General features: G+C 71.9%; 35 protein-coding genes and 2 pseudogenes (1 of these 37 running past the window's edge). 20 read left to right on the top strand and 17 right to left on the bottom strand.

All coding sequences use genetic code 11. The features are described 5' to 3' along the window. A pseudogene (locus OG335_RS05605) lies at nucleotides 1-397 on the top strand (IS701 family transposase) (its annotated part extends 521 nt beyond the left edge of the window); the annotation flags it as partial. Here OG335_RS05605 and OG335_RS05600 read toward each other — a convergent pair. Then, the gene (locus OG335_RS05600) at nucleotides 360-1,355 is read right to left on the bottom strand and encodes a LacI family DNA-binding transcriptional regulator (protein WP_405009876.1); all 996 of its coding nucleotides are present in this window, start codon (nucleotides 1,353-1,355) and stop codon (nucleotides 360-362) included. The pseudogene OG335_RS05605 and the gene OG335_RS05600 sit on opposite strands and share 38 nt — an antisense overlap. A 256-nt stretch (nucleotides 1,356-1,611) precedes the next feature. Here OG335_RS05600 and OG335_RS05595 point away from each other — a divergent pair, with 256 nt between their 5' ends. The 9 genes from OG335_RS05595 to OG335_RS05555 all read left to right on the top strand — a co-directional run bounded on the left by OG335_RS05595 (nucleotide 1,612) and on the right by OG335_RS05555 (nucleotide 14,201). Next, a complete protein-coding gene (locus OG335_RS05595) occupies nucleotides 1,612-3,567 on the top strand; it encodes a discoidin domain-containing protein (RefSeq protein WP_405009875.1) in 1,956 nt (651 codons plus the stop codon). Nucleotides 3,568-3,811: 244 nt separating this feature from the next. Further along, complete coding sequence (locus OG335_RS05590; RefSeq protein WP_405009874.1) at nucleotides 3,812-5,737, top strand: RICIN domain-containing protein; 1,926 nt, start codon at nucleotides 3,812-3,814, stop codon at nucleotides 5,735-5,737. A gap of 158 nt (nucleotides 5,738-5,895) precedes the next feature. Continuing rightward, nucleotides 5,896-7,593, top strand: coding sequence for an ABC transporter substrate-binding protein (locus OG335_RS05585; RefSeq protein ID WP_405009873.1), 1,698 nt, complete (start codon nucleotides 5,896-5,898; stop codon nucleotides 7,591-7,593). A 110-nt stretch (nucleotides 7,594-7,703) separates the two neighbouring features. Continuing rightward, the gene (locus OG335_RS05580; RefSeq protein WP_405009872.1) at nucleotides 7,704-8,825 is read left to right on the top strand and encodes an ABC transporter ATP-binding protein; all 1,122 of its coding nucleotides are present in this window, start codon (nucleotides 7,704-7,706) and stop codon (nucleotides 8,823-8,825) included. Further along, entirely contained in the window at nucleotides 8,822-9,802 is a 981-nt protein-coding gene (locus OG335_RS05575; protein WP_405009871.1) for an ABC transporter permease, read from the top strand. Before OG335_RS05580 ends, OG335_RS05575 begins: the two co-directional genes overlap by 4 nt. A 2-nt stretch (nucleotides 9,803-9,804) precedes the next feature. After that, on the top strand, nucleotides 9,805-10,860 hold the full coding sequence (locus tag OG335_RS05570; protein WP_405009870.1) for an ABC transporter permease subunit: 1,056 nt from the start codon (nucleotides 9,805-9,807) through the stop codon (nucleotides 10,858-10,860). After that, a complete protein-coding gene (locus tag OG335_RS05565; RefSeq protein WP_405009869.1) occupies nucleotides 10,857-11,843 on the top strand; it encodes an ABC transporter ATP-binding protein in 987 nt (328 codons plus the stop codon). The genes OG335_RS05570 and OG335_RS05565 overlap by 4 nt, the downstream gene beginning before the upstream one ends. A 44-nt stretch (nucleotides 11,844-11,887) precedes the next feature. Further along, a complete protein-coding gene (locus OG335_RS05560; protein WP_405009868.1) occupies nucleotides 11,888-13,309 on the top strand; it encodes a GH1 family beta-glucosidase in 1,422 nt (473 codons plus the stop codon). Between the two features lie 97 nt (nucleotides 13,310-13,406). Then, on the top strand, nucleotides 13,407-14,201 hold the full coding sequence (locus tag OG335_RS05555) for an alpha/beta hydrolase family protein (protein WP_405009867.1): 795 nt from the start codon (nucleotides 13,407-13,409) through the stop codon (nucleotides 14,199-14,201). Nucleotides 14,202-14,346: 145 nt separating this feature from the next. On the opposite strand, the gene OG335_RS05550 is transcribed toward OG335_RS05555, so the two are convergent. The 3 genes from OG335_RS05550 to OG335_RS05540 all read right to left on the bottom strand — a co-directional run bounded on the left by OG335_RS05550 (nucleotide 14,347) and on the right by OG335_RS05540 (nucleotide 19,692). After that, nucleotides 14,347-15,750 carry a ricin-type beta-trefoil lectin domain protein gene (locus OG335_RS05550; protein ID WP_405009866.1) on the bottom strand — a complete coding sequence of 468 codons (1,404 nt, stop codon included), beginning with the start codon at nucleotides 15,748-15,750 and terminating at the stop codon, nucleotides 14,347-14,349. A 187-nt stretch (nucleotides 15,751-15,937) separates the two neighbouring features. Next, nucleotides 15,938-18,133 (bottom strand): ricin-type beta-trefoil lectin domain protein, encoded by a 2,196-nt coding sequence (locus OG335_RS05545; protein WP_405009865.1) that lies wholly within the window; start codon nucleotides 18,131-18,133, stop codon nucleotides 15,938-15,940. A gap of 539 nt (nucleotides 18,134-18,672) precedes the next feature. After that, entirely contained in the window at nucleotides 18,673-19,692 is a 1,020-nt protein-coding gene (locus OG335_RS05540; RefSeq protein WP_405009864.1) for a LacI family DNA-binding transcriptional regulator, read from the bottom strand. Nucleotides 19,693-19,864: 172 nt separating this feature from the next. Here OG335_RS05540 and OG335_RS05535 point away from each other — a divergent pair, with 172 nt between their 5' ends. Next, nucleotides 19,865-20,029 (top strand): hypothetical protein, encoded by a 165-nt coding sequence (locus OG335_RS05535; protein ID WP_405009863.1) that lies wholly within the window; start codon nucleotides 19,865-19,867, stop codon nucleotides 20,027-20,029. Continuing rightward, complete coding sequence (locus tag OG335_RS05530) at nucleotides 20,026-21,291, top strand: ThuA domain-containing protein (RefSeq protein WP_405009862.1); 1,266 nt, start codon at nucleotides 20,026-20,028, stop codon at nucleotides 21,289-21,291. Before OG335_RS05535 ends, OG335_RS05530 begins: the two co-directional genes overlap by 4 nt. A gap of 254 nt (nucleotides 21,292-21,545) precedes the next feature. On the opposite strand, the gene OG335_RS05525 is transcribed toward OG335_RS05530, so the two are convergent. Then, nucleotides 21,546-22,502, bottom strand: a complete 957-nt coding sequence (locus OG335_RS05525; RefSeq protein ID WP_405009861.1) for an NAD-dependent epimerase/dehydratase family protein — start codon at nucleotides 22,500-22,502, stop codon at nucleotides 21,546-21,548. A 193-nt stretch (nucleotides 22,503-22,695) separates the two neighbouring features. Between OG335_RS05525 and OG335_RS05520 the strand changes: the two are divergent. After that, nucleotides 22,696-22,950, top strand: a pseudogene (locus OG335_RS05520) (IS701 family transposase); the annotation flags it as partial. A gap of 98 nt (nucleotides 22,951-23,048) precedes the next feature. Here OG335_RS05520 and OG335_RS05515 read toward each other — a convergent pair. The 4 genes from OG335_RS05515 to OG335_RS05500 form a co-directional block, all read right to left on the bottom strand. After that, nucleotides 23,049-23,543 (bottom strand): flavin reductase family protein, encoded by a 495-nt coding sequence (locus OG335_RS05515; RefSeq protein WP_405009860.1) that lies wholly within the window; start codon nucleotides 23,541-23,543, stop codon nucleotides 23,049-23,051. Nucleotides 23,544-23,836: 293 nt separating this feature from the next. Beyond that, entirely contained in the window at nucleotides 23,837-25,066 is a 1,230-nt protein-coding gene (locus tag OG335_RS05510) for an acyl-CoA dehydrogenase family protein (RefSeq protein WP_405009859.1), read from the bottom strand. 132 nt (nucleotides 25,067-25,198) lie between these two features. Then, nucleotides 25,199-25,750, bottom strand: coding sequence for a nuclear transport factor 2 family protein (locus OG335_RS05505; protein WP_405009858.1), 552 nt, complete (start codon nucleotides 25,748-25,750; stop codon nucleotides 25,199-25,201). 1,101 nt (nucleotides 25,751-26,851) lie between these two features. Then, entirely contained in the window at nucleotides 26,852-27,520 is a 669-nt protein-coding gene (locus OG335_RS05500) for a TetR family transcriptional regulator (RefSeq protein WP_405009857.1), read from the bottom strand. A 331-nt stretch (nucleotides 27,521-27,851) separates the two neighbouring features. Between OG335_RS05500 and OG335_RS05495 the strand changes: the two genes are divergently transcribed. Both OG335_RS05495 and OG335_RS05490 read left to right on the top strand, forming a co-directional pair. Beyond that, complete coding sequence (locus OG335_RS05495) at nucleotides 27,852-29,591, top strand: CocE/NonD family hydrolase (RefSeq protein WP_405009856.1); 1,740 nt, start codon at nucleotides 27,852-27,854, stop codon at nucleotides 29,589-29,591. 137 nt (nucleotides 29,592-29,728) lie between these two features. After that, nucleotides 29,729-31,954 (top strand): CocE/NonD family hydrolase, encoded by a 2,226-nt coding sequence (locus OG335_RS05490; RefSeq protein WP_405009855.1) that lies wholly within the window; start codon nucleotides 29,729-29,731, stop codon nucleotides 31,952-31,954. Nucleotides 31,955-32,291: 337 nt separating this feature from the next. Here OG335_RS05490 and OG335_RS05485 read toward each other — a convergent pair whose 3' ends face one another. The 7 genes from OG335_RS05485 to OG335_RS05455 form a co-directional block, all read right to left on the bottom strand. After that, nucleotides 32,292-33,887, bottom strand: a complete 1,596-nt coding sequence (locus tag OG335_RS05485) for a M4 family metallopeptidase (protein WP_405009854.1) — start codon at nucleotides 33,885-33,887, stop codon at nucleotides 32,292-32,294. A gap of 657 nt (nucleotides 33,888-34,544) precedes the next feature. Beyond that, nucleotides 34,545-36,734 carry an FhaA domain-containing protein gene (locus tag OG335_RS05480; RefSeq protein ID WP_405009853.1) on the bottom strand — a complete coding sequence of 730 codons (2,190 nt, stop codon included), beginning with the start codon at nucleotides 36,732-36,734 and terminating at the stop codon, nucleotides 34,545-34,547. Between the two features lie 871 nt (nucleotides 36,735-37,605). Then, nucleotides 37,606-38,634 carry a terpene synthase family protein gene (locus OG335_RS05475; protein WP_405009852.1) on the bottom strand — a complete coding sequence of 343 codons (1,029 nt, stop codon included), beginning with the start codon at nucleotides 38,632-38,634 and terminating at the stop codon, nucleotides 37,606-37,608. Between the two features lie 751 nt (nucleotides 38,635-39,385). Continuing rightward, nucleotides 39,386-39,751, bottom strand: a complete 366-nt coding sequence (locus OG335_RS05470; protein WP_405009851.1) for a PRC-barrel domain containing protein — start codon at nucleotides 39,749-39,751, stop codon at nucleotides 39,386-39,388. A gap of 83 nt (nucleotides 39,752-39,834) precedes the next feature. Further along, nucleotides 39,835-42,171: a HelD family protein gene (locus OG335_RS05465; RefSeq protein ID WP_405015317.1), complete on the bottom strand. Its 2,337-nt coding sequence runs from the start codon at nucleotides 42,169-42,171 to the stop codon at nucleotides 39,835-39,837. A 333-nt stretch (nucleotides 42,172-42,504) separates the two neighbouring features. Then, on the bottom strand, nucleotides 42,505-43,011 hold the full coding sequence (locus tag OG335_RS05460) for a nuclear transport factor 2 family protein (protein ID WP_405009850.1): 507 nt from the start codon (nucleotides 43,009-43,011) through the stop codon (nucleotides 42,505-42,507). 48 nt (nucleotides 43,012-43,059) lie between these two features. Further along, nucleotides 43,060-43,944 carry an SDR family NAD(P)-dependent oxidoreductase gene (locus tag OG335_RS05455; protein WP_405009849.1) on the bottom strand — a complete coding sequence of 295 codons (885 nt, stop codon included), beginning with the start codon at nucleotides 43,942-43,944 and terminating at the stop codon, nucleotides 43,060-43,062. Between the two features lie 371 nt (nucleotides 43,945-44,315). Here OG335_RS05455 and OG335_RS05450 point away from each other — a divergent pair, with 371 nt between their 5' ends. The 5 genes from OG335_RS05450 to OG335_RS05430 all read left to right on the top strand — a co-directional run bounded on the left by OG335_RS05450 (nucleotide 44,316) and on the right by OG335_RS05430 (nucleotide 57,128). Then, nucleotides 44,316-44,867 (top strand): EF-hand domain-containing protein, encoded by a 552-nt coding sequence (locus tag OG335_RS05450; RefSeq protein ID WP_405009848.1) that lies wholly within the window; start codon nucleotides 44,316-44,318, stop codon nucleotides 44,865-44,867. Nucleotides 44,868-45,214: 347 nt separating this feature from the next. Then, nucleotides 45,215-46,039 (top strand): SAM-dependent methyltransferase, encoded by an 825-nt coding sequence (locus tag OG335_RS05445; protein ID WP_405009847.1) that lies wholly within the window; start codon nucleotides 45,215-45,217, stop codon nucleotides 46,037-46,039. 31 nt (nucleotides 46,040-46,070) lie between these two features. Further along, nucleotides 46,071-47,333 (top strand): cytochrome P450, encoded by a 1,263-nt coding sequence (locus OG335_RS05440; RefSeq protein WP_405009846.1) that lies wholly within the window; start codon nucleotides 46,071-46,073, stop codon nucleotides 47,331-47,333. 2 nt (nucleotides 47,334-47,335) lie between these two features. Beyond that, entirely contained in the window at nucleotides 47,336-54,571 is a 7,236-nt protein-coding gene (locus OG335_RS05435; RefSeq protein WP_405015316.1) for an amino acid adenylation domain-containing protein, read from the top strand. 4 nt (nucleotides 54,572-54,575) lie between these two features. Further along, a complete protein-coding gene (locus OG335_RS05430; RefSeq protein WP_405009845.1) occupies nucleotides 54,576-57,128 on the top strand; it encodes an FAD-dependent monooxygenase in 2,553 nt (850 codons plus the stop codon). An 81-nt stretch (nucleotides 57,129-57,209) separates the two neighbouring features. On the opposite strand, the gene OG335_RS05425 is transcribed toward OG335_RS05430, so the two are convergent. Further along, the gene (locus OG335_RS05425; protein WP_405009844.1) at nucleotides 57,210-57,458 is read right to left on the bottom strand and encodes an acyl carrier protein; all 249 of its coding nucleotides are present in this window, start codon (nucleotides 57,456-57,458) and stop codon (nucleotides 57,210-57,212) included. Nucleotides 57,459-57,671 lie beyond the last annotated feature (213 nt).

Raw genomic sequence — 57,671 nt, 5'->3', positions numbered from 1 at the left:
CCTGGACGCCGGCCACCACGCGCCGTGGGTCACGGGCGACGAGGTCTACGGCGGCAACCCGAAACTGCGCACCGCGCTGGAGGAGCGCGGCACCGGCTACGTGCTCACCGTCGCCTGCTCCCACCAAGTCACCACCCAGGCCGGGAAGTTCCGCGCGGACACCCTGGCCAGGAAGCTGCCCAGGCGGGCATGGCAGAAGCTGTCCGCCGGAGCCGGAGCCAAGGGGCACCGCTTCTACGACTGGGCCGCCATCGGTCTGCCCGACCCCGCCCCCGGCAGCCGCCGTCTGCTGATCCGCCGCAACTGCACCACCGGCGAACTCACCTACTACCGCTGCTGCTCACCCCCGGCCCGGTGGGTCACCTGGCGGGTGCGGGGCCGGTCGAGCCGCGGACGATGAGTTCGGTGGCGAGTTCGACGTGCAGGGTTTCGACCGCGTGGCCGTCCATCAGGCGCATCAGGAGGCTGACGGCCATCCGGCCGAGCTCTCCGAGGGGCTGGCGGACGGTGGTGAGCATGGGCACGGTGCTGCTGCTGAGGTAGACGTCGTCGAAGCCGGCGATCGACAGGTCCTCCGGCACGCGCAGGCCCCGCTCGTAGGCGGCGCGCAGGGCGCCGACGGCGGCCTTGTCGTTGAAGGTCACCAGTGCGGTGGGCGGTTCGGGCAGGTCGAGGAGTTCGGCGGCGGAGCTGTGGCCCCAGTCGGAGGTCGGTTCGATGCTGCGGTAGAGCTCGGGGGAGGGCAGCACGCCGACCTCGGAGAGGGCGGAGGCGTGTCCGGCCGTGCGGGCCTGGCTGGCGAGCCAGTCGTCGGGGCCGCCGATCATCCCGATGCGCCGGTGCCCCAGCGAGACCAGGTGGGCGGTGACGCTGCGGGCGCCGGAGAAGTGCGCGGCGGACACGGCGGCGGTGTCGCGGGGCAGGGGGGTGCGGGGGTCGATCACCACGAAGGGGAAGTCCCGGCGCCGGAGCGCCTGGAGCTCGCGGGCCGGTTCCGGCGGGAGGATCAGGATCGCGCCGCCCAGCTGGGCCCGGTCGGGCAGTCCGGCGAGCACCTCGACGTCCCGCACGGCGTCCCCCGCGTTGAGGATCACCTGTCGGCCGTGCAGCTCCAGGGTCTCGGCGACCGCGGAGACGATGAACCCGAAGTAGTCGGTCAGCAGGTAGGGGCAGCGGACGAGCACGTCGCGCCCCGGCCGCCCGGAGCGGGGCCGGGCCTGGGGGGCGCCGAGGCGTGCCATCGCCCCCTCGACCGCCTCGCGGGTCTCCGAGGCCACGGTCACCTGGCCGTTGATCACCCGGGAAACGGTCGCGATGGAGACACCGGCCGCGGTGGCGATATCCCGCACCGTCACCTTCGATGACCTCGGTCTACCCATTTGTTTCATCCTTTTGTTTCAGAGCGGATGAGCTGCTGCGCAGCAACATCCGTGTAATTCAGACGTTCTAAGGCTTGACACTACGGCAACAGGGCCGTTTCCTATGACCCACCGAGAGAATTCCATGAACTTGTTACATTTTGTTTCATCGAGGTGTCGTCCCGGCCTCGCCTCCCGGCCGACCGCTCCTCCCCGCGGCCACTCCCATCGGCACTCCATCTTCGAGGAAGCCATGAACAGACGTGCCCTCGGCGCGGCGACAGCCTCCGCCCTCGCCCTGAGCCTCGCCTGCACCACCGCCGTCCACACGGCCGCCGCGGCACCCGGCCACGGAGCCGGACACCAGGGCGCCCCCCGTGCCGACGTGTGGGTCACCACCCCCGACCGCGCCGAACTCCTGCACCGGCGCGAGCCGGTGGCCTTCCACGACGGCTCCTCCACGCAGACCACCATCACGATCGACCCGAACCAGGCCTTCCAGAGCATGGACGGCTTCGGCGCCGCGCTCACCGACTCCTCCGCCGCCGTGCTCGCCGCCCTGCCAGCCAAGGCCCGCGACGACGCCATGCGCAAGCTCTTCGACCCCCGGCAGGGCATCGGCGTCAGCTTCCTGCGTCAGCCCGTCGGCTCCTCCGACTTCACCGCCGAGGCCGAGCACTACACCTACGACGACATGCCGGCCGGGCAGAGCGACTTCGGGCTCGGACACTTCTCCATCGCCCACGACGAGCAGGTGGTCCTCCCGCTGCTGCGCCAGGCCCGGCAGCTCAACCCGCAGCTCACCGTCATGGCCACCCCGTGGAGTCCGCCCGCCTGGATGAAGACCGGCGACTCCCTGATCGGCGGCCGCCTCAAGGACGACCCCGCCGTCTACCGGGCCTACGCCCGCTACCTGGTGAAGTTCGTCCAGGCCTACGCGGCGGCCGGCGTGCCGATCGACTACCTGACGGTGCAGAACGAGCCACAGAACCGCAAGCCCGGCGGCTACCCCGGCACCGACCTGCCGGCCGGGCAGGAGGCCGAGGTCATCGCGGCCCTCGGCCCGATGCTGAAGAAGGCCAGCCCCCGCACCAGGATCCTCGCCTACGACCACAACTGGTCCACCCACCCCGGCGACGTCGGGACCACCCCGCCGGGCGAGGACCCGCAGACCGACTACCCGTACGAGATCCTGGAGAGCGACGCCGCGAAGTGGGTCGCCGGCACCGCCTACCACTGCTACTCCGGCGACCCGTCCGCGCAGAGCGCCCTGCACGACGCGCACCCCGACAAGGGCGTCTGGTTCACCGAGTGCTCCGGCTCCCACGGCGCCACCGACACCCCCGAGCAGGTCTTCCGCGGCACCCTGACCTGGCACGCCCGCACCATCACGGTGGGCACCACCCGCAACTGGGCGAAGTCCGTCGCCAACTGGAACATCGCGCTCGACGCCACCGGCGGCCCCCACAACGGCGGTTGCGACACCTGCACCGGCCTGCTCACCGTCGGCGCGGACGGCACCGTCTCCACCGACGCCGAGTACTTCACCATCGGCCACCTCTCGAAGTTCGTGAAGCCCGGGGCCGTCCGCATCGCCAGTACGAACTTCGGCACCACCGGCTGGAACGGGCAGATCACCGACGTCGCCTTCCGCAACCCCGACGGCTCCACCGCCCTCGTCGTCCACAACGAGAACGACGCCCCCCGCACCTTCGCCGTCGCCGTCGGCGAGCAGACCTTCGAGTACACCCTGCCCGGCGGCGCCCTGGCCACCTTCACCTGGCCGAAGTCCGGCAGCCCGAAAACCCCGAAGCGCGAGATCCCGCTCACCGGCGCCAAGGCCACCGCGCAGCCCGCCGGCGACGGCACCGCCGCCCTCGCCGTCGACGCCGACGCCTCCACCCGCTGGTCCAGCGGCGCGGCCCAGCAGCCCGGCCAGTACCTGCAGGTCGACCTCGGCCGCACCACCCGCTTCGACGAGGTCGCACTCGACAGCGGCGACAACCTCGGCGACTACGCCCGCGGCTGGCAGCTCTCGGCCAGCGACGACGGCACCACCTGGCGCGACCTGCGCAGCGGCACCGGCGCCGGACAGCTCACCACCGTCGCCGTGCCCGGCACCCGCGCCCGCTACCTCCGCGTGACCGGCACCGGCACCGCCGGCGCCTGGTGGAGCCTCGCCGACATCCGGCTGTACCGCTCCCACTGACCTCCCCGCCCCGCTGTCCCCCGCCCCACTGCCCTCGCCCCCACTGACCTCCCCGCCCCTCGGCCCACCACGCCGAGGGGCGCGACGAAGCGGCACACGGCACCACGCCGCCCCGTACCCCCCGGCAGGCGGCAGCCCCCAGCGGTCGCCCGCCGATCCACCGCCCGCCGATCCGCCGCCCGGCCGTCCCGGCCTGCCCGGATCCGGCACCCACCCCCACCCCCACCCCGTCAGGAGCTGCACCATGTACGGAGCGCATCGCTCTGGCACCACCCGCACCAGGATCGCCGCCGCAGCCGCCGCACTCGTTCTGGCCGGCACCGGCCTGGCCGTGGTCGGCGGCACCGCGCAGGCCGCCGACACCACCGCCCAGGTGTGGATCACCACCGCGGACGGCTCCAGCAAGCTCGCCCGGGTCGGTGACGCCGCGTTCTCCTCCACCAGCCCGCAGGGCACCGACATCGCGGTCAACGCCGGCGACGTGCAGCAGCCGCTGGTCGGCTTCGGCGCCTCCTTCACCGAGTCCGCCGCCCACCTGATCGCCGGCCTGCCGTCGGGCACCCGCACCACCCTGATGAACGACCTGTTCAACACCGGTAGCGGCATCGGCCTGGACTACCTGCGCCAGCCGCTCGGCGCCTCCGACTTCGTCGCCCGGCTGCCCTTCTACTCCTACGAGGACACCAAGGGCTCGTTCAGCATCGCCCGCGACCAGCAGGAGATCCTGCCCGCGATCACCCAGGCCCGCGCGATCAACCCCGGCATCCGCATCATGGGCACCCCGTGGTCCGCGCCCGCCTGGATGAAGGACGGCAACTCCCTCAACGGCGGCAGCCTCAAGCCGGAGAACTACGGCGCCTTCGCCGACTACCTCGTCAAGGCGATCCAGGCCTACGGCAACGCGGGCGCACCGATCACCGACCTCACCGTCGCCAACGAGCCGGAATTCCAGACGAGTTACCCCTCGATGGGCATGACCGCCACCCAGCAGGCCGACTTCGTCAAGGTCCTCGACACCAAGCTGACCGCCGCCGGTCTGCCGACCAACCTCTTCGCCTACGACCACAACTGGGACCACCCGAACTTCCCGCTCACCGTGCTCTCCCAGGCGAGCGGCGTCGGCCGCCTCAAGGGCGCCGCGTTCCACTGCTACGGCGGACAGCCGGAGGCCGAGCAGCAGGTCGCGAACACCGGCAAGGCCGTCCTGTTCACCGAGTGCTCCGGCACCGACTCGGCGAACAAGGCCGGCACCTTCGCCGACACCCTCAAGTGGCAGACCGAGAACCTCGTCATCCGCAACCTGCGCTCCGGCGGGCAGAGCGTCGTCCTGTGGAACATGGCCCTCGACGCCAACGGCGGCCCGCAGTACGGCGGTTGCGCCACCAACTGCAACGGTGTCGTCGAGATCTCCAACGGCGGCTACACCAGGAACGCCGAGTACTACCTGCTCGGCCACATCGCGAAGTTCACCCAGCCGGGTGCGCACCGGATCGGCTCGACCAGCCAGGGCAGCGGCGGCCTGCAGAACGTCGCGTTCCTCAACCCCGACGGCTCGCGCGGCGACGTCGTGCTCAACGCCACCTCCGCCACCCAGCACTTCTCCCTCAGCGAGAACGGCCGCTCCCTGACCTACGACCTGCCGGCCGGCGCGGTCGCCACGTTCACCTGGCCCGGCACGCCCACCGGCAACACCAGCCCGAGCCCCACCCCGACCTCCAGCCCCACCACCGGCGGCCCGATCGACACCGCCGCCTGGTACACCCTCGCCAACACCAACTCCGGCAAGTGCGTGGACGACGCCGGCACCGCCAACGGCAGCGCCGTGCAGCAGTGGAGCTGCGGGACGGGCACCAACCAGCAGTGGCGGTTCACCGCCACCGACGGCGGCTACTACCGCGTCACCAACCGCAACGCGACCGCCCAGGCCCTCGACGTCACCGACGTGTCCACCGCCAACGGCGCGAAGATCCAGACCTGGCAGTACGGCGGCGGCGCCAACCAGCAGTTCAAGCCCGTCCAGCAGTCCAACGGCACCTACACCCTGGTCAACCGCAACAGCGGCAAGTGCCTGGACGTGACCGACGTGTCCACCGCCGACGGCGCCCGCCTCCAGCAGTGGGACTGCACCGGCGGCCCCGCCCAGACCTTCCGCCTCGCCACCGCCGGCTGACCCCGGCTGACCCCGGCGACCGCGCGGTGGCCGTCCTCCCCGGCGGCCACCGCGCCCGCCGCACCACCCGCACCACCCGAACGACCCGCACCACCCGAGCGACCCGTCCCACCTGCCAGCACCCACCCCGCGTCCGGCGGGAACCCCGAGGAGATGCGATGCCCAACCCGACCCCCTCCAGAAGACACCGCGTGCTGGCGACAGCGACGATCACCGCGCTGTCCCTGGGCCTCCTGACGGCCTGCAGCAGCTCGGGCAGCGGATCCTCCGGGTCTTCCAAGGCTCCCGCCTCGACCGTCCTCAACATCGGCATGCCGCAGGGCGCCACGATGACGAACAACAACAACCCGCTGCTGCCGACCTCGGCCGCGGCGCAGCTCGGCTACCGCTACATGGTCTACGAGCCCATCGCGATGTGGAACCAGGTCAAGCCCGCCGAGACCCCCAGGCCGTGGCTGGCGGAGAAGATCGAGTGGGCCGACAACTACAAGAAGCTCACCCTCACCGCCCGCGCGGGGGTGAAGTTCTCCGACGGCACCCCGATGACGGCTGCGGATCTCGCCTACGCCTTCCAGCTGATGAAGGACCACAAGGCCCTCAACGGCAGCGCCCTGCCCATCGCCGACGCCACCGTCCAGGGCGACCGGGCCGTCATCACCTTCACGAGCTCCCAGTTCGTGCGCCAGGCCTCCGTGCTGAGCACCCTCGTCGTGCCCAAGCACCTGTGGTCCACGATCCCCGACCCGACCACCGACACCGTCGCCAAGCCCGTCGGCACCGGCCCCTACACGCTGAAGTCCTTCACCCCGCAGACCGTCACCCTGACCGTCCGCGAGGGCTACTGGCAGGACGCGCCCAAGGTGGCCGAGCTGCGCTACACCACCTACAGCGGCAACGACGCCGTCACCGCCGCCCTGGCCAGCGGCGCCCTGGAGTGGACGTACGCCTTCCTCCCCGACGCCAGGAAGCTCTACCAGGACAAGGACCCCGAACACCACAAGCTCTGGTTCCCGCCGAACCTCTCCGCCGACGGCCTGTGGATCAACACCACCCTCAAGCCGTTCGACAACCCCGTGCTGCGCCGTGCCATGTCGATGGTCGTCGACCGCGACGACATCTTCAACCTCGCCGAGGCCGGCTACTTCAAGCCCATGGTCGACTCGATCACCGGCCTCCCGACCCCGGCCGGCGACGCCTTCATCGCCCCCGAGTACAAGGGGAAGAAGGCCACCGGTGACACCGCCACCGCGAAGAAGCTCCTCACCGACAGCGGCTTCACCTACCGCGGCACCGACCTCGTCGACCCGGCCGGCAAGCCCGTCGCCCTCACCCTGACCGACCCGGCCGGCTGGGGCGACTACCAGACCGCCCTCACCATCATCGCCGACAACCTCAAGGCGATCGGCATCAAGGCGAGCATCGACAAGGCCGACCAGAACGCCTGGGAGAGCAACATCGCCTCCGGCAACTTCCAGGCCGCGATGCGCTGGTCGAACGGCGGCGCCACCCCGTACGACTTCTACAAGGACGTCATGGACGGCGCCGCGCTCAAGCCGATCGGCCGGGCCGCCACCGGTAACTACGGCCGCTTCGACAGCCCCCAGGCCACCAAGGCCCTGGAGGACTACGCCAACGCCGCCGACGACGCCGCCCGCACCGGCGCGCTGAACACCCTGCAGAAGGTCTTCGCCGAGCAGACCCCGATGATCCCCACCTCCGCCGGCAACCTCGGCGCCGAGTACTCCACCAGGCACTGGATCGGCTGGCCCGACGCGGCCGACCCCTACGCGCCCATCCAGCCCAGCCAGACGACCGCCCTCGACGTCGTCCTGCACCTCAAGCCCGCCGACCACTGACACCCGCGCGGGCCCACCCGCGCGACACCACCCGTCCCGGCGGGCCGCGGCCCCGTCCCGCCGCGGCCCGCCGGGACGGGACCGCCTCCTCCGAACGGAAAGCACGGTCCATGGCGTCGAACCACACCCCGACGGCACCTCCCCCCGAGGTGGTGCTGGAGGCCCGAGGCCTCACCAAACACTTCCCTGTCCCGCGCCGGGGCCGCGCGATCCTCTCGCGCACCACGCAGGCCGTCCACGCCGTCGACGACGTCGACCTGACGCTCCACCGGGGCACCGTCACCGCCCTCGTCGGCGAGTCCGGCTCCGGCAAGTCCACCGTCGCCCGGCTGCTGGCACAGCTGCACCCGCGCACTGCGGGCGACATCCGCCTGCACGGCGTCAGCACCACCGTCCGCGGCGGACGGCCGTTCCGCACCTACGCGCGCGACGTCCAGATGATCTTCCAGGACCCGTTCGGCTCGCTCAACCCCGTCCACACCATCCGCTACCACCTCACCCGCGCCCTGCGCATCCACGGCCGCGCCGGCCGGGGCCGGGACGGCCTCCGGCAGGCCCTCGACGAACTCCTCGGCCGCGTGCACCTCACACCCGCCGACGCGTACCTCGACAAGTACCCGCACGAGCTGTCCGGCGGACAGCGCCAGCGCGTCGCCATCGCCCGCGCCCTCGCCGCCGACCCGAAGGTGCTCCTCGCCGACGAGCCGGTCTCGATGCTCGACGTCTCCATCCGCCTCGGCATCCTCAACCTGCTCCGCGACCTGAAGGAACGCCTCGACCTGGCGATCCTCTACATCACCCACGACATCGCCTCCGCCCGGTACTTCGCCGACGAGACGGTCGTGATGTACGCCGGACGGATGGTCGAGGGCGGCGACAGCGAGACCGTCACCCAGCACCCCGCCCACCCCTACACCCGGCTCCTCATCGCCTCCGCCCCCGACCCCGACCGCATCACCGCCGCAGGCGACGGCCCGGACGGCGACGACGGCGACACGGGGGAGCCGCCCAGCCCGGTCGCCCCGCCGGCCGGCTGCCGGTTCAGCCCGCGCTGCCCCGCCGCCATGGAGCGGTGCCGCACCGACCTGCCGCCGCGCTTCGACCTCCCCGACGCCCCCGGCCACTGGACGGCCTGCTGGCTCTACGACGCCGATGCCGATGCCGATGCCGATGCCGACACCGTCGCCGCGGCCACGCCCACGCCCACGGCCACGTCGGAGGTGGCGTCGTGAAGTACCTCCTGCAGCGCCTCGGCTTCTACGCCTTCACCGCCTGGGCCGCCATCACCGTCAACTTCTTCATCCCGCGCCTCACCCCGGGCGATCCGGTGCAGTCCCTGATGAACCAGTTCCAGGGGCAGCTGGACCCGCAGGCCGTCCACTCGCTGACCGTGCTCTTCGGCCTCGACAAGCACCAGGGCCTGTGGGAGCAGTACCTGGCCTACTGGGGCCAGCTCGCCCACGGCGACCTCGGCATCTCCTTCAAGGCGTTCCCCACACCGGTCTCCGAGGTGATCGGGCAGACCCTGCCGTGGACGGTCGGCCTCGTCGGCGTCACCACCGTGCTCGCCTTCCTCGGCGGCACCCTGCTCGGGGTGTTCGCCGGCTGGCGGCGCGGCTCCTGGGCGGACGGGCTGCTGCCCGCCACCACCTTCCTCGCGTCGGTCCCGTACTTCTGGCTGGCGCTGGTCGCCATCGCCTTCCTCACCGGCGGCGGCAGCTTCCTGCCGTCCTCCGGCGGCTACGAGCCCGGGCTCGTCCCCGGCTGGAGCGGCGCGTTCGTCTCCAGCGCGCTGGTGCACTCGCTGCTCCCCGCGGCGACGATCCTCGTCTCCTCGGTGGCGGGCTGGATCCTCGGCATGCGGAACATGATGGTCACCGTCACCGCCGAGGACTACATCACCGTCGCCCACGCCAAGGGCCTCTCCGGACGCCGCGTCATGCTCTCCTACGCGGCCCGCAACGCCCTGCTGCCCAGCGTCTCCGGCTTCGGCATGGCCCTCGGCCTGGTCGTCGGCGGCACCTTCCTCGTCGAGGTCGTCTTCTCCTACCCCGGCGTCGGCCTGGAGCTGGTGCAGGCCATCGGCGTCAAGGACTACCCCCTCATGCAGGGCGTCTTCCTCGTCATCACCCTCGCCGTGCTGGCCGCCAACCTCCTCGCCGACCTCGCCTACATGGCACTCGACCCGCGCACCCGCAAGGAGGGCTGACCGTGGCCAACGCCAAGACCCGCACAGGGGCCGCACTCCTCGGCCTCTTCGTCCTCGTCGCGGTCATCGGGCCGTGGATCGCCCCCTACGACCCGGGCGCCCGCAGCGCGGACCTGCTGCAGGGCCCCTCCGGCAGCCACTGGCTGGGCACCACCCACCTCGGGCAGGACGTCCTCAGCCAGCTCCTCGTCGGCACCCGCAGCATCATGCTGGTCGGCCTCCTCGCCGGCGCGATCGCCACCGCCCTCGCCGTGCTGGTCGGCGTGACCTCCGGCTACCTCGCCGGCCCCGCCGGCGAGAGCCTCTCCGCCCTCTCCAACGTCTTCCTCGTCATCCCCGCACTCCCGATGATCATCATCATCGCCTCGGTGCTCCCGCAGACCGGCGACTGGGTCGTCGCCCTCGTCATCGGCCTCGTCTCCTGGGCCTGGGGCGCCCGCGTCCTGCGCGCCCAGGCACTCTCCCTGCGCCACCGCGACTTCGTGACCGCCGCCAGGGCCACCGGCGAGTCCACCTGGCGCATCGTCACCTTCGAGATCCTGCCCAACCTCACCGCCGTCATCGCCTCCTCCTTCATCGGCACCATGATGTACGCCGTCATGACGGAGATCTCCCTCGCCTTCATCGGCATCCCCGGCATGTCCCCCTGGAACTGGGGCGTCATCCTCTACTGGGCCCAGACCCAGCAGGCCCTCGGCCTCGGCGCCTGGTGGTGGTTCGTCCCCGCCGGCCTCGCCATCGCCCTCCTCGGCACCGCCCTCTCCCTCGTCAACTTCGGCATCGACGAGATCGTCAACCCCCGGCTGCGCACCGCCGGCCGCGACCTGAGGACCCCCGCCGGCCGCATCCGCATACGCCCCGGCTTCACCCCCGTCGTCCGCACCGGTCCCCGCGCGACCCCGCCGGCCGCCCAGCGCGCGACCCCGACGCCCGAAGAGGACACCGCATCCCCCCTCCCGGCGCAGATCGACCCCGCCCCCGTCCAGCCCGCCCCCGTCCAGCCCGCCCCCGTCCAGCCCGCCCCCGTCCAGCCCGCCACGGAAGGCACCGCCCGATGAGCAAGCCCGTCCTGGAGATCAGGGGCCTGAACGTCGACTACGGCTACGGACCCGGCGCCGTCCGCGCCGTCCACGACGTCGACCTCACCCTCCACACCGGCGAGGTCCTCGGCCTCGCCGGGGAGAGCGGCAGCGGCAAGTCCACCCTCGCCTACGGCCTCACCCGCCTGCTCCCGTCCCCGGGCGTCATCACCGGCGGAGAGGTGCTCTACCACCCCGGGGACGGCCCGCCGGCCGACATCCTCACGATGACGCCGGACGAACTGCGGGCCTTCCGCTGGGCGCAGACGTCCATCGTCTTCCAGGGCGCGATGAACTCCCTCAACCCCGTCCACACCGTCGCCGCGCAGCTCACCGACGTCATCAGGGCCCACGAACCGGGCACCACCCGGGCCGGACGCCTCGCCAGGGCCCGCGACCTGCTGCGCCTGGTCGGCATCGCCGCCGACCGGCTCGACAGCCACCCGCACCAGCTCTCCGGCGGCATGCGCCAGCGCGTCATGATCGCCATGGCCCTCGCGCTGCGCCCCCGGGTCGTCATCATGGACGAACCCACCACCGCCCTCGACGTGGTGATGCAGCGTCAGATCCTCCGGCAGCTCGTGGCGCTCCGGGACGAACTCGGCTTCTCCGTCGTCTTCATCACCCACGACCTGTCCCTGCTCGTCGAGTTCTCCGACCGGATCGCCGTCATGTACGGCGGCCGCATCGTCGAGCAGGCCCCCGCCGGAGCCCTGTACCGCGAATCCCTCCACCCCTACAGCGACGGCCTGCTGCACTCCTTCCCCGCCCTGCACGGACCGCGCCGCGAACTCACCGGCATCCCCGGCTCGCCCCCGGACCCGCGCGCCATGCCCCCCGGCTGCCCGTTCGCCCCCCGGTGTCCCCGGGCGATGGACGCCTGCACCACGGACCCGGCCCTGCGCGTGCCCGCCGGACACACCGGGCGGAGCGTCGCCTGCCATCTCCATCCCGCCGCCTGAACCACACCCCCGACCCCTTCTCCCGATTCGAAAGCAGACGTCCCATGACCCTCGACCTGCCCACCCATGTCGCGTCCGCGCGTCACGACGAGCTGATAGCCACCCTGCCCGCCGACTTCCGCTTCGGGGTGGCGACGTCCGCCTACCAGATCGAGGGTGCCGTCGCCGAGGACGGCCGCACACCGTCGATCTGGGACACCCTGTGCCGGGTGCCCGGCGCGATCGACAACGGCGACACCGGCGACGTGGCGTGCGACCACTACCACCGGATGCCCGAGGACGTCGCCCTGATGCGCGGCCTCGGCCTGGACACCTACCGGTTCTCCGTCGCCTGGCCGCGCGTCCAGCCGCACGGCCGCGGCCCCGCGAACCCCGCCGGCCTCGCCTTCTACGACCGCCTCGTCGACGAGCTCCTCGGCCAGGGCATCACCCCGTGGCTGACCCTCTACCACTGGGACCTCCCGCAGGAGCTGGAGGACTCCGGCGGCTGGCCCGTCCGCGACACCGCCTACCGCTTCGCCGACTACGCGGAGCTGGTGCACGACCGACTCGGCGACCGCGTCGCGCACTGGACGACCTTCAACGAGCCCTGGTGCTCGGCCATGCTCGGCTACGTCGAGGGCGTCCACGCCCCCGGCCGCCGGAACTTCCAGGACGGCGTGGCCGCCGTGCACCACCTGCACCTCGCACACGGCCTCGCCGCCCGCCGCCTGCGCGCCGCCGCGAGGGGCCCGATCGACCTCGCCGTCACCCACATCCTGGGCAACACGACCCCCGCGACCGACTCCGACCTGGACCGCGAGGCCGCCCGCCGTGCCGACGCGCTCGGCTTCCGCTTCTACCTCGACCCGGTCCTGCGCGGCTCCTACCCCGCCGACCTGGTCGCGGACCTGGCCGCGCGCGGCGTGGAGATCCCCGTCCGGGACGGCGACCTGGAGATCATCTCGACCCCGATCGACACCCTCGGCGTCAACTTCTACCGCTCGTTCAAGGCTTCCGGCACCGCCGAGGACGGCTCCACCACCACCCCCGACGGGCTGCCCGTCACCCGCGGCGTGCCGGTGGGCGGCCTGCCCACCACGTACCTGGACTGGGAGGTCATGCCGGACGACTTCGCCGACCTGCTCACCCGGATCTCCCGCGACTACCCCGGCGTCCCGATGGTGATCACCGAGAACGGAGCGGCGTACGACGACGAGCCGGACGCCACCGGCTTCGTGGCGGACGCCGACCGCACCGAGTACCTCGCCGCACACCTCGCCGCCGTCGCCGAGGCCCGCACCCGCGGCGCCGACGTCCGCGGCTACCTCCTGTGGTCGCTCCTCGACAACTTCGAGTGGGCGTACGGCTACGACAAGCGGTTCGGCATCGTCCGCGTCGACTACGACACCCAGGCCCGCACGCCCAAGCAGAGCGCCCTGTGGCTGCGCGACACCATCACCGCCCACCGCGCCCGCCACGCCTGACGAAGGCGCCCGGCGGACACCCGGGGCCGCGGGCCGCCGGCGGGCGACCCGCGACCCCGGGGGGCACCCCCGCCGCACCCGGACGAGAGGACCGCCCGTGCACCTGACGGTCACACGCTCACGGCACGACCCGGACGGCCCCGCGCCCGCGGTCCTCGTCCTGCCCGGCCACGCCTACGGCGGCCCCGCCCGCACCGACCCGGCACCCGCCGTCGACGCCCTCACCCGGCTCGGCCTCCACGCCTTCACCCTGGACACGCCCGGCCTGCCCGGCCGCCACCCCGAACCGCTGACCCGCGCGCGGCACGCCCTGGAATTCATCCGGGCCGGCGACCGCGTGCCGGTCGACCCCGCCCGGGTCGCCGTCCTCGGATTCGGCGACGGCGGACACCTCGCCGCACTCCTCGCCACCGGACCCCACCCGCCCGACCTCGCGATCCTGCACGGCCCCCTCATCTCGCTCGCCCACCACCCGCACCACGGCAGCACCGAGAGGCTCCTCGGCCCCCACCCGTCCATCACCGACCGCCGCACCCTCAGCGCCGAGAACCTCGTCCGGGAACGCACCTCACCCACCTTCCTGTGGCACCCGGCCGACTCCGCCGTCCTGCCCGTCACCCACTCCCTGCGCTACGCCCAGGAACTCGCCCGCAACGCCATCGACTTCGAGTTCCACATCGCGCCGACCGACGTGCGGGGCGACGCGCAGACCGACTGGCTCGCCGCCTGCACCCGATGGCTCACCCGCCGCGGTTGGCCTCCCCGGGCCGACACGCGTCCGGACGCACCAGCGGACCGAGGCGACCGGGCGAGGCGGCCCGCCACGGTCCGCAGCACCCCGCCCGCCAGCGGAGATCCGGCACCCGGCAGAACGCGGCTCCACCTGCGCTGACCGGCTCCGACACGACGCGCACCGCCCTCGCCCGTACGGGCCGGACGGCGAGTGCCTCGGAGCGGTCGGCACGCCTGCGCGGGTCGCGCGACGGGGCCGGCCCCCGCGGCGGTGATCCGCGGGGGCCGGCTGGTGATCCGTGACGTCAGCCGAGTGTCCAGCTCTGGTTGGCGGTGCCGGTGCAGCTCCAGATCTGGAGCTGGTTGCCGTCGGTGGTGCTCCAGCCGGTGACGTCCAGGCACTTGCCCGATCCGGTGTTGACCAGGCTGCCGTTGGCGCCGGTCGTCCAGGCCTGGGCGTTGGTGCCGTTGCAGTCGTACACCTGGACCTTGGTCCCGTCGGCGGTGCCGGCCGCGGCCACGTCGAGGCACTTGCCCAGGGCGCGGAAGGTGCTGCCGGTGTGCGTCCACTGCTGGGCGGTGGTGCCGTTGCAGGTGTAGAGGTCGACCTTGGTGCCGTTCGCGCTGTTGGCGCCGGCCACGTCGACGCACTTGCCGCCGTAGCCGCGGATGACGGTGGTGCCCGGCGGCGGCGTGGTCGGCGGGTCGGTCGGCGTGCTGCCGCCGGTGATCGCCTTGAAGGTGTTGGTGAACTGCCAGGTGCTCTGCGGGGTGCCGCTGGAGCCCTGGTTGTCCCGTCCGAGCGACCAGAAGGTCAGTTCCTGGATGCCGTTGGCCGCGGCGAAGGCCTCCAGTTCCTGGGCGTCCTGGGTGGTGAAGACCTCGGCCGCGGTGTCGTTGACGCCGATCATCGGGCAGTTGCCCTCCATCGCCCACAGCTGCGCGGAGGTCTTGGTGTTCCAGATCTGGCCGAGCTGGGTGTGCAGGCCCTTGGCGGCGCTGATCGCGGCCTGGCCCATGTCCATGGCCGGCCCGTAGTCCATGGTCATGATGTTGACCAGGTTGACGTCGAGGTTGTGGCTCTTGGCGTTGTTCAGCAGCGCTATGCCGTTGGCCTCAAGGCCGTTCGGGCTGACGGGAAGGGTGTAGTCGACGTCCAGCCTCTTGCCCTGGGCCGCGTACTGCTGCTGGAGGTTGGCCAGCGCCGTGTTGCGGCGGTCGTTGGCGGCGGTGTTGTCGAGGGTGCCGCCCTCGATGTCCAGGTCGATGCGGGTCAGGTTGAACTGGTCGATGACCTTCTTGTACTGCGCCTGCATCGACGCCACCGTGCCGCACGAGGCCAGTTCGGAGCCGCCGGCGCCGCCGAAGGAGGCGATGACGTCGCCGCCGACCGCGCGCAGGCTGTTGATCGCGCTGTTCCAGCCGGAGTCGGTGACCGGGGTGTCGCCGTTGATGGTGGCGTTGCAGGTGCCCTGGCTGATGATGAACGCCAGTGTGTAGTACTTGTTGCCGGTGGCGTTGTACGCGTTCATCAGGGTGGACGGGCTGTTCCACATCTCCGCGTACGGGGCCGCGTAGTGGGCGGGGAAGCCGGGTCCGGCGTTGGCGGCGGCCGACGCGGGACCGGCCGTGGTCACCAGGATCGCGGCGGCGGCCAGCGGCAGCACGCCGAGTGCGGTTGCGAGCCATCGGCTGTGGGATCGGATCATGTGGGGGTTCCTCCTACGGAGCGGCTGGGGGGTGCTGGAGGTGGTGCCGGCGGTGGTGGCCGGTGGCGTGCGGGAGCGGGGGCCGGCGGCTCGGTCACCGCCGGCCCCTGGCGGGCAGCCGGGTGGACGGAAGGGGGAGGACCGTCCTTTCCCGTTCGGCGGCCCGGTGTTGTCGGTGCCGTTCCGGTTACGGGTAGGTGGTGAGGTAGGCGACGTTGCTGCTCGGGGTGACGGTGGCTCCGGTGCCGTTGATGATGTGGCTGATGGTGCCGGCGCCGCCGAGGACCACGGTCACCATGTCGTGGAACTTCACTCCGGAGGTCTGGGGCGCCTCGAAGGAGTGGTCCTCGACGACCGAGGGGTTGACGTTGAAGTAGGCGTAGCTGCCCAGGCCCCACGCCTCGTGGCCGGTGACGGAGCTGCCGACCTTGTAGGCGGGGTAGCCGTTGGTGGAGCCGTTCTTGAACGCGGCCTGGTTGGGCGGGTCGTAGGGCAGCTCGTTCTGGAAGAAGTAGGTGCGGCCGCCGTTGCCGTTCCAGATGACCTGGGTCTTCTGGAAGTGCTCGACGAACAGCCCGTAGGAGGTGACGTTCCGGCCGTTGACGACGAGTCCGGTGTCGGCGGTGTTGGTGGTCCAGCCGACGCCGCTGCCGTGGTCGGCCCGCCAGATCCAGGTGTGGTCGATGATCGTGTCGTTGGTGTTGACGACCAGCGACTGGGTGGCCTTGCCGACGGTGGCGCCGCCGATGCGGAAGAACACGTCGTTGAGCGTGGTCGGGTCGGCCGAGTGGCTCGCGGAGGAGCCGTTCGGGCCGATCTGCATCAGGGTCTGGGAGTTGGTGGTGCCGGCGTCGACGAGGACTCCGGCGATCTTGATGCCGTCGACGTCGGCGGTGCTCAGCGCGGTGATGCCGTTGTCGGGGATGAGGGTGGCCAGGCCCATGCCGAGCACGATGGTGTCCGGGCGGGTGACGTTGAGCGTCTGGTCGAGGTGGTAGACGCCGGGGGTGATCAGCAGGTTCCTGCCCGCGGCGAGCGCGGCGTTCATGTCGGCCGCGCTCGCGCCGGGCTTGGCGATGTAGAACTGGTCGATCGGCACGGAGGTGCCGGCCTGGGTCCTGCCGCTCCAGGTGGTGCCGGAGGCGTTGGTCTGCACGGCGGGCACGAAGACCTGCCAGGCGCCTGCGCCGTCGATGTACAGGTAGGGCTTCTCGCGGTTGACCGGCGCGGAGGGGACGGTGGTGTACGTCGGGAAGGACTGCGCGGGGGCGCCCTGGTCGCCGACGAAGACCATGTTCCAGTTCGAGCCCGACCAGGAACCCATCTGGGTGTTCTTGGTGAGGAACTGCTGCTGGGAGCCGGACTGGATCTGGCCGTCGACCTTGGAGTCGGAGATGAAGCCGCCGCTGGACCAGCCGCCGTCGTCCAGCTTGAGGTTGCCGCGCACGTGCATGCGCCGGTACGGGGCGGCCTGCGAGACCGCCCAGCGGTCGCTGCCGCCGTTGGGGGTGACGGACAGGTTCTCCGCGGACCGCCAGAAGTTCTGGGTGGCGTTGCCCTGGAACCAGTCGGCCTCGGCGTGCACGGCGCCGTTGATGTTCACCGAGTCGGGGCTGCTGCCCAGGCCGGCGACCTGGGTGTAGAAGCCGACGTTGACGTCGGCGTTGTACGTGCCGGGCTTGAACAGCACCGCGTAGCGCTGGTTGCCGAACTGGTTGGACTGCTGCTGGGTGAAGATGCCGTTGAGCTTGTTCTGGATGGAGGAGGCGGACATCGACGGGTCGAACACGACGGTGTTCGGCCCGAGGTCGGGGTCGTTGCCCGAGGGGGAGGTGGGGGGCGGTGTGGTCGGGGGAGTCGTGGTGGTGGAACCGGCGTAGTTCCACTTCTGGTTGCCGGTGCCGGCGCAGTCCCAGATCTGCAGGCGGGCACCGTCGGCGGAGCTGTTGTCCTTGATGTCCAGGCACTTGTTCGTCGCGGTGTTCACCAGGTCGTGCCCTGCCGTGTACTGCCACTTCTGGGTGGCGACGGTGCTGTAGCAGGTCCACAGGTGGACCGCGGTGCCGTTGGCGGTGCCGTTGCCGACCAGGTCCAGGCACTTGCCCCGTGCGGTGAGTGAGCCGTCGCCGTTGAGCGTCCAGCTCTGATTGGCGCTGCCTGCCACGCAGCTCCACATCTGGGCCGGGGTGCCGTCGGCGGTCGAGCCGTCGGTGACGTCCAGGCACTTGCCGTTGCCGATGTTGCTGATCGCACCGGCCGTCGCGGCACCGGCGGTGCCGGTGCCGACGGCGACCAGCGCGCCGACGCCGGCCAGCGAGGCGGCAAGGGCCGTGGCCAGCGGGGCGGTTCGCCGCCTACGGCGCAGTGGGGGGAGGTTGGGCATGCTCGGGGGTCCTTCCTGGGACTGATGGCACATGTCGGCGCAGCGACCGGTGGGACAGGACGGCGTGGTCGGGTGCGATGCCCTGCCGCGTGCGGACGCTGCGGCGCGACGCCCTGTCGGTGCACGGTGTGGGGGTGGGGAGGCCGTACGTTCGTGTGCGTGGGCGGGGCCTGACGCAGGCTGCACGCGTATCAGTGCCGCCATTTGACGTTCTTGTTTCACGCCTTTTTACAAATCGTGAAGTTAGAGCCGCCGTTGACCACCGTCAACCCCCTGCAGCAAGAAGGCCGTTGCCGTCGGTGGCCTGTCCGGCCGATGCGGTGAGGAGAGCCGCAGGTGGGGAGGGGCGCGAGCATGACATGCGACAGGAAAAGATCATGCCGGCGGCGGGACGGTGTGCCGCACTGCCGGGGTGCGGCCCGGGGACGTCCGGGCCGGAGGCGGCGCACAGCGGCGGTTCTTTACAAACGGGTCATGGCAGGCGGCCGGCGGCGTCCGCAGGCCGGGCGGGCGTTGTGGTGCTGCCGGGGGCGCTGCGGTCAGCGGACCTGCGCGGTGGACTCCCTGATCACCAGCGGCGTCGCGAGCTCGACGTGCAGGGTGTCGACGGCGTGGCCGGCGACCAGGCGCATCAGCAGGGAGACGGCCATACGTCCCATCTCCTCCAGCGGCTGCCGGGAGGTGGTGAGCATCGGCGTGGTGTTCTGGCTCAGCTCGCTGTCGTCGAACCCCGTCACCGACAGGTCCTCCGGAATCCGCAGGCCCTTGTCGCGGGCGGCGCGTAGGACGCCGGCGGCGGTCTTGTCGTTGAACGCGACGATCGCCGTGGGGCGCCGCTCGTGGTCCAGGAGTGCCAGTGCGGCCCGGTAGCCGTGTTCCGTGGTCGGTTCCACGACGTGGTGCACCAGGGCCGGCTCCACGAGTGTGCCGATCTCGGCGAGCGCGGAGGCGTGGCCGATCAGGCGGCTGCGGCTGGCGAGCCAGTTGTCGGGACCGCCGATGAAGCCGATGCGGCGGTGGCCCAGGGAGATGAGATGGCCGGTGATCCGGCGGGCGCCCGCCACGTGGGCGGCCGACACCGACGCCACGTCCTCCGGCAGTTCCTCCCGCGGGTCGATCACCACCAGCGGGTAGCGCTGGGCGTGCAGTGACAGGAGATCCTCGGTGGACCCGGGCGGCAGGATGAGGACGGCGCCCGCGATGTCGGCCTGCCCGGGGAGGGCGAGCAGCGACGACGTGCCGCTCTGCGCGATTTCGCCCGCCTGCACGATCGCCCTGCGGCCGTGCAGCGACAGGGTCTCGACGACGGAGGTCACGATCGGGCCGAAGTAGTCGGTCAGCATGTAGGGGCAGTGCACGTAGACCGCGTGCTCTGCGGACGGCGCCGCCGGCTCGCCCGAGAGGCCGCCGAGCCGCTTGGCCGCCTGGCGGACCATCTCCTGTGTCGCGGGCGCCACTGCGGCCCGTCCGTTGATCACCCGGGAGACGGTGGCGATCGAGACGCCTGCCTCGTCCGCGATGGCCCGGATCGTGATCCGCGAACCCGGCCGCCTACCCAACCGAGACAGAGCTCCACTTCATGTCCGAACTCTATCCGTAGTGCGTCAGGGCTCGGAGGGAACCCGCTGTCAGGAAGGTTTCCTGTCGGAAGTCTTGACGCGGTGTCGTGCACACGCGCAGACTCCGGTCTGCCCGCTGAAACCGTCACCCCGAAGGTCATACGGAGCTCCCATGCGCGTCAAACACGGCATCACCGCTGCCTTAGCCGCGGACACCGCCACCGTGGCCGGTCCTGTCGGCACGGCGGGCGCGGTCGGCGCCGACGCCCCCCGGGCCGACGCGCTCCGAGCGGCCGACGGCCCCGACACCACCGTCGAGGAAAGGTCACTGCGATGATCGGACTCCGCCCGAGGACATCCAGGCGGTCCGGACGCCGGACGGGCACGCTGCTGCTCCGGCTCCTCGCCCTGAGCGCCGTCGTGCTGGGACTGCAAGCGGCACCGGCGCACACCGCCCGGGCCGCCACGACGTTCAAGGTGCTCGCCTTCTACGACGGCACGTACGACGCCGCGCACATCAGCTTCGACCACGAGGCCAACTCCTGGTTCCCGCAGCAGGGCGCCACGCACGGCTTCACCTACACCGCCACCACCGACTGGAGCCAGCTCAACAGCGCCAACCTGGCCAAGTACCAGGTGGTGATTTTCCTCGACAACTATCCGCAGACCGCCTCCCAGCGAGCGGCGTTCCAGACGTACATGGAGAACGGCGGCGGCTTCGTCGGCTTCCACGTCTCGGCGTTCAACACCGACAGCAGCGACTGGCCCTGGTACCACAACACGTTCCTCGGCACGGGAACCTTCCGGACCAACACCTGGGGTCCCACGCAGGAGACGCTGCGCATCGACGACAGGAGCCACCCGGCCGCAGCGGGACTCCCCGCCACCGTCACCTCGTCGGTCAGCGAGTGGTACAGCTGGCAGAACGACCTGCGCAACAACCCCGCGATCGACGTGCTGGCCTCGATGGACCCCTCGACGTTCCCGATCGGCACCGACCCCAACCAGACCTGGTACAGCGGCTACTACCCGATCGTCTGGACCAACCGCAACTACCGCATGGTGTACGACAACTTCGGCCACAACGCGATGAACTACGCGACGAACACCGCCCTGTCGTCGACCTTCGCCAGCGCCCAGCAGAACCAGCTCCTCCTGCAGGAGATCGCGTGGGCCGCCGGCCAGAGCGGACCCGTCACCCCGCCCCCCGGCAGCGCCACCGGTCGGATCACCGGGTACGGCGGCAAGTGTGTGGACGTGGCGGGTGCGAGCCCCGCCAACGGTGCGGCGGTGCAGTTGTACGACTGCAACGGCACCGGTGCCCAGCAGTGGACGGTCGGCTCCGACGGCACGGTGAAGGCGCTGGGCAAGTGCATGGACGTGACGGCGGCGGGGACCGCGGACGGCAGCAAGGTGCAGCTGTACGACTGCAACGGGTCCGGTGCGCAGGTGTGGCAGCACCAGTCCAACGGCCAGCTGGTCAATCCCGCGTCCGGCAAGTGCCTGGATGCCACCGGGCCGAGTTCGGCCAACGGCACCCGGCTGCAGATCTGGACCTGCTACGCCAGCGCCAACCAGCAGTGGACCGTGCCCGGCTGACATCCCCGAACCGCGGCGCACCGGTTGAATGGGCGGTGGGATTTCCGACCGGTGCGCCGCCTGTGCAGGAGGAGTTCGAGGTGGCGGTCGGGGCGGAGCTTCCGCCGCCTGAAACCCACCTCATGGTTCAGTCCCTCATACTCCAGCCGTAGATCGTGATCACGACTGGACGGGGTGCTCCCCCTCGGCCGTTGGGCAGTGGAGTCGCTTCTGCGGCGCCCACAGGTGCCTGCCCAGCTGATTTCCTGCGACCGTCAGGCTCTGGCGAGTAGCTCCGCCTCCTCTGCAGGGGACAGTCCGTGCCGGAGCGGCGGTTCGCCGCGCTCACGGTCCCACGCCAGTACGTCAGCGACGGTCACCGCCAACGGGGTTGCGGGCATGCCGGCCACGCGGGCGCGCGCGGGGCTTCGTTGCTGGGTCGGCCACATCGACTCGGGGCGGGTCAGCGGAAAGAACGGCGACACTGCTTCGGCAGGCACAGGAACGATCTCGACCTGGCTGCCCGCCACCCGCGCGCAGGTGGTGATCAGCTCAGCCATCGTGGTCGGCTCAGCCGGACCGACGGCGTGGAACGCGCCGGGCCTGTTGTCCAGCAGCAGCTGCACCACGAGGCGGGCCACGTCGCGGGAGTCGACCACCTGAACCGGCTGTTCGGGGCTGCTTGGCAGTGCCACCCGGCCGCCGCGCGCGGCCCGGCGAACCCAGTACACGAGCCCGTCCTGCCCGTCGTGCGGCCCGGCGACCTTCCCCAGCCGCACGATCGTCGCGCGTGAGCCGTACCGGGCCACCACGTCGTCCTCGCAGGCCACCTTGCACGGCCCGTAGGTGTCCTCGTCGAGCTCCTCGGTGTCACGCACCGGCGGGCGGCGGGGTGTGTCCTCGTCCGAGCCCGGCCCCACGCCCGTTTGCACATAAACAGCCTGACTGGAGATGAACAGGTACCGGCCGACCCGGTCGCCGAGCGCCTCCATCGCCTGACCGACATGGCGCGGCACATACCCGCTGACGTCCACGACAGCGTCCCAGCTGCCGTCTTGCAGCGCCGCGTAGTCCCCGGTGTCCCGGTCTCCGATCAGCCGGGGCACGCCCGGGAACAGGTCGGTGCCGGTTCTGCCCCGGCTGAACAAGGTCACCTCGACCCCCTGACGCAGCGCGTCGTCAACGATCGCCCGGCCCACGAACGAGGTGCCGCCAAGTACAAGAAGTCGCATAGCGCCCGACATTAACGGCGTCCTCAGGCCACCTCCACCGAGATTCCGCAGCACGGTATGACTTCCGGCGCGGGCTCGCCCGGCACCGTCACCTGGCCCATGGCGTGCCGGCGTCGTGATCCTGCGGGCGGGTACCGGCGCGGAGACGGGTGCGGCCACCGCTGATCATCAGTGTGCGAAGACAGAAGATCACGCAGTGGCCGCAGGTCACAGCGTAGACCCGGCCCGCCCTCGGCGTGCCGACCACCTGGCCAAGCGCATCCCAGGCCGGGCCTGGCAGAAGCTGTCCGCGGGATACGGCGCGAAGGGGCACCGCTGGTACGACTGGGCACTGGTCGCCGTCACCACGGGCGAACCGACGGGTCATCGGCACCTGCTGATTCGCCGCAACCGCAGCACCGGCGAACTTGCCTGGTACCGCTGCTACTCGCCCCGTTCGCTCCAGCTGTTCCCCACGGGCAGCGCCACCAGCGGTGCACAGCCCCGCTCCGCGCCACCGGGCCTCCCGCGCCGCCACCTCAGAGACTCCGCAGGAGCCGGGACGGCTCAGATGCCGGCCAGGCTGCGGAAGCGGCTGGCGTGGAAGACGAGCGGGGAGGTGTCCGGGGCCGCACTGAGGCCGTGGATCCGCAGCAGCACGATGTCGTGGTCCCCGAAGGGGACTTCCTCGTGGATGGTGCAGTCGAGCCACAGGGTGGCGCCGTCGACGAAGACGCTGCCGTCGTCGGAGGAGTACCAGTCGGTCCCGGCGAAGCGGTCGCCGGTCCTGGCGGCCAGTCGTGTGCAGACGTCGTCCTGGCCCTCGGCCAGCACACTCACTCCGAGCCGGGGCTGCTCGCGCAGTCTGGGCCAGGTGGTGGAGGTGTGCTGGATGCAGACCGACACCAGGGGCGGGTCCATCGACACGGAGGTGAACGAGCTGGCGGCCAGGCCCAGGGGCTCGCCGTCGCCCCGGGCGCACAGGGCGGTGACCCCGGACGGGAAGCACCCGAAGGCCCGCCGCAGCTGGTCGGTGGCCGTCACCGGCTCGATGTCTCTCATCGGAACTCCTTCTCCGGCCGGCGCCCAGCGCTCGTCCGGGTCGGCATGGACGTGATCGCCCACGTGTCATCGGTGGTGGTGCCGTCTGCTGTCGAACCACCGGAGCCGCCCGGACATCCCGTCCGAGGAGCCCGGTGTGCCGGTACGGACGAGATGAGGAACGACACCGGTGGCTGGGACACGGCGGGGCAGGCGGAGATCCGGACGGGGCAGGTTCGAGCGGCTCGCGGGTCGACACCGTTCCGCACCGTTCCGCGGATGCCGCGAGCCTGTCACCGTCCGGACTCACGTGCCTACGCCCGTCGTTCGAGCACGCTCATCGACTGCGGTCCGGATTCGACGCCGCACAGCGCCCGTCCGACGTTCTCCGTCCAGGTGTCGATGTTGAGTGCGGAATGCAGGCTGCCGGCGCGGCAGTTCCGGGCGATCAGCTGGAGCGGCTGCCGCTTGGCGATCGCCGACGCTCCGGAGGCGCGGAAGAGCGTCTCGACCGCGGAGGCGCACGCGTCCCAGATGTACGCGACGTCGATGTGGAACTGGACGGCCTCGCGCTCGGAGAGGTCCAGGCCCTCGACGTCGCGCCGGTCGAGCTCGGCCACAGCGGCGTCGGCCACCAGGGCCGCCGCACGGATCCGGGTGTGGGCGCGGCCGACGGTGAGGTGCGCGACCGGCGCGTCGATCTGGTTCGCGTAGGGCGAGTAGGGGACGCTCCGCTTGCCGACACCGCCGAGGAAGACCTCCATGGCCTGGTCGGCCATGCCGAGTGCTACTCCCGTACTCGTCACGAGCGAGCGGACGAGGCCCCCGCGGCGTGGCCCGCGGCCCTGCCCGGTGAGCTCGGCGATCCGCGCCGCGAGCCGCTCGGGGGTACTGAAGCGCTCGTCGGGGACGAAGAGTTCACCGTCCGTCGCGACGGTCTGGCTGCCCGTCGCGGCCATCCCCATCGCATCCCAGTCGTCCCGGGCCACGAGCGAGTCCTTCGGGACGAGGACCATGCCGACCTTCGCGTCGTCGCTCTCGTCATGGAAGACGGCGAGGAAGCCGTGGGAGGCATGGACGCTCCCGGTGGCGAACGGCCACACGCCCTTGACCATCCAGCCGCCGGCAACCTGCCGGGCGGTCCCGGACATGCGCCTGCTCGTGCCCCCCACCGCGAAGGTGCGGTTCCCGACCCAGGGTGACTCGTAGACCGGTGCGACGACGTCGTCGGGGAAGGCGAGACTCCACATGTTGCCGCCCGCGGCCGCCCACACCATCCAGGCCGTCGCCCCGCACCCGGCACCGAGCGTACGGAAGACGTCGTGCACCTCCCGCGTGGTGAAGTCCGCGCCGCCGTACCGCTTCGGCCTGGTCAGACCGAAGACACCGGCAGCGTCGAGACGCTCGACGGTGTCCTGGGGAATGCGGCGCTGCTGCTCGGCCACGGCCTGGTGCTCGCGCAGCCAGGGCTGCATCGTCACCACGCGGGCGACGATCTCCCGGGCCTGCGGCCGATCGATGTCCGACTCGATGTTCGTAGCCATCGGCTTGATCACCCTCTCACTGTTGTCACGTTCACCGCCGCCGGACCCGTGCCGTCGGCGGCGGGTTCCTCTCCCCGGCCGCCCCGGCGGTCGCCTTCGGCGCGACCGCCGGGGGGACCGCCCGGAAAGGGGTCAGCTGGGCCAGTCCTGCTTTCCCAGCGGCGTTCCGTGGAAGCCGGCGACCCGGTCGAGGCTCGGATCGGTTCCGTCACGCAGGCCCACCGAGGCGTCGGGGTGGTCGTCGAACCAGCCGTTCACGGGGTACTTGTACATCCAGTCGACGAGCAGTCGGCGGCGTGCGATCAGCCACACGCCGTCCCGCTGCTCGAACCGGTCGAGGTAGCGCGCCCAGAGCTTGACGGTCTCCCCCTTCCAGTGGTGCCTTTCCGATCCCTGGTGATCCGCCTGCAGGTACGTCTCGACATGGGCGACGTCGGGACCGTCGAACTCGATCAGGCTGTTCCCGAGGAAGTGCATGGTGCGGACGAATCGCGGCATCTCGGCCGTCAGGAATTCGAGGAATCCCTCGACCGGGCCGACGTGCAGGCTCGCGGGGAACTGCACCCACGCGTCCTCGTGGAAGGCATTCCGGACCAGGTCCATGTCCACCCGGTCGAGACCGCGACAGTACCGCAGCAGCACGTCGTGGATCTGCGCCCGTGCGCTCAGTTCTTCGAGGTTCATCAGTTTCTCCCTTTCGTTGACATGTGTCGTCGACCCGTCAAGGTCTTCGCGGTTCTCTCCGCCGCAGTGCTGGAACCGGAACACGCCCGCTGACGCCTTTGGGGCGTCAGTTTCCCTGTGAACAAACGGGATCGCGCTCGATCCCGTGCCGGGCGAGATCGGTGGGAATCGCATGGAGCACCTGGCTGAAGGCGAAGTGTCTTACGCCCGCCGCCTGTGCGGTGCGGACGGCGGCGAAGCCCGTCTCGATTTCTCACCCGCCGTCAGGATTCGAGGGGTCAGGATATTTCCCTGATGGCCGTCCGATGCTGTCACGAGTATCACGGGCGATCCTCCCTGTGTACGTTCCCGTCGCCACACCGACCGAATACCGGATTTTCCGGGGCTGCCCAGGCGGTCATTGCTCCCGGCCGCGACGGAACGTCCGGTGGTTTTCGCACATTCCCGTCGTCGGACCGGGTGCCCCTGGCGGCGGATACCGGTCGGGACGCTGTCGGCGGCTTCAGGGTGGGCAGCGGTGAGGTGGTGTCGAGGCAGGCCTGCCCCGTCCGCCTCGCGTGCTCCGGGGCGCGGGCCGACGGGGGCGCCGCCGGATCCGTCGCCCCGCAACCGGTCGTGCCGGCCGAAGGCGAAGGGCCCGTCGTCGGCCGTCCGCACCGGACGACCCGTCACCGCGGTCACTCCCGGCCGGGCAGGGGATCCGGCGAAAGGAACTGCCCGCCCGTCGCATGCGGCGGTCCTGGTTGTCGATCTGTTCGCGCCGCACCCGACGACGGCTCGTCACCGGTGGAAGCGGTGGCGAACGTGGGCACCATCATGCGGAGCACCGGAAGAACTGTCAACACTTTGCGGGAGTTCGCCGGCTGACCGTCACGCCCGCCCAGGGGGCGGCGGGAGGGGGCGTCGAGCCCCGGGGCGCGACTCGGGTCAGGTGTCCTTCCGCGCAGTGGATCAATCGGTGCTTAACGGGCGAACGGGACCATCGGGACCGGCCGGGCCGTCGCCGGACCTCGGTCGCGCGCGACGGGTCGACCGGTGCGCCACGGGTCAAATGTTGACACTTGGTGGCGAGGGTGCCATCTGGGCGCCCTGATCGCCTGATCACCCGAGGCCCGGCTCCGGCTCCGGCTCCAGAGCGGGGGCCGGGGGTCGGGTCCTGGGCGCAAGGATCTCCTGCAGTGCCGGCCCGACCCGCTCGACGATCGACTCGATGTCCTCGCTCACGAGCAGGGGCACCTGCACGACCCGCCGTCCGACGACGATGCCGATCAGCATGGACGCGGCCAGCGCCACCCGGACGGCACTGTCGTGGTCGTCGAGCGCGCGGCGGTTGACGTCCTCCGTCAGGCGCGACTCGACGAACTCCCGGAACTGCGCGGTCGCCCGCTCGTTCGCGATCGCCCCGCGGAGCATCGCGAGCAGGGCGTCCGCGTCCTTGGGATCGCCCTCCCACACGCTCAGGTGGGCCCGGGCGACCCGTTCGCCGAGCGAGTGCTCGGGTCCGTCGAACGAATCGGCGATCCGCGCGAGCACGCTCGGCGAGATCGACATCACCGCGGCGAAGAGCTCGTCCTTCGATCCGAAGAACTGCATCACCAGGGCGGCGTCGACGCCCGCGTCCGCGGCGATCCTGCGGATCGTCGTGGCCTTGAAGCCGTCTCCTGCGAAGCGGGCGCGTGCGGCGTCGAGGATCGTCTGACGGGTCGCGTTCTGCCCCGGCCGCCGGCCACGCGGTGGACGCGACGCCGGCGCTGTGGATTCGGCGGGCATGCGGCCAGTCTAGCGATCAGGGCTCCGGCCCGGCCGCGGGACGCCGGTGCGTGATCGCGCGAGCCAGGCCGTGGACGGCGGGCGCACCCGCAAGGCTGTGACCTGCGGTGGAGTCGGTGCCCGCTCCGCGTCCGGGCCGCGGTCCGTCCGTCGCGGACCGTCGCGATCGGACGATCCGCGACTGCGCCGGAGCTCTGGGCCGGTGATCTGCGCGTCATATCAACAGTGGTTGATTTAACCTGGGCGTCACCGTACGCTCCCTGGCAGCAAACCGTCCGACCCGGCAGTCCGAGGTGGCCCGACCCCCGAGCCGGTGAGAGGAAACACCGCGATGAGCGACTTCGAGAAGGTCTTCGTGCCGTCCTACCCCTACGAGGCGGGGCCGGTCCGTGGCCTGCTGAGCCCTTACGAACCCGGCACCCGGACCCTGCCCGCCGGGTTCCGGATCGGCCCGCGGTTCCTGCCGCTCCCGGTCGAGGTCGTCTTCGAGAAGGACGTCCCCGTGACGCTGCGCGACGGCGTGACGATCTACACGGACGTCTTCCGGCCGACAGGAAGCGACCGGGTACCCGTCATCGTGGCGTGGAGCCCGTACGGCAAGAGCGGAGGCACCGCCCCCAGCACCACCTCGCTGTTCGACATGATCGGAGTGGACAACGGCGCGCTGTCCGGTCTTGCGAAGTTCGAGGGGCCGGACCCGGCGTTCTGGTGCGCCAACGGGTACGCGATCTGCAATCCCGATCCCCGGGGCGTGGCGGAGTCCGGCGGCGACAGCCACCTCTGGGACCGGCAGGAGGGCCTCGACTGCCACGACCTCGTCGAGTGGCTCGCCGAGCAGGAGTGGTGCAACGGCAAGGTCGGCATGAGCGGGACGTCGTACCTCGCCGTGTCCCAGTGGTTCACCGCGGCCGAGCAGCCGCCGCACCTCGCCGCGATCAACCCCTGGGAGGGCATCAGCGACGTCTACCGGGATCTCGTACTGCGGGGCGGCATGCCGGACACCGGCTTCACGGAGCGGCTGCAGCACAACTTCGTCGGCGCCAACCGCCGCGAGGACGTCGTCGCCGAAGCGGAGCAGCACCCCCTCTTCGACGAGCTCTGGGAGGAGAAGGTGCCCCGCTTCGACCGGATCACCGTCCCGGCGTACATCGTCGCGAGCTACTCCAACACGCTGCACACCCAGGGGACCTTCCGGGCCTGGCGGCGCATCGCCTCGGAGGAGAAGTGGCTCCGCATCCACGCCACCCAGGAGTGGCCGGACTACTACGACGAGGCGCACCGCGAGGAGCTCCGCCGGTTCTTCGACCACTACCTGAAGGGGGAGGACAACGGCTGGGAGCAGACCCCGCGGGTGCGCTACGCCACGCTCGACCTGCACGGCGTCGACCGCGTCGGCCGGCCCGCGGACACCTTCCCGCCGGACGGCGTCGAGAACACGAGGTTCTACCTCGACGCGGCCTCCCGCACGCTGCGGCGTGAAGCGCCGTCGTCCGGGAGCAGCGCGCGGTACAGCGCCCGGATGCTCCCGGGCCAGGTCTCCTTCGTCGTCGGGTTCGACGAGGAGACGGAGATGGTCGGTTATCCGAAGGCGCACCTCTGGGTCGAGGCGGAGGGCGCGGACGACATGGATCTGTTCGTTCTCGTGCAGAAGCTCGACGCGAACGGGACGCCGCTGCAGCAGTTCACCGTCCCCGCCAGGAGCGCCCTGCTGCAGGACGCCACCGAGCGGAGCGCGTCCGTCCTGCGGTACAAGGGCTCCGACGGGCGTCTGCGCGTCTCCGCCCGCCACCTCGACGACGACCTCAGCACCGACGAGATCCCCGTGCACAGCTTCGATCGGATCGAGAAGCTGGCAGCCGGTGACGTCGCGGAGATCCAGATCGACCTCGCCCCGGTCGGCCTGGTGTTCCACCGCGGCGAGCAGCTGCGACTCGTCATCAGCGCCCACAACCTGCTCGGCGCCATCATGCCCGGCGTCCCGTTCCACGAACCGCAGAACGCGGGGACACACATCGTGCACACCGGCGGAACCCGGGCCTCGTACCTGCAACTGCCGCTCAGAACGGCATGACGGGCGCGGGTCCGCGGACGGCCGCGAGCAGCACCCGCCGCCCGAGCGCCCGTTGCTCCGTGCCACCCGTGCCGATGCGCCCCGGGACCGGCGTCGAACACCGGCCCGGCACCAATGACCGACGTAAGGAAGAGACGATGACTCTCACAGGTGTTCTCGCAGGGCCCGTCGCCGGGTTGAAGTACGAGACCCCCACCTCCTGTGGACTCACCAACGAGCGCGGCGAATTCCGGTACGAGGAGGGCGAACGGATCGCGTTCCTGGTCGGCAACACCTCGATCGGGCACGCCCCCGCGGCACCCCGGCTGCATCTCGCGCAGATCGTCGCACGCGTCGACGGGGACATCGCCAAGCTGAAGGACCCGGGCGTGACGAACATCGCCCGCCTGGTGTTCTCGCTCGGCCGCAGCGGCATCCGGGACAACGGAACCGTCATCGCTCCCGAAGTGCACGACATCGTCGGCGACCGGAGGATCGACTTCCGTCACGACGCCAACTACGCGGGCCCCCATGTGGCCGACAGGATCCAGGCGTTCACCGATGACGAGGTCGTCGTCGGACTCCTCGACGACCTCGACCGGGCCGGGGTCTTCACCGACGCGACGCCACGGCGGTTGTGCACCCCCGCGAACGCCCGCAACGAGCTCCGCCGCAACGCGATGGGCATCCTCCGCTTCCGCGACGTGATGATCCCGCTCCAGAACGGCCGACACGTGTTCGCCGACGTGTTCCGTCCCGCGGAACCCGGAACCTACCCGGTCATCGTCAGCTGCGGACCCTACGGAAAGGCCTTCAACCATCACTCCGTCTGCAGCGAGGCCGACCTGGAACGGCACGAGCAGATGGAGGAGGACTACTTCTCCGGCAACGCCGAGGGTCTGCAGTTCGAGAACCACGAGACCGTCAACACCGCGACGTGGGTGCCCGACGGGTACGCCGTCGTCCGCGTGGACATGCCCGGATCGGGCAGGAGCCCCGGCCAGTTGGCCCCGTGGGGCATCGCCGCGGCCGAGGCGTTCCGCGACGCGATCGAGTGGGCCGGGGTCCAGCCCTGGTCGAACGGCGCGGTCGGCCTCTGGGGCATGTCGTACCTCGCCGTCAGCCAGCACGCCGCTGCGAGCCTGCACCCCCCGCACCTCAAGGCGATGATCGCCATCGGAACCGACGTCGACCTGTACGAGGAGGTCGCCTACAACGGCGGCATCCTCAACGAGCACTTCTTCCCGATGTGGAAGAAGGCCGGGTTCGTACCGGCGATCTGCGGCGAACCCGACATCGCGGACTTCACCCGCATCATGAAGGAGAGCCCCTTCAAGGACTCCGACCCGGACCTCATCTTCGGGCCGCGCGCCGAACTGTTCATGAGCCCGGACCTGAGCGGGGTCACGGTACCGCTGTGGTCCGTCGCCGCCACCACCCATCTCGCCCACTTCCACCAGCTCGGCAGCAGCGAGGCCTACCTCAACACGCCGACCCCCGACAAGAAGCTCGACTTCTGGGAGGACTGGTTCCAGAAGTCCTACGCGGCCGACACCGTCGCCCGGCACAAGGCGTTCTTCGACCACTGGCTCAAGGGCATCGACAACGGGATCATGGACACCCCGCCGGTGCGCCTGGAGATCCGCACCGGCAACGGGGCCTCCTACATCCAGGAGGAGGACGAATGGCCGATCGCCAGAACGGACTACACGAAGTGGTTCTTCGACGCGAACCCGTCGGACTGGGCCGGAGACGCCACCCGCGCCGGCTTCCTGCGGCTCTCGACGACGGAGCCCGCGGCCGAGCAGCGCACGAGCTACTCCGCCGACGCCGAATCGGCGGATCCCCGCACGACCGGTGTCTCGTTCATCAGTGAACCCCTGACGGAGGACTCGGTCGTCGCCGGATACGGCAAGGTCGCGCTGTGGGTGTCGTCCACGAGCGAGGACATGGACATCTACGTCTCGGCGCGCGTCATCGACGAACAGGACCGCGAGGTCGACTTCACCGGCATCACCACGATGAACTACCCGGACCGCATCGCCCCGCTCACCAAGGGATGGCTCAAGGCGTCGCATCGCAAGCTCGACACCGAGCGCTCCACCGATCACACCCCCAAGCACACCCACCTCAAGGGCGACCACGCCCCTCTTCGCGACGGCGAGGTGGTACCGGTCGAGATCGAGCTCATCCCCAACACCGGACTGATCCGAAAGGGCCAGCGCCTGCGAATCGACATCCAGCCCTACGACGGCGTCGCGCACGGCGTGCACCACGCGTACGACGTGAACTACCACGCGGGCGCTGTCAACACCGTTCACACCGGGCCGGGCCACATCGGTTACGTGCAACTCCCGATCGTGCCGCGTCGCCTGACGACGTAGGCACCGAGCAGCGCACGGGACGAGCCGGGGCCGACCCCTCGTGTCAGGTGGCCGGGAGCTCCGGGGGTTCTGGGGGTTCTGGGGGTTCTGGCACCGACCAGCGCCAGGAGCCGGAACGGCAGCCCGGGGCCGGCCTGGCCCACGGTCAGGCCCGGCCACCGGTCGGCGGACGGCTGCCACACCCGCAGCTCGGAGGCGACCCCGGCCGGGAACCCCAAGGGGCCCTGCACGGGGGAGCCGTCGGGTGAACGGGAACGGGACGGCAACCGTCGGGCCCCGAGCCCGCGCCGCGGCGGCCCGGTCGGTGACCGGGCCGCCGCATCCGCTGCCGGACGGGTCAGGAGACGCTGACGGCGCTCCAGGCGGCCGCGACCGCGTTGTACTCGGCGCTGCCGACGCCGTAGAGGTCCTTCGCGGCGTTCAGGGACGCGGTGCGGGCGCCCTTGTAGTCCGTGGTGGACGTCATGTAGACGGTCAGCGCGCGGTACCAGATCCTGGCGGCCTTCTGGTTGCCGATGCCGGTGACGGTGGAGCCGTTGCAGGTCGGGCTGTTGTAGGTGACGCCGTTGATCGTCCGGCTGCCGCTGCCCTCGCTGGCGAGGAAGAACCAGTGGTTGCCGACGCCGGAGGAGTTGTGCACGTCCAGCTGGCCGACCTTCTTGCTCCAGCAGTCGGCGGAGCGGCCGTCCAGCGAGGGCTTGTCGAGCCGGCGCAGCCACGGCGGGGTCGACTGGTCACTGAACAGGTAGTCGGGGGTGTCGACGCTGCTGTTGGCGTACCACTCGACCATGGTGCCGAAGATGTCGCTGGTCGACTCGTTGAGGCCGCCGGACTCGCCGCTGTAGCGGAGGTTGGCGGTCGCGCTGGTGACGCCGTGGGTCATCTCGTGGCCCATGGTGTCGAGGTCGACCTGCTCGGGGTCGGTGGTGCCGTCGCCGTCGCCGGTCATCATGCAGAAGCAGGCGTCGGACCACTGGGCGTTGTCCCAGGCGGTGCCGACGTGCACGAAGACGGTGGCGCCCCTGCCGTCGTTCTTGATGCCGCTCCGGCCGAAGGTGTTCTTGTAGTAGTCGTACGTCCAGGCCGTGTTGGCGTGTGCGTCGACGGCGGCCGTGGCGCGGTCGGAGGAGAACTTCCGGCCGTCGCCCCAGGTGTTGTCGGCGTCGGTGAAGAGCGTTCCGGAGCTCGCCTTCAGGCCGCTCGCCGAGACGTTGCCGGCGTCCCTGGTGATGTGGCCGCGGACCGGGTCGATCAGCGCGTACCGGCCGTCGGACTGCAGGGTGGTGTCGACGGTGACGGTACCGGTGTACTCGGAGCGGCCGGTGCCGGCGGCCTCGTGCTCGGCGTCGAAGTGCTCGATCTCCTCGCCGGTGGTCGCGTCGGTGACGATGACGCGGCCGGAGGGCTGGCCCTGCTTGCCCAGGCCGCTGACGGTGGTCTGCCAGGCCAGGCGGGCGGTGCCGTCGGCGGCCCAGACGACCAGCTGGGGCTGGGAGGTGGCGGAGGATATGCCGGGTGCGGAGGCCAGCGCCTTCGCGGCGGTGGACCGGGCGGGCACGCTCGGCACCGTGGACCTGACGGTCGGATTGTGTCCCTTGGCCCGGGAGGAGTCCTTGAGCCGGCCGTGGGCGTCCTGGTGCACCACCAGGTCGCCGCCGACCACCGGCAGGCCCTGGTACGTGCGGTCGAAGCGGACGTGCTGGCTGCCGTCCGCGTCGATGACGACGTCCTTGACCTGCAGGGCCTGTCCGGCGCCGAAGCCGAAGAGCCCGGCGTTGTGCGAGACGTTGCTCCTGGCGTCGGCGATCGCGGTGTCGCGGCCCGGGACGGCGGTCGCGGTGGCGACCTGGACGCCGGCAGCGACGAGGGCGGCGGTGGCCGCGAGGGCGCCGGCCGTGAGGGTGCGGCGGCGCGGTGAGGAGGAGGGGCTCACTCTGTACTCCAGTCGGTAGCTGCGGGGTGACCGACTGCGAGTTTGGCCGTGAACAGACAAACAGTTCTACGAAACAGTATGGGATTTGACCATTTCGTAGCCGAGGGCCCGGGCGATCCCCATCGAATCCAACCGCACTGAGGGGGTGTCACCCGACCGGTCGGGACGGTGCACGGGGCCGGAGGGCGATCCGCCTCCCCGGACATCGGACGGAACGACCGACGAGCCGGCCCGACGCCCCCGGCACACCGTGGACAACCGGCTGACCGGCGCCTTCGTCAGCCTGCCGACCTCGGCCGGACCGGCGGGCGCCTCGCCCCTCTCACCGCCCTGACCGGCGACAGCATGCGCGACTTCCTCTGCTTCCGGTCCGGCAGACCGCCCGTCAGCCACCGGAGCCGACGAACCGGTCCGTCCCGCCGGCCGAGAACGCATCGGCCCTGGGGCCGGCGTCACCCGGTTCTGCGCCCTGGCCGGGTCGGGTGGGTGCGGCGGCCCGGTCGGGGGGTGTGCGCCTCGGCGGTGACGTGGATTCCGCCGGTCGGGGTGCGGGCAGATCGGGTGGATCTGCCCGCACCGCTCGTGTTCCGTACGTGACCGGTGGGCCTGTCGTTCCCGGGGAGTGGCTGCGGAGGGGATGTGCCGTGCCGGTGGCTATCAGTTCCACGTGGGTGTGGAGAAGAGGTTGGCAGGGTTGTATCCGGTGTGGGGGGCCGGGTGCCACCCGGTGGGTTCGGGCTGGGTGCGGGAGAAGTCGGCGGCGACGAGGGACGCGAGGTGGAAGAAGGAGGCACGCGTGGAGGGCTTCATCTTCGCGAGGTCGACCTCGGCGCCGACGGCCAGGTGATCGTCGTAGGGCACGGTCAGGACGGCGCGGCAGCGGGCGCGGAAGTGCGCGACGATGTCCTCGACCTTGACGGCCCTGCTGGGCCTGCGGGCCTCGGAGACGACGGTGATGCTGCGCTGGACGAGGTCGCCGTAGCCGTGGGCCATGAGCCAGTCGATGGTGGTGCTGGCACTGCTCGCGCCGTCGATGCTGGGGGTTGCGACGACGATGAGCTGGTCCGCGAGGTCGAGGACGCCACTCATGGTGCTGTGGAGCAGGCCGGTGCCGGAGTCGGTGAGGATGATCGGGTAGTGCTGCCCGAGGCAGTCGACCACGCGGCGGTAGTCGTCGTCGTTGAAGGCCGTGGAGAAGGTCGGGTCGACGTCGTTGGCGAGGACCTCCAGGCCGGACGGCGCTTGGGAGGTGTAGCGGCGCACGGCCATGTAGTTGGTGAGGTTGGGGATCTCGCCTGCCAGGTCGCGGACGGTGGCGGCGGTCTCGCGGTGGACCCGCCGGGCGAGGGTGCCGGCATCCGGGTTCGCGTCGACCGCGATCACCCTGTCCTGGCGTTCGGCGGCAAGGGTCGCACCGAGGGCGACCGTGGTCGTGGTCTTGCCCACCCCGCCCTTGAGACTGATCACGGCGATCCTGTAGCAGTTCACCACCGGGGTGCGGATCAGGGCCGTCTTGCGCAGGCGTTCCCGTTCGGCCGCCCGCCCGCCGACCTTCAGCCAGTTCAGGCCCCGCCGGTCCTCGGGGCGGGTGCGCAGCAGGTTGCCGGACGTCAGCTCCGCCGTTCCGTACCCGAGTCCGCCGTGGCCTGTCCGCTCCTGAGCCGCCCACGGCGCGCCGCTGCGGGCGGTGGCCGGACGCGGGTGCAGCGGATGGGTGGTTGGGGTGTAGGGCATGCGTTGGTTCGCGGCGTAGGGGTCGGAGGTCGGAGCCGGCCGGCTGTGGGGCCGGGTTTCGGGCGGCGTGGCAGGTGCGTAGGGGCTGTGGGCGGCCAGCACCTGGTCCAGCGGCCGGCCCATCGCGGCCGGATCGTAGGGCGCGGCCGACCGTGCGGCCGCCGGTTGTGAGGCGTGTGGTTGGTGCACCGGTGGGGGAGCGGCCGGCGTGGGCAGGTCCGTCGGCGGCAGGGGGTCGGAGTAGCCGGCGTGGGCCGGCTCCGCCATCGCCGGGGTGCCGATGTGGTGGCTGTGCTCCTGTGTCATGGGCTGCGGTTCCTTACGAAGGGCTGAAGATCCGTTGGTGCAGAGTGCGAGCGGGCGCGGGGACGCGGATGTGCCGGACGGCGACACCCGGTGCTCGGCGACATCCTGCGGGGGCCAGGTGGCCCGGGAGTGGGTCTGGCGGTGCTCCGGTCCTGGCGGGACGACCGGGGCGTGCCGGGCCGGTGCTTCGATCCGGCCGGCCGGCCGCGGGTCCGGGTGAAGCGGCCCCGGAGGCCGGTCTGCAGCCACCAGCATCCCGTTGTCGCTGATGGTCAGTCCCAGGTCGGAGAACTGGTCGTCCGTCAGGAGCTGTTTCCTGTCCCGAAGGCCGGTCTTCTGTTGTCGGGCCGCGGTGCGCCAACTGCCGTGGAGCAGGTGCGTCGGGAAGGCGTTCCCCGATCGCTGGGCGGCTTCCACCGCCCGCTGGACCTCCGGCGGCACCTCGATCCGGCTGCGGAGCCGGTAGTTCCCGGTCTCGAGGTCATCGGCGCGTTGCACCTGGATCCGCAGCGGCCCGAGGAACGAATAGCGCTGGGATTCGGCGTACTCGCGGACCTTGCCGGCCAGTTCCCGGCTGAGTACACCCAGGTGCGGGCGGTGCGGCTCATGGTCGGTCGGGCTGAGCTCGACGATGAACCCGTTGGGCACAACCGTGCTGTCCCGGTCCCAGACCCTGGCATTGACATCGCACTCGCGTCGTAAGGCGCCGATGATCTCCACCGGGTGCACCTGCGACTTGAAAACCTTCGAGAAAGCGCTGTTGACCAACGATTCCAGGCGTTGCTCGATCTTGTTCAGGGGGGTCACAGGTAGTCCTTCGGAGTCGATCATCCTTCTGTGTGGCCATATGAACGGACATGAGTCCTAGGAATAGATCCAGGAGAGGCGAAGCGGCGCCACGGCGACGCGTGTCCCCGCGGATTCACCACATCGATCACATTGCCCCGACAGCGCCACCCGAGCGCACGACCTGACGCAAACGGGTTCAGGGCCCGCGGCGCCAGGACGCTGCCGACAAAACGCGACACAAACGATGCAGGTTGCAGCACCGCGACACCCGACACCCGTCCAAGAGCACGGAACGGTCGGCCGCACCTGCGATCGGCGGCCCGCCCGGACAGCTCAGGGCCATATGGAGCACACGGGCGCGAATCGATGCGCAGCCGCGCTCGTGCGTCGGATGGCACCGCCGTCGACCACCGACACGGCCAGTGGGCCGGACGCTCGTCCCCGACGCCCGGCGGGCGGCGGCGAGCGCCTTGAGCAGATGGATCGCTCCAGCTGCGCCGCCCGGCCGGTTCGGTGCTGAACGCCGAGGCTTCCGACCGCCAGGGCTGCGTATAACTCGCCGACGGCGTCCCGCTGTCGGCGCTCTCCAGTCCTTCGACGCCCGGGCCGCCATTGCCGTCGGCGTGGCGCACCCGGCGGCTGTCCGGCTGAGGAACGGGATGGTCGTGCCGTGTCCGGGGGCTGCGGCCGCCGATCTGCTGTCGACCCGGCCCGGGCCCGCGACACCGCCGCCCGGCCCGGGGCGTGAAGGAGCCCGGAGCCGACCAGCCGTTACACCGCCGTTCGGGACTCCTCGGTGATGGCCGTGGCGATCTTCCCCGGTGCCACCTGGCTCGCCGTCACCGGCTGCTGTTCCGGCAGGACTTCGATGTCCTGCCCGGCCACCGGGTCACGTCCTCCACACCGGTCGGCCCGACAACGTCACCTCTCCTCCGCTGAACACCCCCTCGAAGCTCTGCCCGTGAAAGCGTGGCGAGATCAGGTGATACCTGAGGTTGCCCGCCAGGATGTGCCCCAGTCTGTCGGCGTACTCCGCCCGTTCCGGCCTCACCGCCGCGCGCTTCCGCGCCTCCCGGAACTCCGCCTCCGTCTCCTCGATCACCTCGACCAGCCGGTCGACGGCGCCCTGGAGCGACAGGTCGTGAAGACTCTTCAGCACTGTCACGGCCTGAACCGGGGCGGGCTTTCCGTCCCGGTGCTCGTGCTCCTTCCGGAACGAGTACAGGTCGTTGACCAGGCAGCAATGCCGGGCCGTCAGCCGGTCCAGTTCCCGACGCTCCGTCGAGTCCCACCACTCGGTCGCCAGCGGGGCCGACAGCATCGACGGCACGGCCGCCACGAACAGGGGGACACCGAAGTTGGTCTGCCGGTACTCCACGTACTCCTCCAGCCCCATGCGGGGCGACGCAATGGCGTCCTTCTCCTGGAACTGCGCCATGGCCATCTGAGCGGTCCGGCGCAGAAAGTACCGCCCCTGAGCCGGGGCCATCGTCAGCGCGATGTTCCGGGCCGCATGCAGGTAGAACCGTGGCAGTCCGTCGCCCCAGCCGTCCGGCGGGACCTCCTCCGGATCCGGGGCGTGCGACAGCCTCAGGAGGCACTGCGCCATGCGTCCCCAGACGGCCTCCGCGCCGCCCGCGTCCGCGGTCGAGAACAGCACCTCCTGCCTGTTCTCGGCGACCGTGTACAGGGCGTTGAAGCGGCACCACAGAGTCAGCAACTCCGTTCCGACGTCCGGGAAGCACAGTGCCGCCCACGTGGTGTAGTTGTCGGCCCTCACGGGCACCGGAACGCGCTTGTCGTCGCTGAACAGTCCGAAGGCCCATGCGTTCGCCTCGGCATCCAACCCGGGTGTGTGATGGGGGTTGATCTGCCAGGGCACCCCGGTACGCAGACGAGGGATGGTGTACGACTGCACGGCTTGTCTCCTTGACGCCCGGAGGTTCGGTTCCACGCCTGTGTTCCTGTCCCCGGCCCCGGGCCGGTCGGCTGCGCGAGCGGAAGGCCGGGTGCGCCACCGGCGGCCGCGGTCGCCAGGATTCCCCGGGACGGCCGCGCCGTTCAGGGCCACGGACGGCCTGTCGACCCGCTGGACCACCTGGTCGTGTTCAGCGGTCCCGCACCGTCGCCGCGAAGCCCCCGCCCGCATCACGACAGGACGGGCGGCGCGACGGCCTCGAAGGAGGCGATCTGCGGAGGCAGGCCTGGTCGGCGTCCGTGGCCGGGGTGCGGTCACTCCACTTCGAAGGCATCCGATGTCTCCTGTCGCCATGGCCATTCCGAGGTGGGCGGCTCGCGGGCCCCGTCCGGGCGCACCCGGGAGAGCGGGACGTTCCGGGAACGGGCTGCGTGCTTCCGGCTTCGGAGGCGACCTGCCGGACCGGCGGTCGGGTCATCCCTATTCGGCCATGTCCCTGCGAATCATGACAGATCGTCAACCTCTGGTCGTGCCGTCGGATGGCTCGGGACACGGCAGGGCGGGATCCCGGCGCCCGGGAGGCCCACGGCCGGCGAACGGACCGGAACGGCCCTGGCGCACCCGAAGGCGCGTTCGTGGGCCTCGTCCTCCTCACCGCGCCGGTCCGGCGCGACGGCGACGGCCCGTCCGACCCGCAGGCGCCGGGCCGGGCGGCGGGGACACGCGGCTGCGGGCCTGCGAAGGGCACAGCTCAGACGGGACCGCCGTCGTACGTCCCGTAGTAGGCGGTGTACGCGTCCCGGTAGTCGGCGTCCGCGGTGTCGTGCTTCTCCGGGTCGTACTCGGGCCCGTTCCTGATCCCGTCCTTGGTGCGGTCGACGTGGACCGTCCGCTCGCCCTGCTCGACGCGCACCACGGTGCCGGCCGGGAGCAGGACGTGCCTGCCGAAGATCCACGGCCCGGTGCCGACCACCAGGTGCTGCGAGCCGACCTCCTCCGACAGCCGGTCGACCTTGCCGATGCGCCCGTCTGCAGCCTCCACGTGGAAGCCGACCAGGTCCGTGCCCGGGACGTGGCCGGACGTGCTGCGGAACTCCCGGATCTCGATGCCGCTCACGGCGCCTCCCTCACATCGTGGCACCGCGCGGGCCGCTCCCGCCGTGGTGCGCTCCGTGGCCTGCCTGCCCTGGGCCCGGTGGGTCACACCCCGTCAACGGGCCGGCTGCTCCCACCACCGTGCGCAGGCGACCGGCCCTCGGACGCCCGGTGCATCACCTGCGGGTCGCCGTCCCGCAGGTCGAGGCCGAACGGCAGCGGTTCGGTGTGGACGATGCCCAGCCGCTGGGTCGCCCTGGTCAGTGCGACGTACAGCTCGTTGGCCCCGAAGCGGGAGGGCTCGACCACGAGCACGGTGTCGAACTCCAGTCCCTTGGCCTGGGCCGGGGCGAGCAGCACGACCGGCCGGGTCAGGTCCGGCCGGGCACCGTGTGCGGCGTCCGGGAGCGCGGCCGCCATCGCGCCGAGGTGCTCGTGCGGTGCGATGACGGCGAGGCGGCGCTTCTCGTCGCCGTCCCCGACGGTCTGCCGGGCCACGGCCGCCGCCACCGCGCCGGGCAGGTCGTCGGTCTGCACCGCCCACGGGCGCACGCCCGTCGTACGCACCGAGCGCGGCGGCACGAACGTCGGGTCCGAGGCGCGCGGCACCGCGGCCGCCACCTCCATGATCTCCGCCGGGGTGCGGTAGTTGACGTCCAGCACGACGTGCTGCCAGCGGTCCTGGACGTGCGGGGCCAGCGCGGCCGCCCAGCTGCCGCAGCCACCGGGCTCGCTGGTCTGTGCCGGGTCGCCGACGAGCGTCATCGAGCGGGTGGGGCAGCGGCGCATCAGCAGCCGCCAGGCCATGGGCGACAGCTCCTGTGCCTCGTCGACGATGACGTGGCCGAAGGCCCAGTTCCGGTCGGCGGCCGCGCGTTCGGCGGCGGTGCGGTGGTCCGCCTCCTCCTGGCGGTCGGCCAGCCGTTCGGCGTCGATCAGGTCGTGGGCGCCGAGCCGCTCGGAATCCTCGTCGCCGCGGTCCTCGAACTCCTGTGTGCGCGAGCCGTAGGACAGGTCCAGCACGCCCTGCGCGTAGGCGATCCGCTCCTGCCGGCGGGCCTCCTCGGCGGCGAGCCGCGCGGCGTCGTCCTCGCCGAGCAGTTCCGCGGCTTCGTCCAGCAGCGCAACGTCGGCCGGTGTCCACTCCCACCGGGCGGGCCTCTCCGGGCGGGAGAGCGGATCGCGCCGGACGGCTTCCGCGTCGGCGGGGGAGAGGTGCGTGGGCTCGGCGAGGTAGTCGAGGAGGAAGCGCTCCGGGGTGAGCGGCGGCCACAGCCGGTCGATCGCGGCGTGGACGTCGGGGCTGGCCGCGATCGCCTTGCCCAGCAGCGCCCGGTCGTCCGGGCCGAGGAGGTTCGGGCCGCCGTAGGGGTCGTGGCCGATCCGTTCGACCAGCTGTTCGGTCAGGGCGTCGATGACGGCGAAGGCGAAGTGCGGGCGGGCCAGGTTGTGCGGCAGCAGGGTCGTGCGGGCGTGCTCGCGTGCGGCGGCGGCGATCTCCCGGTCCAGCACCAGCACGCCGTCCTCGTGGCCTATCACCAGCGCGGGGTCGGGCAGGGCCTGCAGGTCGGACAGGTGGGCGGCGAGCGCCTCGGCCATCACCGCCCGGCCCTTGACGACGGCGGCGGCCGCCGTGTCGGTGCCGGTGGCGCGGACCCCGGGGAAGAGCTCGGCGGGAGTGGCCAGCAGCACGCCGGTCTCGCCGAGGGACGGCAGCACGTGGCCGATGTAGGCGAGGAAGGCGGGGTTCGGGCCGACGATCAGCACCGCCCGCCGCGCGAGCAGCTCGCGCTGGGCGTAGAGCAGGTAGGCGGCGCGGTGGAGGGCCACCGCAGTCTTGCCGGTGCCGGGGCCGCCCTCGACCACGAACACGCCTTGGTGCGGGGCGCGGATGATCCTGTCCTGGTCGGCCTGGATGGTCTGCACGATGTCGTGCATCCGGCCGGTGCGGGCCGCGTCCAGTGCGGCGAGCAGCACCGCGTCGGCGTCCGGGCCCTCGTGGCCGGTGCGCTCGCTGTCGTCGAGGTCGAGGATCTCGTCGTGCAGCGCGGTGACGCGGTTGCGTACGGAGGCGATGTGGCGTCGGCGCCGCAGGCCCATCGGTTCGAAGCCGGTGGCGAGGTAGAAGGGCCGTGCGCGTTCGGCCCGCCAGTCGATGACCAGCGGCGTGCGTTCGGCGTCGTCGGCACGGATGCCGATGCGCCCGACGTGGTGGTCGGTGCCGTCCCGGAACAGCAGGTGGCCGAAGCAGAGCCCGTGCTCGCCCGACGCGTAGGCGGCGACCAGCTCCGAGTTCTCGACGACGACGACATCGCGTTCGAGGATCGTCTGGGCGTTCGTCACCTCCTGCGCCAGCGCTGCCCGAACGGCCTGTTCGGCCCGGCCTTCGAGCGCGGCCAGCCGTAGGCGGAGCAGGTCGATGAATTCCTGCTCCCGAACCATTTCTTCGTTTGACATTCCGTTTCCGCCCGCATATACTGAAACCGTAAGCTGCCGTTCCCGCCGAAAAAGAATACCGGGCGAGAACTTCTCAATATATGAGGCAATTCTCCGGGACGCCAGTCCCGGATTTTTTTGTTTCTCAGCCCTGCCGGCTTCATGGGCCGGATCGACTTCGGCGGCATGCCCCCGCACATGGTCAACGACTCCATCTCCGGTTCGCGGACCTCACGGCGCAGGGCCTCGTACTCGACCGCCGGCGCCGGCCATCGGCACCGCGGCGGGCGTCAGCTCTCCGGGGTCGACGTCCTCACCCGGCCACGTCCACGACCTCGATCACCCGGTGACAGCCGGGTCGGTGGCGGTGGTGGCGGTGGTGGCGGCTGGAGCGGTGAGTCGGCTCCGCGCCATCGTCGGCAGGAGCTGCTTCCAGGCGAACTCGCCGCCGGCCGCCTCCATCACCGCCCAGGGGTCCCAGAAGTCGCGGAAGAGGGCGATCCGGCCCTGCTCGTACCGCACCACCGACAGGTAGGTCTGGTGGTACCGCCCCCCGGTGGCGATCAGCGTGCACGTTCCGGTGAAGGCCGCGACGACCAGACCGTCCTCGGTGGCGGTGTAGAACTCGGGCTCGGAGAAGTCGACCTTCAGCTGGTCACGGAACACCGTCATCTGGGTGAGCAGCGCTTCCCGGCCCTGCATCCGGGCGGGAAGGCCCCACGCGGGGTACGGGAACTCGAGGACGCCGTCCTCGGTGAAGCCGTCGATCCACTCCTCGATCCTCCCTTCCGACAGGAGGCCCAGGCCGTACGTGAACAGGTCCTTCAGCTGCTGCGGCGTGGTCATGCGGATCCTTCCCTCGCGGTGTGGTGGTGCCGGTCGCGCGGGCCGTGGTCAGCGAGCGGGCGTGACGATGCCGGCGAGGATCCGGTCGATCGCCCGGTCGGGCAGCAGCCTGGCCAGGAGGCGGCTGCCGACGGCGTCCCGGCCGACGCCGTAGCGGGTCCTCGGCCGCTCGGCGACCAGGGCCCGGAAGACGACCCGGGCGATGTCGTCGGTGGTCGTGCGGCTGGTCCGGGCCTGGGTCTCGTTGGCCGCCACGAACGGCGGGAACGTGTCGCGATAGAGCTCCCGGACCGTCGCCGGGGCGCTCCCCAGCGCCCGGTCGGCCGTCTCGCGCATCTTGTCCCAGATCGGGGTCGGTACGGCGCCCGGCTGGACCACCGACACGGGGATCCGTTGCGGGGCGAGCTCGCGGCGCAGCGCGTCGCTGAGCGCCTCCTTGGCGAACTGGGCGGCGGCGTAGGCGCCGAGGTAGGGAATCGCGATGTTCCCGAGGCCCGAGGTCACGTTGACGATCCGTCCGGCGCCGACTCGCAGCAGCGGCAGGAATCCCTGGATCATCAGCAGTTGGCCCGTGACGTTGGTGTCCAGCTGGCGGCGCATGAGCTCGGCGGGCACGCACTCGAGCGGAGCGGTGACGGCGATGCCCGCGTTGTTGACCAGCCCCCACAGCCCGGCTCCGCCGGTCAGTTCGGTGACCTCGTGCACGGCTGCCTGGACCGACTTCTCGTCCGTCACGTCGACGGCCACCGGGGTCAGCCGTCCGGTGGCGGTCCTGCGGAGCCGTTCGCCGTCCTCGGGACGGCGGATCCCGGCGAGGACGTGGAAACCCACCCGCGAGAGCTGGAGTGCGCACGCCTCCCCGAGGCCCGAGGAGGCTCCGGTGACGACGACGGCGCGGCCTGCGGGCGGCGTCGGGCCCGACGATTTCGACACGTGCTTCCTCCGGGTTCGGGGCGTGGAGGCGGACGGGGTGTGTGCCGCGATCCGTCGGCGGGCCGTTCCAACCCCTGCGCGGGTGGAGCCAGGGGTCCGTTCCCGGCCGTGTCCCACAGTAGGGGGCGGTGGTGGAAGGATCGGGGACGAACTCGCACAGAAGGGGCGGCCTGTTGGCTGATCGCACTCCGCGGCCCGGCAGGTCCGCGGCCGCCCGGCCGGAGCCGGCGAGTCCCGCCGGGCGTGCTCGGAGGGCGGGTCGGCGCGGCCAATGAGGTGAACAACGCGGCGGGCCCCGCCTGTCGGATTGTGCACAAACGACAGGCTGGTCATGGTGGTTCCAACACCCCCTTCGTCCCCGAGGAGGAGACATGGCAACTGCGACGCAGGACGTCATCACCGCCAAGCTTGAGCGCACGTTCGACACCATGGACGCCAACCACGACAGCTACGTGGACTGGACGGACTACCAGAAGCTCGCCGACCGTTACATCCAGGCCTACCAGCTCGACAAGAACGACCGCCGGGCCAGGGCACTCCAGACCTTCTGCCAGATCTACTGGCTGGAGCTGCTGCGTCACGCGGGCGTGGAGGCCGACCGGCTCACGAAGGAGCAGTTCGTCACGGCCAACCGCCTCGCGGTCGTCGACACCAGCCGGCTGAACGTGACCGAGGGTGGCGGCCACGCGATCTTCGACGTCATCGACGTCAACGGCGACAACGAGATCAGCAAGGACGAGTTCGCCCGGTTCCTGAGGGACGTGTGGAAGACCGACGCGCCCGACGCGATGGACACGTTCACCAAGCTGGACACCGACGGGGACGGCGCGATCTCGCGCCAGGAGTTCATCCGCGCGGTGCGCGAGCACTTCCTCTCGAACGACCCGGACGCACCGGGCAGCCTGTTCTTCGGGCACGTCTGAGCGGACCCGTGCGGAGCGGGCGCTGCCGCCGCACCCCGGCCGGCTCCGGCGGACGGAACGTCAGGTCGTCCGCGTAGCGGATGATCCGTGATCCCCGCCCGCCCCGCTCCCGGACCGGACCCCGGTCACCACCCACCCGCCGGTGGCAACGCGTGCGTCCCGGCGGGTGGGTGACGTCCGTGCCCCGAAGGGACGCGGCCGTGATCCACCCGCTCCGCCCTGCCCGATCCCTCTGCAGACAACCCGTGCGTTTCCCTGCCCACTCCTCGCCGTGCACCCCGCGGGACGGACCGCCAGGCCCCGGCGGATCCCGGCAGGCGGCTCGACCAACCGTGAAAGGCCATCCGATGCTGACGCAACACCCCCACACGTCCCGCGACGTGGGGACGTTCTACAACCGCCACACGGACGTGTACGACAGCGCGCTCGGCGGCAACATCCACGTCGGTTACTGGGACGACGAAGCCGACGACAGCCCCATGCGCGCGGCGACCGACCGGCTGACGGACCTCGTCACCGAACGCCTCGCCCCGGCCGAGGGGCAGCACCTGATCGACGTGGGGTGCGGCCACGGGAGCACCGCCGCACGCATCGCCGCCCACCACGCCGTGCGGATCACCGGTGTCAGCGTCAGCGACTACCAGGTCGAGCTGGCCAACAGCCGCCCGCAGTCGGCGGACCTGCCCGGACGGGCCACCTTCCGTCTGGCCGACGCGATGGAACTGCCTTTCCCGGACGAGTCCTTCGACGGCGCCTACGCCATCGAGTCCCTGATGCACATGAAGGACAAGGAAGCGGCCCTCGGCCACATCGCACGGGTGCTGCGCCCCGGTGGACGGCTGGTCATCGCCGAGCACCACCTCGACGGCGAGCTCGACCACCCGGATGCCGACCGTACGGCGGAAGCCCACGCGTTCTTCAAGTTCGCGCTGACCACCGACCTGTACCGGCAGCTGCTGCGGGAGGCCGGGCTGGAGGTGGTGGACCACACCGACATCACCGAGAACGTCCGGCGCTCCTACGACAGCATGACCCGCGCCTGGCGGGACGCCGCACGCGGCGACACCGACGGCGAGGCGGCACGCGAGTGGGAGAGGGCGGCCGACCTGGGTGCGTGGTACTTCGCGCTTCCCCAGCTCCGCTACGGGCTCCTGACCGCCGTCCGTCCCTGAGTCCCGACCAGTGCCGTCGAGGTCGCGAGCCATGTCCTCCCCGCCCGCCCGGAACCGCTGTCCGTACCGTCTGGACGGCAGCGCAGCGGACGTCCACGGCGAAGCCGCGGCGCTGCGCGCGCTGGGGCCCGCCGCCCGGATCGAGCTGCCGGGCGGCGTGCCCGCGTGGTCGGTGACCGACCCGGGGCTCGTCCGGCGGCTGCTGGTCCACCCCCGGGTGTCGAAGGACGCGCACCTGCACTGGCCGGCCTTCCTCGACGGGGACCTTCCCGCCGACTGGCCGCTGCGGATCTGGGTGGACATCCGTACCGTCCAGACCGCCTACGGGCCCGACCACGGCCGGCTGCGGCGTCCTCTGGTGCCCGCGTTCGCCGCTCGCCGCGTTCGGGCCCTCGCCCCGTGGATCGAGGAGACGGTCGACGCGCTGCTGGACGACCTCGCGGGGGCGGCCGCGGCCGCCCCCGACGGGGTCGTGGACCTGCGGGCGCATTTCGCCTCACGGCTGCCGTGGCTGACGGTCACCGCGCTGGTGGGCCTGCCGGAGGCCATGCGCGACGGCTTCCAGGCCGTCAACGACACCGTCTTCGCCACGAACCTGACCGCGGAGCAGGTGGCCGCCAACGCGGCCGAGGCCGCGCAGCTCCTCGGGGACCTGCTCGCACTCAAGACCGGGCACCCCGGGGACGACGTCGCCAGCGCCCTGGTCGCCGCCCACCACGAGGGACTTCTCGACGAGCGGGAGCTGGCCGACAGCATCTGGATGACGCTCGGCGCCGGCTACGGGACCACGGCGGGCCTGCTGGACCACGCCGTGGTCAACCTGCTCACGCACCCGGCCCAGCTGGAGCTGGCCGTGTCGGGCCGGGTCGGCTGGGACCAGGTCGTGGAGGAGACCCTGAGGCACCAGGCGCCGGTGGCCAGCTTCATGATGCGTTTCCCCACCGAGGACCTGTACGACGAGGTGACGGGGCTGACCTTCCCGCAGGGCGACGCCCTCGTCATCAACTACGCCGCGGTCGGCCGTGACCCCGGGGTGCACGGCGCGGACGCCGACCTCTTCGACATCACCCGCGCCACCGCCCGCGAGCACCTGGCGTTCAGCCACGGCCCCACCTACTGCCTGGGCGCCGAACTCGCCCGCGTCGAGGGACGCATCGCGCTGTCCGCGCTCTTCTCCCGGTTCCCCGCCCTCGAACTCGCGGCCGAGCCGGGCTCGCTGGCTCCGCTGCCCTCCCTCATCTTCAACGGGCACCGGGAGATCCCCGTACGGCTCGAAGGAAGTACCGACAGGTGAGCATGAACCACCGGACGTCGCACCGGTTGACCGCGTATCAGCAGGACGTGTGGGCCGCCGGTTCCCGGGCGCCGGAGTCGCCGCAGTTCAACTGCGTCCTCCACGAGCGCCTGCAGGGCGGGGTCGACCACGACAGGCTCGCCGCCTGCGCGGAGCGTGCGCTGCAGCGCCACGAGACGTTCCGGCTGAGGTTCGCGGACAGCTCCGGCGTTCCCGTGCAGCGGGTGGTGCAGGAGCGTGTTCCGGTCACCGTGATCGACCTCTCGCGCGAACCCGATCCGGGTGCCGCCTGCGCCGCGTGGATGCGCCGGTCGCTGGCCGGTGCCCTGCCGCTCACCGGCGGCTCCCCGGTCGAGGCCGTACTCCTCCTGGAGGGCCCGGACGTCACGCACCTCCACGTCAAGGCGCACCACATCGTCGCCGACGGCTGGACCCTCGACCGGCTCGGCCACGAGATCCTCCGGGACTACGCGCAGGCGCCGCACGGCGGTGCGCGCCGGAGCACCCGGGAGGCGACGGCCTCCTACCTCGCCTTCGTCGAGGAGGACGCCGCCTACCGCGCCGGTGCGGACGCTGACCGTGACCGCGCCTTCCACCGGGAGTACCTCCGCGGCGTGACGCCCGCGCTCTTCACGCGTGCGGGGGGTGACGGTCCGCAGGAACGCGGCCGCCACTCGTTCACGGTCGACGGCGCCCTCGTCGGCCGGGTCCGCGCGGCGGGCTTCTGGCCGTTCACCTACCTCGCGGCGATGCTCGGCACGTACCTGGCACGCCTGCACCGCAGCGAGGAGGTGGTGCTCGGCGTCCCCTTCCTCAACCGTACGACCGGGCCCCACCGGGACGTCCTCGGCCAGTTCGCCAACACCCTGCCGCTGCGGGTCGCGGCACCCGGCAGCCGTACCGTCAGGGACCTGCTCACCGGGATCCAGGGCACGACCCGGGCGCTCCGGCGTCATGAGCGGCTCTCGCTCGGCGACGTCCTGCGCGAGGCACCCGCAGCGGCCCGCGGCCCGCGGCAGCTCTTCGACGTGACGCTCTCCTCCGTGAACTGGCCCCGGCGGGAGCAGGTCCCCGGCGTCGTGCGGCGGACGGCCCTGAAGGCCCCCTCCCACGACCAGGACGCGCTGGGCGTCCTGGTGTCGGCCTTCGAGGACACGGAGGACCTCCGCGTCGACCTGGACTACGCCTGCGACGTCTTCGGCGGGGACTTCCCCGTCGCCGCCATGGCCGGTCACCTCACGACGCTCCTGGAACACGGCGTGGAGCGGCTGGACCGGCCACTCGCCGAGGTCCCCATGCTGACGCCGGCCGAGTACCACGACCTCACCGCCGGCCGTGCCCGTGGCCGGCAGGTGCCCCGCGCGGACCGGGCCACCCTGCACGGCCTGTTCGAGGCGCAGGCCGCCCGCCGGCCGGAGCAGGCCGCGGTCGTCGCGGCGTCCGGACGGACGCTGACCTACGCCGAACTCGACGAGCGGGCCAACCGGGTCGCGCGGGCCCTGCGCGCGGACGGCGTGGGCCCGGACGACCGGGTCGCGGTCATGATGGAGCGCGGGCCGCTCCTGCCGGTCGCCCTGCTCGGCATCCTGAAGTCGGGCGGCGCCTACGTACCGGTGGACCCCGGATACCCGGCCGAGCGGGTGGAGTTCCTGCTGCGCGACAGCCGCGCCACGGTGGTGATCGTCGACGACGACGCGCCCGACGGCCTGCCCGGGGACGCGACCGTGCGGCGCGTCGGAGACCTGCTGCACGGCAGCGGAGCCCCCGTCGAGCCGCTCGCCACCGCCGGGGACCTCGCCTACGTCATCTACACCTCAGGCTCGACCGGGCAGCCCAAGGGCGTCATGGTCGAGCACCGCAGCGTCGTCAACCGCCTCGCGTGGATGCAGCGCCGCTACCCGCTCGGGGGCCGGGACGTCCTGCTGCAGAAGACGCCGGTCTCCTTCGACGTCTCGGTGTGGGAGCTGTTCTGGTGGGCCGCCGAGGGCGCGGCCGTGGCCCTGCTGCCGCCCGGCGGGCAGAAGGACCCGCGCGAGGTCGTGCGGGCGATCCGCGAACACCGGGTCACCGCCGTGCACTTCGTCCCCTCGATGCTCGGCCCGTTCCTCGACCTGCTGGAGGAATCGGCCGCCTCACGGGAGGCCGTCCGGACCCTGCGGTACGTCTTCTGCAGCGGTGAGGCCCTGCCCGGAGCCCGGGTCGAGCAGTTCAACCGTCTGTCCGAGCGGTGCCGCCGTGAGGGCGACGCCGGGCAGCCCGTCCGGCTGGTCAACCTGTACGGCCCGACCGAGGCCACGGTCGACGTCTCGTCCTACGACTGCCCCGGCGACCCCGCCCGCAGCATCGCCCGGGTGCCCATCGGCCGGCCGATCGACAACACCGCGCTGTACGTGCTGGGCGCCGACGACCTGCCGCAGCCCGTCGGGATCGCCGGCGAGCTGTGCATCGGCGGCGCCGGAGTGGCCCGCGGGTACCTCGACCGTCCGGAGCTGACCGCCGAACGGTTCGGCCGCGACCCGTTCGTGCCGGGCGGCCGACTCTACCGCAGCGGCGACCTGGCCCGGTGGCTCGCGGACGGCACCCTGGAGTACCTCGGGCGGCTCGACGACCAGGTCAAGATCCGGGGCCACCGCGTCGAGCCCGACGAGGCGGCCGCCGCCCTGCGCGCGGTCCCCGGCGTCCGGGACGCCGTCGTGGTGGGCCGCACCACCGACGCCCGGGGGACCGTCCTGGCCGGCTACTACGTCGCCGACAGCCCGATCGGCACGGCGCTGCTGCGCGAACGGCTCGGGCGTACGCTGCCGGCGTTCATGGTCCCGGCGTCCTTCACCCGGATCCGCGGCATCCCGCTGACCCCCAGCGGCAAGGCCGACCGCAACGCACTGCCACCACCCCGCGACGTCCCGGAGACCACCGGGGACGGGCAGCCGCGCAACCGGGCGGAGGCCGTCCTGGCCGAGGTCTGGGGCCGCGTCCTGGGCCACGAGGCCGTGGGCGTCCACGACGACTACTTCGCCCTCGGCGGCGACTCGATCCTGATGCTCAAGGTACGCGCCGAGGCGGAGACCCGGGGCCTGCGCTTCTCGCTCACCGACCTCCTGCGCAACCCGACGGTGGCCGGCCTCGCCCCGCACACGGAGGACTGCGAGGCGCCCGGGCCCGGGGCCCGCCCGGCCCCCTTCGCCCTCGTGGCCGACGTCGACCGGGCCCGTCTGCGGGACGCCGAGGACGCCTGGCCACTGACCCGGCTCCAGCTCGGCCTGCTGTACCACGGCCGACGGCACGAAGCCTCGGCCAGATACCGGGACGTCTTCCGGTACACCCTCGAAATGCCTTGGGACGAAGCGGAGTTCCGCCGCTCCTTCGACCGGCTGACGGCACGGCACCCGGCGCTGCGCTCGGCCTTCGACCTGGCAGGGGCCGAACCGCTGCAGGTCGTCCACCCCCGGGTGCACGGCGGTCTGGAGATCGCCGACCTGCGTCCGCCCGGCGTCGCCGCGGCCGCGGCCGAGGCCGAAGCCGAAGCCGAGGTGTGCGCGCACGTCGAGGAGCGCCGCCGCCACCGGTACGCCGTCGACCGGGCGCCGCTGTACCTGTTCCGCGCCCACGTGCGGCCCGCCGCGGTCGACCTGGTCCTCAGTTTCCACCACGCGCTCCTCGACGGCGGCAGCGTCGCCACCCTGCTCCAGGAACTGCTCCAGGACTACGCCCACGCCCTCGGCCTCGACCCCGTCCCCGTCGACGGCACGGCGCCGCCCTCCCCGGCGGCCCACGTACGGCTGGAGCAGGCCGCCCTGCGGTCGGAGGACGCCAGGCACTACTGGCGGGAGAAACTGGCCGGCTGCGAACCCCTGCCGGTCGAGGCGTTCCCGCCCCACCTGCCCGGTCCCGGCCGCCGGCCGGCCTCGCGACGGGTCGACCTGCCCGGCGCCCTCGTCGAGCAGGTGCGGCACTTCGCGGCCGGACACGCCCTGCCCGTGAAGTCCGTACTCCTCGCGGCGCACGGCCTGACGCTGGCCGCGCTCGCCGGCACCCGGGACGTCACCACCGGCCTGATCACCCACGGCCGGCCCGAACTGGCCGGGGCGGAACGCAGCACCGGACTGTTCCTGAACACCGTGCCCGTGCGCCTGGACACCGCACGGGACAGCTGGCTGGACGTGGCGCGCGAGTGCTTCCGCCAGGAGCAGGAAGGCCACCCCCACCGCCGCTACCCGCTGAGCGCGATCCAGGAGGACCACGGCGGTCCCGTCCTGGACACCGCCTTCAACTACGTGCACTTCCACCAGCTCGCCCGCGTCCTCGGCCTGGCAGGCCTACGGCTCGCGGACTTCCACAGCTGGGAGGAGAGCGACCTCCGGCTCCTGGTGAACGCGGTCACCGAACCCGACGGCAGCGGCATGTGGCTGCGGATCGACTGCGACGGCACGACGTTCGCCGCCGAACAGGGCGACCTCTTCGCGGCAGGCTATCTCAGCATCCTCCAGCGCATGGTGGAACAGCCCTGCGAAGAACCGGACTTCACCTTCCTCGCCGCCCCGCAGGAGCCGGCCTCCCACACCGAACACCCCACCGTCGTGGCACGCTTCGCGGAGCAGGCCACGCGCACCCCGGACGCGACCGCCCTGGTGGCGGGCGACGAGCGGTGGACCTACGCCCGGCTGGCCCGGGCCGCCGAGAACGTGGCCGGACAACTGTGCGCCCTCGGCGCCCCGGCGGACGCCCGGATCGCGATCGCGATGGACCGCTCCCCGCTGGCCGTCGCCGTGCTCCTGGGCGTCCTGCGGGCCGGATGCGCGGTCGTCCCGCTGGACGTCGGCTACCCGGCCCCCCGGCTGGCCGCGATGCTGGAACAGGCCCGGCCCTTCCGCGTCGTGGCCGAGTCCGCGCACGCCCACCTCGCCGGTGAACCCGCACTCCTGCTACCCGCCGAATCGTTGACGGCACCGGCACCGGCACCGGCACCGGCACCGGCACCGGCCTGCCGGACCACGGGCCCGACGGACGCCGGGAGCACCGCGTACGTCCTGTTCACCTCCGGCTCCACCGGGACGCCCAAGGGCGTCGCCGTGCCGCACCGCGCCCTGGCCGGCCTGGTGGCCTGGCAGACCGGGGCACCGAGCGCGGTCGCGGGCGGCGTGACCCTGCAGTACGCGCCGCTGAGCTTCGACGTCTCCTTCCAGGAGATCTTCTCCACGCTGTGCTCCGGCGGCACGCTGTGCCTGGCCGGCGACGCCGAGCGGCGCGACATGCCCGCACTGCTGCGCCTCCTCGACCGCGAGCGCGTCGAGCGGGTCTTCCTCCCCCCGGTGGCCCTCCAGCAACTGGCCGAAGCCGCAGGCACCCTGGGCATCACCCCGGGTGCCCTGCGGGTGCTGGTCACCAGCGGGGAACAGCTGCGCGTCACCCCGGAGATCCGCGCGCTCTGCGCCGAACTGCCGGGCGTCGTCCTGGAGAACCAGTACGGCCCGACCGAGACGCACGTGGTCACCGCGTTCACCATGACCGGGAGGCCGGACGCCTTCCCCGCGCTGCCGCCGATCGGCCGCGCCATCGACGGGGCCGAGGTGCACGTCCTGGACGAGCGGCTGCGTCCGGTCCCGACCGGGGTGCGCGGCGGGATCTACCTGGGCGGCACCTGCCTCGCCGACGGGTACGAGGGCCGCCCGGACCTGACCAAGGAGCGGTTCCTCCCGCACCCCTTCGCGGACGGGGACCACCGGCTGTACCACACCGGCGACCTCGGTCTGGTGCTCCCCGGCGGCGACGTCGTCCACCTCGGACGCGAGGACGCGCAGGTCAAGGTGCGGGGCTTCCGCGTGGAGCCGGCCGAGGTGGAACTGGCCGTCACCGGCCTGGCGGAACGCTACCCGGCCCTGCGCGACGCCGCGGTCGTGGCCCGGCGGCACGCGGACGGCGAGACCTTCCTCGCCGCCTTCCTCCTCGGCGAGGGCACGGACGAGGACCTGGCCGGCATCCGCGAGCGGTTGCGTGCCACGCTGCCCGACCACCTCGTCCCCCCGCACCTGCAGTGGGTAGCCCGGCTGCCGCTGACCCCCAGCGGCAAGCGTGACGACGCCGCACTGCGCCGCGCCCCGCTGACCGCCCCCCGCCGCACCCCCGGCACCGGGCCGCGCGACGCGTACGAGCAGGTGCTGACCGAGATGCTGGCGGACGTGCTGTCCCTCGACGCGGTGGGGGTGCACGACAGTCTCTTCGACCTCGGCGGCACCTCCCTGACCGTGATGCGGCTGGTGGTCAGGATCGAACACCGCTACCGGGTGCACATCCCCCTGGCGGAGTTCGTCGCGACGCCCACCCCCGCCGGACTCGCGGCACGGCTGCGCGACGGCGGGGCGAGACCCGCGCACGACCCCCTGGTGCCGATCCGCCCGCACGGCACCCGCCCGCCGCTGTTCATGGTCCACCCGATGGGCGGCAACGTGCTGTGCTACGTCGGGCTCGCCCGGCACCTCCCGGACGGCCAGCCGCTGCACGCGCTCCAGGCCGCCGGAGCCGACCCGGGCACCACCCCGCTGCGCAGCGTGGAGGAACTCGCCGACAGCTACCTCACCGCGCTGCGGGCGGTGCAGCCGCACGGCCCGTACGCCGTCGGCGGATGGTCCTTCGGCGGATTCGTCGCCTTCGAGATCGCCCGCCGCCTGCGGGCGGCGGGCGAGCGGGCGACCCTGCTGGTGCTCGACACCATGGCCCTGGACCGGGGACCGCGCGCCGCACAGGAGGACGACGCCCTGCTGGAGTGGTTCTTCCACGAGCTCCTCCGGCCGGGGGCAGGCGGCGCGTCGCCCGCACGGACCATCCCCGGCGCGCTCGGCTCGCCGGACGAGAAGTTCGCCTTCGTGGCCCGCACCGCGATCGAGCACGGCGTCCTGCCCGCCGGCAGCTCCCGCTCCGCCGTCCGCCGCCTGTTCGACGTCTACCGGGCGAACTGGCACGCGACGCTGGCCTACCGGCCCCCGCGCGAGGACCAGGACCTCACGCTGATCCGCGCCGCGGAGCCGCTGCCCGCCGTCCTGTCCGCCCTGCACCGCGCCGCCGGAACCCGAGGCCAGGACCCCTGCAACGGCTGGAGCGCCATGACCGGCGGCCGGATCGACGTCATCGGCGTCCCCGGCGACCACCTGACCATCATGGAGGAGCCGTACGTGGCACACGTGGCCGGCACCGTCGCCGGGCTGATCGGGACCGACCCCGCCCGCACCGGCCGGGAGGGCTGACACCATGACCACCGGACGACGCGTGAAGGCCCTGGTCATCGGTGCCGGTATCGGCGGCCTGAGCTGCGCGGTCACGCTGAGGCGCGTCGGCGTCGACGTCGAGGTGTACGAACGCGCCACCGAGCTGCGCACCACCGGATCAGGTCTGTCGGTCATGAGCAACGCCGTCACCGCCCTGGCCACCCTCGGCGTCGACCTCGCCCTGGACAAGCGCGGCCAGGCCGTGGAGTCGTTCGAGATCCTGGACCGGCGCGGCCGCCGGATCAGGGACCTGCCCTTCGCGGACGCCTGCGCCCGGGCCGGCGCGCCCAGCTTCTGCCTGAGCCGCGCGGACCTCCAGGAGGCCCTGCTGGCGGAGACCGGGGACTGCCCGATCCACCTGGGCGCGACCGCCGTCGGCTTCGAGGCCGCCGACGGCGGCGTCACCGTCCGCTTCACGGACGGCCGTTCGGCGAGCGGCGACGTCCTGATCGGTGCCGACGGCCTCAACTCGGCCGTACGGCGCCACCTTGCCGGGCCCGAGGCATCCCGGGACAGCGGCTACCTCGTCCGGCTCGGCATCGTCCCCTTCCGGCACCCGCGCCTCACCACGGGCGGCGTGCGCCACTACTGGGGCAGCGGGCAGCGATTCGGCCTCGTCGACATCGGCCACGGCCGCTGCTACTGGTGGGCGACCACGAGCACGCCCGTCGGCACGCCCGCCGACGCGCCCGTCCCGGACCGCGTCAAGGACACCCTCACGCACGCCTACGCGGACTGGGCCGACGAGGTACGGGCGGTGATCCGGGCCACGCCGCAGGAGGACATCCTCACCGTGCCCTCCAGGGACCGGGCCTTCCTGGAGCGGTGGGGCGACGGCCCCGTCACCCTCCTCGGCGATGCCGCCCACCCCATGCTGACCGCGCTCGCCCAGGGCGCCGCCATGGCCGTCGAGGACGCCGTCGTGCTGGCACACGCGCTCGCCGGGCCCGCGGCGGCCGACGGCCCGGTGCCGGCCCTGCGCGCCTACGAGGACCGCCGCCGCGACCGCGCCAGGGCCGTGGTGGCCGGGTCCCGCGCACTGAGCGACCTGGAGCAGGCGGCCCGCCCCGGCCTGCGGCTGTACAGGGACGGCTACTTCCGCCTGGCGCCCCGTCGCGTCTTCGTCCGGCGGATGGCGCAGGCCCTCACCTTCCCGGACGGCCGGGCCGCGGAACCGGACAGCGTCCGGCGCGAGCTCAGTCCCCTGGAGCGTCTCTACTGGATCGCCGACCGGACCTCACCCCTCAACGTGATCGCCCGGGCCCGCGTGCACGGCCACCTGCCCCCGTCGCTGCACCGTCGTGCCCTGGACGCCCTCCAGGTCCGGCACCCCCTGCTGCGCGTCGCGATCACCGGTGACGGCACCGGAGCCCACCCCGCCTTCACACCCCTGGACGTGCGGCCGATCCCGCTCCGGCACGTCGACGTGCCGCCGGACGACCCCGCGGCCGACACCCGGTGGGAGCGCGAGGTCGACGACCGCGAACTGGCGGAGGGCATCGACTGGCGCACCGGGCCGCTGCTGCGTGCGGTGGTGATCACCTCGGGAGGGACGGACGGCGAGGGCCGGCGGACCGTCCACGACCTCCTTCTGACGGCGTCGCACACCATCGCCGACGGCAAGACCTGCCTGTCCCTGCTCCGGGAGTGGATCGAACTCGCCGAGCACGCGGGCACCGGCACGGCGCGACCGGCCACCTCGCTGCCGGCCCGGCCCGCGACCGAGGACCTGCTCCCGCGCCGCCACCGGGGCGCGGCAGGCGTCGCGGGGCTCAGGGCCATGATGGAGCGGGAGCGGCAGGCCGCCCGGCACAGCCCCGCACAGCGGGTCGTCCCCAGCCGGCAGGCCGCGTCCGGGCAGCGGCGCACCCGGATGGTCCACAGGCTCCTCGCCGCCGACCAGCTGGACCAGCTGGTGCGGGCGGCCAGGCGCCACGGCACCACCGTCCACGGAGCCCTGGCCGCCGCGATGGTGACGGCGGTCGCCCGGGAAGCGGGAACCCCGGGCAGCGCACACTTCTCGATCGGCTCGCCGGTGGACTTCCGCGGTGATCTCGAACCCGCCGTCGCCCCCGACGAGGTCGGTACCTACGTGGCCACCGTTCCCTCCCGCGTCCGCTACGAGCCCGGCCTGCCGCTGTGGCCCATGGCCCGTGAGATCAGCCGCGACCTGGTGCGTCGCCGCGGGCGCCAGGACCACCTGGCCATGCTCAGCCTGCCGCGTCTGGCAGGGCCGAAGTCACCCGCGGACAGCGAGTCGTTCGTGCGGTTCATGGACGAGGAGGGGCCGATCAACCTGTGCCTGTCCAACGTCGGCCGCTACGGGTTCCCCGACCGGGTGGGCTCGTGGCGAGTCCGCGACGCCCAGTTCGTCACGGGCATCTCGGTCATGGGCGCCCTCGTGGCGGCGGCCACCACCAGCCACGGCCGACTCGCCTGGAACTTCAGCTACGTCGAGGACCTCGTCCCGGAGCCGCGCGCTCGGCACATCGCCGACGACTCCGTACGCACCGTCCTGTCCGCGCTCTCCGAGTGACCAGCCGACCCCGTCGCACACCACCGCACGGCGCGAGGTGATGCCGTGTCCGGCCCACCGGCGAGAACGGCCCGCGCCACCTCATGGCCGCGGAACGCCGGACGGGGCCCCGGCCCTCTCCTGCATCAGCCGTGCGAGGTCGGCGAGCGTGGCCGCGCCCGCCAGTTCGTCCTGGTCGATCGTCAGTCCGGAGTCCTCCTCCAGCACGATGGACAGTTCCACCGCGAACAGCGAGTCCAGACCGAGTGCCGCCGGTGTGGCCTCGGGGGAGACCAGCCCGGGCCGTACCTGGAACTTGTCGGTCAGGAGGTCGACCAGGATGTCGTACACGTCGTCTCTCCGGGTGGGTCGGTGCGAGCGGGCGAGGGGTGGCCGCACGAGGACGGTGGCGCCCGGCCGGACCGCCGCCGGGAGCCGTCAGCAGGAGGCGGTGTCCGGGCCCGGGGCCGTCCGCGTGACCGGCCTGGTCGGGCAGGACGGGGATCGGCTCGGCTGCGGATCCGCCGGGGCACCGCGTGCCGCCAAGCGCCCCGGATCCGCCGC

This window comes from Kitasatospora sp. NBC_01539 (assembly GCF_045040525.1).
In the GTDB taxonomy this organism is placed as follows: domain Bacteria; phylum Actinomycetota; class Actinomycetes; order Streptomycetales; family Streptomycetaceae; genus Kitasatospora.
The sequence above is the reverse complement of the archived record's forward strand: the minus strand, read 5'-3'. Positions and strand labels throughout refer to the sequence as shown.

What these genes read in the sequence shown, in the direction of transcription:
- OG335_RS05595 (WP_405009875.1), top strand. Translation starts at nt 1,612, where the DNA reads ATGAACAGACGTGCCCTCGGCGCGGCGACAGCCTCCGCCCTCGCCCTG.
- OG335_RS05590 (WP_405009874.1), top strand. Translation starts at nt 3,812, where the DNA reads ATGTACGGAGCGCATCGCTCTGGCACCACCCGCACCAGGATCGCCGCC.
- OG335_RS05585 (WP_405009873.1), top strand. Translation starts at nt 5,896, where the DNA reads ATGCCCAACCCGACCCCCTCCAGAAGACACCGCGTGCTGGCGACAGCG.
- OG335_RS05580 (WP_405009872.1), top strand. Translation starts at nt 7,704, where the DNA reads ATGGCGTCGAACCACACCCCGACGGCACCTCCCCCCGAGGTGGTGCTG.
- OG335_RS05565 (WP_405009869.1), top strand. Translation starts at nt 10,857, where the DNA reads ATGAGCAAGCCCGTCCTGGAGATCAGGGGCCTGAACGTCGACTACGGC.
- OG335_RS05560 (WP_405009868.1), top strand. Translation starts at nt 11,888, where the DNA reads ATGACCCTCGACCTGCCCACCCATGTCGCGTCCGCGCGTCACGACGAG.
- OG335_RS05550 (WP_405009866.1), bottom strand. Translation starts at nt 15,750, where the DNA reads ATGATCCGATCCCACAGCCGATGGCTCGCAACCGCACTCGGCGTGCTG.
- OG335_RS05545 (WP_405009865.1), bottom strand. Translation starts at nt 18,133, where the DNA reads ATGCCCAACCTCCCCCCACTGCGCCGTAGGCGGCGAACCGCCCCGCTG.
- OG335_RS05535 (WP_405009863.1), top strand. Translation starts at nt 19,865, where the DNA reads ATGCGCGTCAAACACGGCATCACCGCTGCCTTAGCCGCGGACACCGCC.
- OG335_RS05530 (WP_405009862.1), top strand. Translation starts at nt 20,026, where the DNA reads ATGATCGGACTCCGCCCGAGGACATCCAGGCGGTCCGGACGCCGGACG.
- OG335_RS05525 (WP_405009861.1), bottom strand. Translation starts at nt 22,502, where the DNA reads ATGCGACTTCTTGTACTTGGCGGCACCTCGTTCGTGGGCCGGGCGATC.
- OG335_RS05515 (WP_405009860.1), bottom strand. Translation starts at nt 23,543, where the DNA reads ATGAGAGACATCGAGCCGGTGACGGCCACCGACCAGCTGCGGCGGGCC.
- OG335_RS05510 (WP_405009859.1), bottom strand. Translation starts at nt 25,066, where the DNA reads ATGGCTACGAACATCGAGTCGGACATCGATCGGCCGCAGGCCCGGGAG.
- OG335_RS05505 (WP_405009858.1), bottom strand. Translation starts at nt 25,750, where the DNA reads ATGAACCTCGAAGAACTGAGCGCACGGGCGCAGATCCACGACGTGCTG.
- OG335_RS05500 (WP_405009857.1), bottom strand. Translation starts at nt 27,520, where the DNA reads ATGCCCGCCGAATCCACAGCGCCGGCGTCGCGTCCACCGCGTGGCCGG.
- OG335_RS05495 (WP_405009856.1), top strand. Translation starts at nt 27,852, where the DNA reads ATGAGCGACTTCGAGAAGGTCTTCGTGCCGTCCTACCCCTACGAGGCG.
- OG335_RS05490 (WP_405009855.1), top strand. Translation starts at nt 29,729, where the DNA reads ATGACTCTCACAGGTGTTCTCGCAGGGCCCGTCGCCGGGTTGAAGTAC.
- OG335_RS05465 (WP_405015317.1), bottom strand. Translation starts at nt 42,171, where the DNA reads ATGGTTCGGGAGCAGGAATTCATCGACCTGCTCCGCCTACGGCTGGCC.
- OG335_RS05460 (WP_405009850.1), bottom strand. Translation starts at nt 43,011, where the DNA reads ATGACCACGCCGCAGCAGCTGAAGGACCTGTTCACGTACGGCCTGGGC.
- OG335_RS05450 (WP_405009848.1), top strand. Translation starts at nt 44,316, where the DNA reads ATGGCAACTGCGACGCAGGACGTCATCACCGCCAAGCTTGAGCGCACG.
- OG335_RS05445 (WP_405009847.1), top strand. Translation starts at nt 45,215, where the DNA reads ATGCTGACGCAACACCCCCACACGTCCCGCGACGTGGGGACGTTCTAC.
- OG335_RS05440 (WP_405009846.1), top strand. Translation starts at nt 46,071, where the DNA reads ATGTCCTCCCCGCCCGCCCGGAACCGCTGTCCGTACCGTCTGGACGGC.
- OG335_RS05435 (WP_405015316.1), top strand. Translation starts at nt 47,336, where the DNA reads ATGAACCACCGGACGTCGCACCGGTTGACCGCGTATCAGCAGGACGTG.
- OG335_RS05430 (WP_405009845.1), top strand. Translation starts at nt 54,576, where the DNA reads ATGACCACCGGACGACGCGTGAAGGCCCTGGTCATCGGTGCCGGTATC.